We start from the raw sequence: 45,419 nt of genomic DNA, 5'->3' as shown, positions 1-45,419 counted from the left end.
TGAAAAGACGCACGGCGCAGTAGGGGCGCCGTTCATTCGAAGGCGCCCCGCCGGCTTTCCGCTCGGGGCATCTCCGTGGCCCGGTTCAGGCCGGCTCCACACGCCCCGGACGGGTGGAGCCGGGTGTGGCCGGTCGGAAATTTCGCGCCGGCGCGGGGCGGCCGACATGGAAGCCCTGGACTTGGTCGATCCGGAATTGCCGCATCAGCGCCAATTGCTCCTCGGTCTCCACGCCTTCGACAAGGATCTTCGGACCGCGATTGCGGACGAGACCGATGATGTCCTTGAGCATGGCCTTGCCTCTCGGAGCGTCGCAATCATGCAGGAACGACCGGTCGATCTTCACCGTATCGAAATCGATCAAACGTAGCCATGACAGGCCGGCGAAGCCGGTACCGAAATCGTCGAGCCAGATGCGGATGCCGAGCGTCTTCAGGTCGCTGATGCAGCGCAGGATATCCGAATGCATCTCCATATCGAGCCCTTCGGTGATCTCCAGCGCCAGCCTGCCGCCCGCCACGCCCGTTTCTCCGAGGATGGCCGCAACGGAAGCGGCGAAGCCGGGCGATCTCAGTTGAATGGGCGAGACGTTGACGCTCACGACCGGGACATGATCGTTCGCCAGCAGTTCCTGGCACACCGTCCGTATGGCCCAGCGGCCGAGATCTAAGATGGCGCCGGTCCTCTCGGCAATGGGGATGAACAGGCTTGGAGGCACGGCGGTGCCGTCCAGCATTTTTAGGCGCATCAGCGCCTCGACGGCATCGACGCGGCCTGACGCGACGTTTCGTATGGGCTGGTAGACGAGCGAAACGAGCTTCTGGTCGATCGCGATCTTCAACAGGGCCGCGATATGCTCACTCTCGTCGCTGCTCTGCGGATCGTTCGGGTCGAACAGTCGGGTGCAGTTTCGGCCGTTTGCCTTTGCCCCATAAAGCGCGCGGTCCGCCTCGTGGATGAGCCTCTCGAGCTTCGATCCGGTCTGGCTCCTCGTGAAGGCGGCGCCGACGCTCACGGTCACGATGGACATCCCGTCCCGTCGCTGCTCGTGCGGCAGGGCAAGCGTCTCGACGCCGCATCGAATAGTCTCGGCGAGGGCCGCCGCCTCCTCCCGCGTCTTCAGGCGGGCGAGCACGATGAACTCCTCACCGCCATAGCGTCCGATCGAGCCATTGTATCGTTCGATTGAGTCCTTTAGGGCATTGGCAACCAGAACCAGACAGCGGTCGCCTTCCTGATGACCATAGAAGTCGTTGTATCTCTTGAAGAAATCGACATCGATAAGGATCGCGGCGAAGCTCTTTCCGTATTTCTGCCAGTCGCTCCAATAGTCTCGGAGCCTTTGATCGACCGCCCGGCGATTGTCGAGCCCGGTGAGGGAGTCGGTGTTCGACAGCCGCAGCAGGGCTCTTCCGCGTTCGGAGGCCTCCTTTTGCTGAATCCGCGCCTCGAAGGCATTCAGAAAGACCTTGAAGCGCTCTCTGTTGAGCTTCCAGTTCACATAGGACGTGAAGATAAAGCACGAAATGTAAAAGGTTCCGAAGGCAAGCTGATAGGATGCGCTCTTCGGAGTAAAGAAAAATAAAGCGAAGAAGAACGTGGCTAGAACGATGCTGGATGTGACTACTGAGAGACGGAACTGGAAGCTGAAGAACAGATTGGCGCCCATCATGAAGATGGCGCCGAAGATCATATAATAGGAAATGCTTTCGATCTGCGTCGTCATCATCGCGGGAAACAGCCAGCCCGCATGACCGAGGACGAGCGCCGCCGCGCAGGTCAAATCGAGCCATTGCGTTTTGGCGTTCATGCGAAACTGCGTTTCGATGACAAGGATGGCGACGGCGCCGATCACGAAGCGTGCCGCGATCGTGTAGGGGGCGACATCGGGAATGAGCAGGATATCGGTGACCAGGAACAGGAGATAGACGGTGACGGCGACCCAGAGTCCTTGCCTGACGCCGTTCCTCCGGGTCATCTCGCCTTCTTGCCGATAGAGGGCATAAAGCTCCTCTGCCCGCGGCCTATAAGGCTGCGCTTGCAAATCGATCTCAACTCCGTCGGCCAGGGTGTGCTTCATGCACTGATCCATTGCTTTTGCGTATGCTTGCCGAGGGCGGCGGCCTCTCCAGCAATCGACGCGATTTAGATGTCCCGCGCCTATCGTCCCGTAGCTAAACTACCGACGACGGGCAGAAATATTCGGGCACAATAGTAGAAGCGGATTAAGGTTTGCTGAATTAGCAGAGGTCAGCAACGTACATCTCACTGTACTGAAATAAACCAGTCAGATGGTTTGTTAACCATATTGCACGAAAGCTTGAGGCCCCGCTGGCGCGCCGCGCATTGCCGCGCATAATGTTAACAAACAGTTAACGGATGAGCATCGCGTGAGCCAAATTCAAATTGTCTTCGACGGCGAAAGCCTTATTACACCCACCGCAATTGCAAGCGAATTCGCTTCATCGAAAATCGAGCATCACGAAGAGCAGTTTTCGACCGGAAGAGCCGAGATTGCACTGATCCTGAACATCACGCAGCAACAATTCGCACATGGTGCGAATCCGGCGGAAATAATACATAGACTTGCCGGATCTCTACATGAGACGCGCAATAAATATCACCCGAGCGTCTGGCAGGAACTCATACCGATCGTGCAGGATCATCCGGTTTCGGAGTTCTTCCTGCAGGACCCCTTCACCCGCTGGTCATTCGAGAAGCCGAGAGGCTATTCAGGCGATGCCCAACTGCTCGACTTCATCTACGGACATCCAAGCATTACCGGCGAGATCACGAGAGCGACGCCGCTCGGGCAGGCGCTCTACGACTACACGAAGGACGCTTCGTCGTCGGTGGCAGTGAGAGAGCGGCGCGATCTCTTGACGCGCCACGTCGACGAGATCGCTGCGACACGGGGCGGGGAGGCGGAAATCCTGACGATCGCTGCCGGGCATCTGCGCGAAGCCAATCGTTCGACCGCCTTGCAGGAGCGGCGTATAAAGCGGTGGGTCGCTCTCGACCAGGATCCCCTGAGCGTCGGCTCGATCGCGCGCGACTTTGCGGGTACCCGCGTGGAGGCGATCGACGGCTCTGTCCGAGGTCTCCTGGGCAAGGCCCACAAGCTCGGTCGGTTCGACTTCATCTATGCTGCCGGGCTTTACGACTATCTTGCCGACAAGGTCGCCGTGAAGCTCACCCAAAGATGCCTGGAGATGCTGAAGCCCAACGGGGTCTTCCTTTTCGCCAACTTCGCGACCGATATCCGCGTCGATGGCTACATGGAGACCTTCATGAACTGGGCGCTGCTGCTGCGCTCGGAATACGACATGTGGAAAATCATCCACGCCAGCGCAGACCGCGAAAGCTTCGAGGCGCGCGTCGAGTTCGGCGCCAACCGAAACATCGTCTACGGCATCATCCAGAAGCGCGCGTAAACGGCGATCTAACTGCATGTTTCTTGTAGCGACTTCGCGCGTCTGACAGGACGCGCGGCGCTGTAGGTTCGCCGCGGCGGTTTCCGCCTGCCCGCCGCGGCCGCAAGCGCAGCGTCCATTCCAAACATGGACGTCAATGCTTCAGCCGTGAGCCTTTGCAGCCGTAGAGGGTAGGTCCGGCATGCAGGCGCGCCCATGCGCCGCCGGGCAGCGAAGGCTCCAGCGGCAATAGCGACGTCACCGTCAGGAAGCGGGCTGAGAGAGAGCTTCCGCTCGGTACGAAGGAGATCGGCCGCTGGAACGCTCGATCGTCCGGTTCCTCTTCTTCCGCGCCCCTGGCAGTCGCCGTCAGGCGCCACAAGACCTCCCGCGCCCTCGCTTTGCAGCGAATATGATCCGGATCGTCGGAGGAGATGTCCTCGAAGCTCGAGAACACGGCTATGGCAGCATCTTTCCGCCCTGCAGCGAGGAGCGCGACGGCCAGTTTGTATCGCACGAGGCCGCGATGGGGATGGCGGGTAAGAAGGCTTTCGAAGGTCTTGCTTGCCTCGCCGTAGCAGGCTTGCGCCACTTGCGAGTCTCCGAGTCGATGCCGAACGTCGTCGGCATCCGGCGCGATCGACAGCAGACCGCGATAAAGATGCTCCGCCTCCGCATGGTCACCCTTGTCGCTGCAGAGCAGCGCGAGCCCACGCCGCGCCTGAACATGCCCAGGCATGGTACGGATCACCTGTCGATATCCGGCCTCCGCCTCATCGATTCTGCCTTGCGTATGTAACGTCACCGCGCGCTCGAACACGATATCGATGCTGCGTCGGTTCAGCATGTCGTGCAGGTTGCGGCCGGTCCTGGTTCTGACGAGGACGCTGTGGATGCGCCGCCCGAAAGGATTTACCTTCTCGCCTTCATCGGCGTTCTCCACCCGGGCGAACGGCCCGTCGGGGAAGGCGCCGAGCAACCGCTCCAGCCGGGCTGGAGTGGGGTTGCAGCAATCGAACCGGATGCTCGTCCAGTTTTCGGTCGCGATAAAGCCGGCGAATGCATCCGCCGCGTCGTCTTCCAGGCCCGGCACGCAGAGGAAACCGCCATGGCCGATGCCGTGGTTGCCGATCATCAGGATCTCGTCGCAGAAGAGTCCCGTTCCCTGATCCTGATAGGTCGCCACCTCAAGCGGCAGGAAAGCTTGGTAGTGCCCGCCGGTCTGCTGCTGCCTCAAGGCGAGGATGAACCATCGCTCTTTGCACGGCAGGTATTGTTTCAGCCAGGCCCAGGACAGGAAAGGATGAGACTCCGGATCTGAGAGATATATTCCGTTCCAGTTGTCACGGATCGCTTCAAAATCTTTGGTGTATTCGATGACTTCTACTATCATTTTCGCCTCTCCGAGGCTGTACGCAGTAAGAACAAAAAAATATTGCGATTAAATGCTTCTAAAAATAAGGTCGGGGCTAAAGCGTCAATAGCTCTTATGTATTATGTGCCGCGCTTGCGCGAAGAGCCTTGAATTGATGCGCCCCATAATTGAATATTAGCAGGTCTTGGCGCGGGATGCGAGCGGAAACAGCATAGGCTCGCTCTCGTCTTTGCCTTCCGCGTCGGAACGAAACGGATTCAAAACGGCCTATTTGGAGCCTTCGTTCCGAAGCGCGTGCCCGCCCCAATCGATCCAAGATTATCGACGTGCTCGGTTCCATCTGGTGCTAGATCGAACGCTCGTCGAAGTTGGGCCGCGAGCGAATGAAGGCCCAGAGACGCTTGCTGATATCGGCAATCTCGCGGATCGCGTTGTCGAGGCGTTCCAGCTCGCGGGCATCGACCTGCTCGACCTTGCCGTAGCGCACGTCCTTTTCGCCTTCGACCAGCCGCATCATCTGCGTGCTCGAAATCTCCCCCTGCTCGTCGAAGGAGTAGATGCAGTGGTTGTATTTGTTTCTGACCTTTGCTTGCAGTTTGAGCCGCTCCGTGATCGCAAGTACCTCGTCGCGAGTCTCGGCGGGCGTCGTCGGCAGCTTCGCCAGACGCTCGGTCAAATCGATGCGCGCGCGTGTGGTGTTCAGCGTCAGGAAGACGATGATCGCCGATTCCTTCTCCACCTTCAGAAGGTGGGCGATGACATAGATCAGCAGGCTTTCCGTATTGGTCCAGACGTAGTTCAGGCGACCAACGAGCAAAAGCACATCGTGTGTAGCCGCCATGGCGATCTCCAAGCGGTCCTGAGGGGCAGCGCCAGGACCGGTCTTCGCTTCTTCATCGTTCCATAAAGGCGCGCGCCATGCTGTCCCGGATCGGTTTCGTCAGGTAGTCGAAGAAGGTTCGTTCGGCCGTTTGGATGAGGATCTCGGCGGGCATTCCCGGAGTTGGCGCGAAGCCTGGAATTCGCGTGAGTTCACTTACCGGCAGATTGACCCTGGCGAGATAGATGTCCTGTGCCCCGCTGTTCGCAGGATCGGGCAACGAGTCGGCAGAAACATAGAAGACCTCGCCGTTTAGGACCGGCGTCGTCCGCTGATTGAGCGCCGTAAGCCTGACGGTCGCCTTCTGGCCGATCTTGACGCTGTCGATCTCGGTGCGCAGCACCTGCGCCTCAATGATGAGAGGGACGTTCGACGGCAGGATCTCCATAATGGGCTTGCCGCTTTCGATGACGCCGCCGGACGTGTGATAGTAGAGCCGGACGACCGTGCCGCTGACCGGCGCGTTTATCGTCGCGCGACGCAGCACGCTCGCCGCACCTCTCAACTGCTCGCGGACGGAGTCCAGTTCGGCCTCCACCTTCTGCAATTCTTCAAGCGCGCTCTCGCGATAGGTTTCCTCCGTTTGACGGACCTGCTGCTCCTGTTTCAGGATCTGGGCGCCCGTTTCCGAAATCTCGGCTATCAGCCTCCCCATCTGCCCATCCGCGTCGGCGATCGCCCGCTGGACGGACTTGATCTCCGTTCGACGGATCAAATTCTTGTCCAAGAGCGACTTCTTGCCGGCCAGTTCCTCCTCGAGGAGGGCATGCTGCCGGCGAACGGCTTCGAGTTGGCGCTGGTAGCCTTCGGCGCGGAACCGAAAACCCTCGATGTTCTGTCTGAACAGCCCGACTTCGCTCTCCAGCTTGCTTCTCCAGGCCTGAAAATTGAGTTCCTGGCTCTCGACGATCGGGGCGAGCTCCGGGTCGTCGAGATGGGCGGCAAGAATGTCCGGCAGGGCAATCTGGTCGCGACCCTGAACCTGGGCCGTGAGGCGGGCGACGATCGCCTCAAGGCGGGCGCGCCGCAGAAACAGCTGACGTTCATTGGCGAGCGCTGCCGTCTCGTCCAACCGGACGAGCGGCTGGTCGGCGTTTACGTGGTCGCCTTCGCTCACCATGATGTCCTCGATGATCCCTCCTTCAAGGTGTTGGATGATCTTGTTCTGGCCGGTGGCGACGAAGCTTCCCTGCGCTATGACTGCTGCTGCCAGGGGCGCCGTGAAGGCCCACAGGCCGAAGCCCCCGAAGGTGATGGCCATGAGCACCAGCCCGGCGATGGTCTGCCTCCAGATCGACCGCGGAACCTCTGCATACCATTGGAGGTCGTAAACTTTGACTGTGTCCGTCATGGTCGCCTACGTAAGCTGGTTGTGGTCGAGCGGATTGCCCTCGAGATTCATGCCGCGCGAGGAGAGGGCCTTCAGGACGTCCTGGCGCATGCCGAAAAGGGCCACGGTGCCGTTCACCAGGAGCAGAACCTTGTCGACGCTGTTGAGGAGGGCGGGCCGCTGGGTAATGGTAATGACGGTGATTTTCTGCTGCCTGGCATGGGCAAGCGCGCGCGTTAGCGCGGCCTCGCCGGCGCTGTCGAGATTGGAATTGGGCTCGTCGAGCACCACCATGCGCGGGTTGCCGAAAAAAGCCCGGGCGAGCGCGACGCGCTGCTTTTGCCCGCCGGAGAGCGGCGATCCGTCGGCCGCGACGAAGGTCTCGTATCCGTGCGGCAGCAGGGCGATCATGTCGTGCACGTCGGCAAGCTTGGCGGCGGCATAGATGTCGGCGTCGCTGGCGTCCTCCTGCATGCGCGCGATATTGGCCTTGATCGTTCCCGGAAAGAGCTGAACGTCTTGCGGGAGATAGCCGATATTTTCGCCGAACTGACGCTGATCCCAGTTCCTCAAGTCCATGAGGTCGAGCCGGACATTGCCGGAAGTGGGCAGGATGGAGCCGACGAGCATCTTGCCGAGCGTCGTCTTGCCCGCGCCGGAACTGCCGATCACGGCAAGGGAGTCGCCCGGACTGAGCGAGAAGGTCACGCCGTTGAGGACGACGCGCTTGGTGCCCTGCGGGACGAAAAGCAGCCGCTCGACGTCGAGACGGCCCTCGGGACGGGGCAGTTTCAGTCGCTCGAAATTGAGCGGCGAGCTCTGAAGCAGCGAAGCGATGCGCGAATAGGCGGCACGCGACTGGATGACCTGGTGCCAGCCTTCGATCGCTCCCTCGATTGGGCCGAGCGCCCGGCCGGCGACGATCGATGCGGCAATGACCATGCCGCCCGTTAGCTCGCCATCGAGGGCGAGATGAGCTCCCCAGCCAAGCATCATGACCTGGGTGAGCAGCCGCACGGCCTTGGAGAGCGAGGCAAGGGCTATGTTGCGGTCCTGCGCCGTGACTTGGGCCTTGAGCGAGCCGGCCATGTCCTTGCCCCAGATACGCACGGCTTCCGGGATCATCGCCAGCGCGTTGATGATCTGCGAATTGCGCGACATCGAGTCGAGGTGGAGGTTCGCCTTGCTCTGGAATGTGTTGGCCTCTCCAAAGGGGGCCGCCGTCGCCTTCTGGTTCAACAAGGTGACGATGAGCAGGAGCAGGGCCGAAGCGATGACGATCGAACCGAGATGCGGGTGGATCAGGAAGACCGCCAGGACGAAGAACGGCGCGATCGGAGCATCGAGGAAGGAAAGCAGCGTGCTCGACACCAGAAAGGAGCGAAGCTGCTGCAGGTCTCCAAGCGTCTGATATTCCCGCCCGTTGCTGTGCAGCGAGGCTCGGGCGGCCGCGCTGAGGATCGGCGCACCCAACTGGGCGGCAACCTCGACCGCCGTCCGCATGAGGATCATGCGGCGAATTCCGTCGAAAACGGCCTGCAGAATCACCGCACCGACGATCAGCACGGTGAGCATGACCAGCGTGTCGACCGAGCGGCTGGTGAGCACCCGGTCCGATATCTGAAACAGATAGATCGGTATTGCGAGCACGAGCACATTGGTTGCGAGCGTGAACACCATCACGACCACCAGGTTCTGCTTGATCGCCCGCAGACCTGCCTTGAGGCTGGCGGAAAAATCGACCGGGCCGAGGCGCTTGTGGAAAACGCCTCCGCCTCCGCCATTGCCACCGCCGCTTCCTCCGCCCGAGGAGCCGCCTTTGTCGGGAGATCTAGGCTCAGCCTTGATGGGGCCCCGGTCGCCGTCGATCACGACCATCCCCGGTATGGAGGACTTATCCTTGAGTTCGGACCTTGGCTCGATGCTCGGCTTTTCGAAGCGCGGTTCGGGCCGGACCTCCTGGACGGGCGGACGCTGCTCGGCACTGCCGCCTCGCGGGCCGGGCACGATTTCGGCGGTGTTCGCGTTATCGGCCTTTAGCGTGGGCGTCCTTGTCTGTTGCATGACCTCCGTCGTCGCCGTCGCGCTCCGTTCGGACGTAGGTGGTGCGGCCGTATCTGCACGATCTGTTTCCTGGCGAATTCTTGCGGCCGCCGCGCCGCGAAGCTGATCAACCACCTTGTCGAACTCCTTGACACTGCAATCCAAGACATTTTCCGTGCGGTCGATTCTGCGGAGCAGTTGCTGGCGGGCAGCATCCGCGGCCGGGGTCTGCGGGGAGAACTCCGCCTCGTCCGCAGCCTCGTCGCCATCGGTTGCGAATTGCTCCCGGGACGGATCGCGGTGGTCGGTCATCATCTCCTCCCGCGCTCCCATCAGGCCAGCATGCTATGCATGGGGTCGGCATTCGCCGTATCGATTGCAGGCGGTGCGTGATCCGGCGGCTGCGGCCCCGGGTCGGGGGCCATCATGTCCTCACCGAGAAAAGCCACCGCTTCGTTGACGAGCGCATCGGGATCCTGACCACCGAGATACGGTTCGGTTTTGATCAGTTCGGCCTGGATCAGGATTTCGTCCGAATAGGCCTGGCCGCCCGTGTAGATGGTCCCGCCAGCATCGACATCGACGATGCCGGCGTAGTTGACCAATGCATTCGAACCCGTCGAAACCGTCCAGTCTGCTTCTGGATGGGCCGCAAGCTTGTTCATCGCCAGCGCGACCGTGTCGCTATCGCCCAGAATGTTGGTTTGCTTGACGTAGTTGAGGTTGATGAGGTCGCCTGAAATATAAAGCACCTTCAGGCCGCTCATGCCGGCGAAGGCGCCATCCTGCAGCACATCGTCCGGGAGCGACTTTTTTCCGCTTGCGAGGTCGCCGAAGGCGTCGAGGTAGGATTTCGGCATCGGTTTGACGGAGGTCGCGCCACCGGCTTCCACGATGCCCGCTTCGTTCCAGAGCAGGTTTCCATCGGTGGAGGCCGAACCTTTGCCGCTGGTGCCGAAACCTTCGACGGCGCCGACAAGATCGTTGTCCAGCAGGATGTTCAACTGCTGAATGATGTTGGCGTCGTAGACATTTCCACCGATGGAGATGAGATCGTAGTAATGTCCGAGCTCCGCGAGCGAGACATTGTTGATCGCGGTGTTATTGCCGGTGATGATCGAAGCCGTCGCGCCAGCGGACGCCAGGATGGCCGTGTCCTCATCGGTCATGAAGGTGAATTGCTCGAACCAGTTCATGACCAAGAGGTCGCCCTTGATCTCGGTGACGGCCCAAACGGCGGGGAAGCCGCCGGGTCCGGCCTGCTCCGCGTCGCCGGGGTCGGGATCGAGATGCTTGAACATCGCGATGTTGAAAGCCTCGGTCGGCTTGCCCGGCTCGAGGGTCCAGCCATTGAGGGCGGGGCTCAAGAGATCGTTGTCACACAGGACGTTTATCTGCACGATCGCATTGAGCTCGACATGGTCGCCGGCAACGGCGAGCACATGCGACTGTAGCCAGTTGCTCGTCAGCTGGACGGAATTGACCAGCGTGTTGCCGCCGGCTTCCAGTTCGACCGACGCCTCGATCGAGACATGACCCTCGCCTGCCTTGAAGTTGCCGCTGGCGTGATTGGAGGTCGCCGGCTTGTCCTCCGGCGTTTCCTCCGGTGGCGGCAGGTAGTCCTCAAGACGCGGTGCATCCTCTACGACCTCTCCGTTGACGAAGGTTCCTTCGAGCGTATCGGATTTCACCACGACGGTGTCTTCTTGTCCGTCACTTTCCGCAGAGAAGGCGTCAAGCTCTCGCGCCACAGTGGTGACGAAGGCGGCGATTTCTTCGGGGGAGCCGGGAATCTCTTCGGCGCCGATCGGGGAGATCTGCCGCGCCGCTTCGACGAGACCGTTCATGAGCGCGGTATTGTCGAGCTGAGGATCGAATCGCAGTCCATGACCGCCAAGGCTGACGGCGTCATTGTCCGAGAGCCATATCTGTTGAGAAGCGTACACGGCCGTCGATCCGGGCGGATCGATGTGAAGTTCGGGAGTGCCGGCTGATGATGAGGCGGCCCATCCGTGCCGGCTATCGAGCTCGCGAGCGTCGATGCCGTCAGCTTCGCGCGAAATCTGTATTTCGGGTGGGCGAAGGCCGGGATATAGCCTCGGGTTCAACTCGACCAGATCCGGCTCGGCCGGTCGGTAGGAAATACCGGGGTCGAAGTCCTTGAGCTCATAGGGTGCCTTCACCGTGACCGGCACGGAAGGGAGCTCCGGCGGCTCGTCCTGCGCTTTCTGGAGGGCCTTGAATTCTTCGTAGGCGTCACGCAGACGAATTTCTTCAAGAGCGATTGCGAAGAGGCCGATGAAGTGGGAGATCGCCTCGGTCGTCTTGTCGAAATACAGGGTCATTGTCAGCCCCCTTTTTTATTTCGGTGCTGTGGGACTGCGCGGGGGGAACCCGCGCAGTCCATTTCAATGCCCGATTCCGAAGAATGCGGATCGGTGACGTCGCTTTACGGTCAGGCGTCGTCGTCCTCGCCAACCGTCGTGCTGCTGTAGTTGCCGCCGACGACCGTCATGTCGATGGTATTGCCCTGCAGATTGGCGCCGAGCACGATCTGCTGGTTGAAGGCGTTGGTGTCGATCACCGCATCGGCTGTTGCCGAGGAGATCCCTTCGAGGAAACTATCGTCTCCATTGTAGGAACCCCACGTGCCGCCAGCTCCACCAGCTCCGCCAGCCCCGGTCGTCGCAATGCCGCCAGCGCCGCCAGCTCCGCCAGCTCCGCCTGTGGCATCACCGGCTACGCCGCCACCGGCCCAGGTGTCGCCTGCCCATGCACCGGTGAGAGCAAGGCCGCCATCGCCGGCACCGCCGGTAGCTGCTCCGCCGGTCCCGACGCCGCCGAAGGCATCACCGGTTGTTCCGCCGTTCGCGGTAGCAGCGCCACCGCCACCACCACCGCCGCCGTTACCGGCACCGATGCCGATGCCTGCACCCACGCCAACACCTGCGCCCAGCGCGTCGCCGCCGTCACCTGCATCGCCCGAGCTGCCACCATTGGCGTTGCCGGTCCTGCCAAGGGCGATGCTGTTGCCGCCATCGTTGTCGCCGCCATCGCCGCCGAAGTTCAGGATCGGAATCGAGAAGTCGTCGGTATCGGCACCGTCGCCGCCGTTGCCGGCATCGCTGGCGTTCGCGTCGTCGCTTTCGACGTCACCCGTCTCGCCGCCGTTGCCGGCTGTGCTGTTGCCACCGTCGCCGCCGGCTGCCGCGCCGACGCCGAGACCAACACCGAGCCCGAGCCCGACACCGAGGCCAGCACCGCCGTTACCACCGTTGCCGGCGGTAGCCGTACCGCCGTTAGCGCTACCGCTCGTGCCGCCCGTACCGACGCCGACGCTTGCCGCGATGCCGCCGAGGCCGTCGCCGCCGGTCGCGGAGCCATTGTTGATTGCGTCGCTGCCGATCGCCTTACCACCACCGGCGAAGCCACCAAGCGCGTTGCCACCGTCGCCGCCATTGCCGCCGTCGGCATCGGCATCGTCGCCACCCGAGCCGCCGTCGCCGCCGGCGTCGATGCCGTCGTCAGACGTGGCGGAGCCGGCATTGGCGTTGCCGTTCTGGTTCAGGACGCCACTGTTCGAAACGTCGTGCAGATGGTCGTCATCCGACATGATGGCGGATTGGCTGAAGACGTTACCCACGTCATTGCCTGAGCCATTAAGCGAGTCGTTCAGGATGTCCTTGAAGCTGACGCTCGCCATGCCGTGAATGGTCGAATTGTCGACATCCACGAAATCATCGTCCGTCGGCTCCCACCCCGAGAGGTCAAGATCGACATCTACGTCCACATCGACATCGGTCTTGCTTTCGACGTCAACCTTCGTCTCGTTCTTGTTGAGGTTCGCGTTCAGGTTGGCATTGCCGTTATGGTTGGCATTGCCGTTCCCGTTCAGGTTGGCGTTGCCGTTCCCGTTCAGGTTGGCGTTGCCGTTCCCGTTCAGGTTCCCGTTGCCGTTCGCGTTTCCATTGGCATTGCCATTGCCGTTCAGATTGCCGTTGAGGTTATAGGACTCGCTGGACTGCGTCTGGTCTTGCCCCTGATCCTGCGCTTGATCCTGCCCTTGGTCCTGATCCTGCTTCTGCTTCTGAAGTTCGAGCTGAGCTTGAAGTTCGTGCTGGCTCTGGTCCTGGTCTTGATCTTGGCTTTGGTTGTCCCACGGCCACAGGAAATGTTTATCCTTGCTCATAGAGATGTCCTCAAGTTGAGGCCGCGACAGCCGAACCGCCTTTTTCTCTCACGCGGTTTGGGGCCATGCGGTCTGGTGGGTGAAATGAACAAAGTATTTCAATGAAAATTTGGATCGTCGGGGCGGCCTGGCGCAGCCCGGATCTCGCACACAGATTGTTGCGGTAGCAGCAGTCCTCCCCTGTTTGGAGCAGTCGGGCCTCGCCTCCAGAAAGGGTTGCGCGTCCGGCGCAATCCTGGTCCTCCCGGACCCGAGCCTCCCTGCTCGTTCATTTGCCTGGGCAGTCTGGTTGCAACCTGCACAAATTGTAAGCTGCCTGTTCGGATTAGCTCGCAGGGCAGCTGCGGGAATTTTTACCTCACCTCAAGGTTGATTGCGGAAGAGAGAGTCATAGGAGGGAAACCATGCGAGTAGTTTTGTGGACGCTACCACTTTCGAGGTACTTGCCGTGGCCGACCTTCAAGGCCAAACCTACTCCAATCGGAAGAAACCTAATCGGAAGTGGACATGAGTGATCCTGACGGAGGTGTCGGCAACGACAACCAGCGCCTATGAAGAGATTTCACGAGATACTTCTCTTGATCGGACAGTTGAACTACACGTGGACCAACACGGAAAGTCTGCTCATCTACTTGATTGCCGGCCTTGCGAATGTGGACAAGGAAACTGCGGTCATCATTTTCCTGACGCTGAATACGACACGCGCCCGCATCGAGCTCGTAGAGCGGCTCGCCAAGATGGCCAAGACGGCGCCCGAGCGCCGACAGGAGATCCTGGCTGTGACTCAGCAGCTTGGTAAGCGGGCAAAGCTCAGGAACAAGTACAGCCATTGCGTCTATTCGTTCGACGAGACCGGGGATCAGGCAAGCACGCAGCTGATGGCCATCTTCGACAGCAGGGACACCATCAGGTACGGCAAGATCGAACAGATCGACGATGCGGAGGTGGCGAGGATCAACGAGGCGATCGACCAAATCATGAAGATCAACAAGGCGATCTGGAGTATCGTCGAGAGACACTCGTTTCCGCGCTGAGCGAATTCAGGGGAGCCGGGCTATTTTCTGGATCTATCGGAAAGATTAACGGTGCGTTCGGACAGGCCCCAGCTCTTCGTCACGAAGGATGCGGTAAGAGGGAGCCAGCACCGAAACCCTTTCATCTTTTATAGGGATTTTTGGGGCGCTGGCTCTCTTAACAGTTCAGATGAACTTGTCGTTCACGGGTTCCGATTTCCATATTTTACTTTTTCAATATACTTGGCGGCATCTGCCTAAATTACTACGTGTTTGAATAATTAGTCATACGCTTAGTCATATGTACGCAATATAGATACTTCCGGATACGCTGGACATTGCCCGGAGACGCACTAAAGCCTGTGCGACGATCGGAGTGTGATCCGGAATGCGACGTAGCGAAAGCTATCAATTGTAGTTAGGACTCGCGGCGCTCGCCCTGTGGCTGCGACAATCGCCGCTCGAAGCGCATGCGTCGAGGCAGGAGATGGAGCGCCAAAGCCCAGCTCGTACGCTGCTGCGTCGCCAGGTCAATCGGCGTTCCGCGTTAACACAATGGTAACATTTGAGATTTACGGGCTTTCCCGCTCGCGCATCGCGAGCCGCCGTTGCAGCCACGAAAGAAGGCGCCCGGCAAGCGATCGGAACGCTCTTCGGCCGATGGAGCGTGATCCGACGCCGGAGCACCTGTGGCAGTAATTCGTTATGAGTACGGTTGTGGATGCATGACCCGGCGGGCGAGCCGTCGCAGGGGCCCTATCCAACGATAGGGGTTGCGGGACCGGCCGCGATTGCGCGCTCTTCCCGTCTGCCGGTGACGCCACATTTACCCGTCAAAAGCAAAGGATCGCCGCTGGAAGCGGGAAAATAGCGGGATTGCCTTTGGCCTAGCGCCTGTATCTCCGCCAATTAGCCCAAAAATGGTTCACTTTCGAACGATTTAGACGAGAATGTGGCACTCATCTAGCCCTTTTGGGTGGTTTGCGATCCCCCATATTTACGATAGATTAGTCATTACGAATTTTTCCTTAACGGTAAATTCGCTTTTTTAAACCGAATAAATTTTCAAGCACTGGGCCCTCCCGACGGGTCAGAAACCCGCAAAAATATGGGGGTCTAAGGAGGGGTAAATGTATCGTACGAGCTCGAGTCTGAGCAACTTTGAAGATAAGGTATTGCAGAAGAAAAGTAAGATCCTAATGCTCGCCAAGACCGACCTGTTCGCCGAATGCCTGACGCAGGCGATCAGCGCGCGTTTTCAAGATCAGGAAGTCGTGAGCCTTTCCGATGCCGACGGCCTTCTGGACGGGAATCTCGTCGACCTAAGCCTGGTCATGCTCTATCGCATGCCCACGGCGGCATTTCCATCGATCATCAGGATGATCCGTGAGTTTCATCCGAAGGCGGCGATCGGTCTGGTCGTAGAGGATGCGGATGATCTCGACTCGTCGATCGCCGGGTTCGTTGACGAGGGGCTGATTCACGGCGTGCTGCCGCGTAATCTCCATCTCGACGTCTGCCTGACGGTTATCGACCTCCTCATGAAAGGGGGCGAGCATTTTCCCGCCGCACTGCTCAGGCGTTTGGCGCCACAAGGACACGCTGCCGGTGGTCTTGTCGCGCAACAGGAGGCGGTTTGTGAAAGCATCGATCTGGAAAGCGGCGCCGACATCGGCAAAGGCGTACTGACGGCGCGCGAGATTCAGATTCTCGATCTTATCTGCATGGGTACGCAGAACAAGATCATCGCCGATCGGCTCGGCCTCTCCGAGAACACCGTGAAGGTGCATGTTCGCAACATCTACAAGAAGATGAACGTGCGCAATCGCACGGAGGCGGCGTCGCGCTACTTCAGAAGCGAAGCGGATCTCGGCTCGCTCCGCATGCCCTCGCGTTGGCGCAACTGACGCGCGGCCTCTTTTGCACGCGCAGTGCCTAGACTATCATCTTGAAGGCTGCTCACGGCGCCGCACGAAAGGACGTGCGGCGCCGTGAGGCTGTATTGCGGCGGCCGCCTATTCGGCAGCCTGCGGATTCTTGAGGGTGCCACGGCGGATCTGATCGGCTTCGATCGATTCGAATAGCGCGCGGAAGTTACCTTCGCCGAAGCCCTCGTCGCCCTTGCGCTGGATGAATTCGAAGAAGATCGGGCCAATGACGGTACGGGAGAAGATCTGCAGCAGGATCTTCGTCATGCCGCCGTTCACCACGCCCTCGCCGTCGATCAGGATGCCGTGCTCCTTCATCCGTTCGACCGGTTCCTCGTGGCCGTGGACGCGCTCGTGCGACATTTCGTAATAGGTCTCCGGCGGTCCCGGCATGAATTTGAGGCCGTTCTCGGCCAGCTTGTCGACGGCATTGTAGATCGCCTCGGTGCCGACGGCGATGTGCTGGATGCCTTCGCCCTTGTACTTCTTCAGATATTCCTCGATCTGGCTGGTGTCGTCCTTCGACTCGTTCAAGGGAATCCGAATCTTGCCGCAGGGCGAGGTGATCGCGCGGCTGACGAGGCCGGTGATGCGACCGTCGATGTCGAAGTAGTGGATCTGCTTGAAATTGAACAGCTCGCGATAGAAGGCCCACCACTTGTCCATATTGCCGCGATAGACGTTGTGGGTCAGGTGGTCGAGATAATAGAAACCGACGCCGGCCGGCTTCGGATCACGCTCGCCCAGCCATTCGAACTCGGCTTCGTAGGCGGAGCCCTTTTCGCCGTAGGTTTCCACGAAGTAGAGAAGCGAGCCGCCAATGCCGACGATCGCCGGCACATCGAGGCACTTGTCTTTGCCGGCATAGGGCTCGGCGCCTTTCGCAACGGCGTGCTCGAAGGCATGCTTCGCGTCGACGACGCGCCAGGCCATCGACGGGGCGCAGGGCCCGTGCTTGTCGACGAAGCGCATGGCATGCGAGCCAGGCTCCGCGTTCAGGATGTAGTTGATGTCGCCCTGCCGCCAGACGGTGATGTTCTTCGTCCTGTGCTTGGCAACCGGCATGTAGCCCATGCGACTGAAGAGGTCCCTGAGCTTCTCCGGTTCCGGGTGGGCGAATTCGACGAACTCGAATCCGTCCGTTCCGGCGGGATTGTCCGCCGAAATCGTTGCAGGCGGTGCGTCATGCGGGAACGGGCCCATGGAAAGTCTCCTCTTATCCTCCAAACTCCGTTGAAGTATGGCGCAAACCCGATGCATGATGCTTGTATTCTTGCATCAATTGACGAGAAGCATGCATGAAATATGCGGAAGATGACACGGGGACGCATGAATGGAGCAGCTTGACGGATTCGACCTCAAGATCCTCAGCGAATTGCAGCGCGACGGACACCTGACCAACAATGAATTGTCCGAGCGGATCGCGCTCTCACCCTCCCAATGCTCGCGGCGGCGCACCCGGCTGGAGGCGGAAGGCTATATCACCGGCTATCAGGCGCAGATCGACCGCCAGAAGCTGGGGCTCGACCTTATGGTGGTGATTTCAGTGACGCTCGCCACGCACAACCGCGACAATGCCAAGCGTTTCGCGAAGCTCGTCTCCAGCCTGCCGGAGGTGCTGGAAGCCTATGCGCTGACCGGCGAGATGGACTATCACCTGCGCGTGGTGACGCCCGACCTTGCCGGGCTGTCGCATTTCGTCAACGACGTGCTCTTGCCGCACGACAGCGTCCAGCACGTGAAGACTTCGATCGTGCTCGAAACGCTCAAGAGTTTCGAAGGGCTACCGATACCGGAGCGAATGAAGGGTTAGCGATTATTCGCCTGCGACCGATTTCTTCATCGCCCGTTCCACGGCGCGCAGGCCTGTGGCGAGTGCTTCCATATCGTCCGCGCCGAGGGTGGAAAGCAGTTCCGCCTGATAACGCTTCGCGAGCTCCGTCAGCTCCTTATAGGCCTGCTCGCCTGCAGGGGTCAGCGCCAGGTGCTCGAAGCGGCGGTCACGGCCATCCTCTTCGCGCTTGAGCCATCGGCGCTGCTCGAGGCTGAAGACGGCGCGGCTCACCTTCGTCTTGTGCATGGAGGAATGTGCGCCGATCTCGGTTGCCGTCATGCTGCGGCCCGAGCTGCCGAGTGCTGCGAGCGTTCGCCATTCGGGACGGGTGAGCTGAAAGCGCGCCTTGTATTGCGCGGCAAAGCGCAGCGCCACGAATTCCGCCGCACGGTTCAGCCGATAGGGCAGGAATGTCTCCAATTCGAACCCGTTCTCCGCCATTCGCACCTGTCCTTGATAGTTACAAAATCAATAGTTACGATTGTAACTAATATGATGAGAAGGCGAGGAGGTGCAAGCCATGTTAGAGAAGGCGGAAAAGCGGCGCGGGACCGCAGCGGGCCAGGAACGGACGCTCAATTACATGCCCGGTTTCGGCAACGACTTCGAAACTGAAAGCCTGCCCGGCGCCCTGCCGCAGGGGCAGAACAGCCCGCAGAAGTGTGAATACGGGCTCTACGCCGAACAGCTCTCCGGTTCGCCGTTCACAGCGCCGCGCGGCACCAACGAACGATCTTGGCTCTATCGCATTCGGCCGAGCGTGCGCCATACGGGGCGTTTCCGCAGGATCGATTATCCGCTCTGGAAGACGGCGCCGCATATCGTCGAGCATTCACTCGCGCTCGGGCAGTTGCGGTGGAGCCCTCTTCCCGTTCCAACGGGCACCCTCGACTTTCTTGAAGGCATCCGCACCATGACGACGGCGGGCGATGCGCTTACGCAAGCCGGCATGGCCGCGCATGTCTATGTCTTCAATGCCGACATGGTGGACGACTATTTCTTCAACGCCGATGGCGAACTCTTGATCGTGCCGGAAACCGGCGCCATCCAGGTCTTCACCGAACTCGGCAAGATGGATGTGGAGCCGTCGGAAATCTGCCTCGTGCCGCGCGGTACAATGTTCAAGGTCACCCGCCTCGGCGAGGAGCAGGTCTGGCGCGGCTATATCTGCGAGAATTACGGCGCCAAGTTCACGTTGCCGGACCGCGGCCCGATCGGCGCCAATTGCCTCGCCAATCCGCGCGACTTCAAGACGCCGGTTGCAGCCTTCGAGGACAAGGAGACGCCGTGCCGGGTGCAGGTGAAGTGGTGCGGCTCCTTCCATATGGTCGAGATCGGCCATTCGCCGCTCGACGTCGTCGCCTGGCATGGCAATTACGCGCCTTACAAGTACGACCTCAAGACCTTCTCGCCCGTCGGCGCGATCCTGTTCGATCATCCCGATCCATCGATCTTCACGGTGCTGACGGCGCCGTCGGGCGAGGAGGGTACGGCAAATGTCGATTTCGTGATCTTCCCGCCGCGCTGGCTGGTTGCGGAGCACACCTTCCGTCCGCCCTGGTACCACCGCAACATCATGAGCGAGTTCATGGGGCTGATCTACGGGCGCTACGACGCGAAGGAGGAGGGCTTCGTACCCGGCGGCATGAGCCTGCACAACATGATGCTGGCGCACGGGCCGGATGCATCCGGCTTCGAAAAGGCGACGAACGGCGAGTTGAAACCGGTGAAGCTCGACAATACCATGGCCTTCATGTTCGAGACCCGCTTCCCGCAGCAGCTGACCAAATTCGCGGTCGAACTGGAGACGCTGCAGGACGACTACATCGACTGCTGGGCCGGCCTCAAGAAGCGCTTCAACGGAACGCCGGAGGGCGATTGGTCTTGAGCGCACGTCTTGTTTTGCTTGGCAGCAAGGGCGGCCCGGCGATCCGGCCGGGTGGCCCCTGGCCGACATCCTCGCTCCTGGAGATCGCCGGTCGCAGGATCGTGATCGACTGCGGGCTCGGCGTCACCCGTGGGCTGACCGATGCCGGCATGTCGCTCAAGGCGCTGGATATGATCGTCGTCACCCACCTGCATTCGGACCACGTGCTTGAACTCGGGCCGTTGATCCACACCGCCTGGACTGCCGGCCTCGCGGACCTCGTGCGCGTCTTCGGACCCGCCGGCACCCGGGCCTGCTGGCAGGGCTTCCTTCAATCGATGGCCTTCGACATCGATATCCGGATCGTTGACGAGGGTAGGCCGGATCTCCGCAGGCTCGTCGAGGTTGTCGAATTCTCAGACGGTGAAGTGTTTTCGCAGGACGGCCTCACCGTGTCGGCGCTACGCGTCGATCACCCGCCGGTCACGGACTGCTTCGCTCTGCGCTTCGATCATGCGGAGGGCACGGTCGTGTTCTCCTCCGACACGGCCTATTTCCCGCCACTGGCCGATTTTGCGAGCGGCGCCGACATTCTCGTCCACGAAGCGATGCTCGCTGCAGGGGTCGACCGCCTCGTGGCGCGCACCGGCAATGGCGCGCGGCTGAAGGAACATCTGCTTGCAAGCCACACATTCGCAGAACAGGCGGGCGCGATCGCAGAGGCGGCCGGTGTCGGCCGGCTCGTGTTGCATCATCTTATCCCGGCCGACGACCCGGAGGTCTCGCAAGCCGACTGGATCACGGCGGCGCGCAAAAGCTGGCCGGGCGCCTTGACGGTCGCATCCGACGGCCTTGTTGTGGAGTTTGCGGATGATTCGTCCGTGTAGAGGAGGACTGCATGAAATTGGCGACACTCAAGGACTCCACCCGCGACGGCAGGCTCGTCGTGGTCTCGAAAGACCTGACCCGTTGCTCCGAGGTCGGCCATATCGCCCGCACGCTACAGGCGGCGCTCGATGACTGGGCACATGTGGGGCCGCGGCTTGCGCGCGTTGCCGAGGGAATCGAGACCGGGTCGCAGCCGACCATGCGCTTTCATGAGCATGATGCGGCTTCCCCTCTGCCGCGGGCGTTCCAATGGGCGGATGGTTCGGCCTATGTCAATCATGTCGAGCTCGTCCGAAAGGCGCGCAATGCCGAGATGCCGGCGAGTTTCTGGACCGATCCGCTGATTTACCAAGGCGGCTCCGACAGTTTTCTGGGCCCACGCGATCCGATCCTGATCGCCGACGAGGCCTGGGGGATCGATATGGAGGGTGAAGTTGCGGTGATCGTCGACGACGTGCCGTTGGGCGCAACGGCGGACGAGGCGAGGGGTGCGATCCGCCTTATCATGCTCGTCAACGACGTTTCGCTCCGTGGCCTCATTCCGGGCGAGCTTGCCAAAGGTTTCGGCTTCTACCAATCGAAGCCGTCTTCCTCCTTTTCGCCCGCAGCGGTAACGCCGGAGGAACTGGGCGAGGCCTGGGATGGCGGCAGGCTGCATCTGCCGCTCCATGTCGATCTCAACGGCAAGCCCTTCGGCCGCGCCGACGCCGGGATCGACATGACGTTCGACTTTCCGCAGTTGATTGCTCATGCCGCACGGACGAGGCCGCTTGCGGCGGGCACGATCGTCGGCTCCGGCACCGTTTCCAACAAGCTCGACGGCGGGCCCGGGAGGCCGGTTTCGGAGGGCGGGGTCGGGTATTCCTGCATTGCAGAACTGCGCATGATCGAGACGATCGAGAGCGGTGCGCCGAAGACGCAGTTCCTGAAATTCGGCGACGTCGTCCGGATCGAGATGAAGGACAAACGCGGCCATTCGATCTTCGGCGCTATCGAACAGAAGGTCGAGAAATACGAGCGCGCCTGAAGCGGTGCGGCGGAGGCGAAAGTGGCGAACGAGACCGTTCTTTACGACTACTGGCGCTCCTCGGCGAGCTACCGCGTGCGGATCGCGCTCAACCTCGTCGGCGAAAGCTACCGCTCCGTTCCGATCGATCTGCTTGCGAAGGCGCATCGCGCGCCCGAGCACCTCGGGCGCAACCCGCAGGGGCTCGTGCCGGTGCTCGACATCGATGGCGAGCGGCTGACGCAATCGCTCGCCATCATCGAATATCTTGCGGAGACACGAAAAGGGGCCGGCTTTCTTCCTGCCGATCCGCTCGGCCGGCAACGCGTCCGCGCGCTTTCCTATGCGGTCGCAATGGAGATCCATCCCGTCTGCAATCTCGGTGTCGTCGCCCATGTAATGGCAAGTGCCTCGGACGGCGAGCTGGCGCGGCGGACGTGGATGCAGAAATTCATCGGCGAGGGCCTGGCCGCGTTCGAGAGGATGCTGGATCACCTTTCGACCGGAACATTCTGCCACGGAGACGACCCGAGCATGGCAGACATCTGCCTCGTGCCGCAGGTCTACAATGCGCGGCGCTGGGAGGTCGATCTCTGCCATTGCCCGCGGATCGTCGCCATAGATCAACGCTGCGCCGAGATCGACGCCTTCGCGAGAGCGCACCCCGATCAGGCAAAGCATTAGCGAGCCCATTCCGATTGCCGTTGCGCGCGGCGCAGCCGTGACCTGTTCCGTCCACCCGATGTCGCGAATGGATCGGCGGGGCGTAAGCCGCCACGCTAGTTTTCGCGTGACTGCCCATGTAAGGGGGCGCGGAAACACCTCAAGAACGAGAGACCCATCGATGAAAAGCTATGTGCTGACCGTCACCTGCAAATCCACCCGCGGCATCGTTGCCGCCATCACCGGCTATCTCGCGGAAAAGGGCTGTTACATCAGCGACAGCTCGCAGTTCGACGATCTCGAAACGGGCCTCTTCTTCATGCGCCTCACCTTCATCAGCCAGGAAGGCGCGAAGCTGGAGGAGCTGCGCGAAGGCTTCGAGCCGGTCATCAAGCGCTTCGGCATGACGATGGAGATCCGCGATTCCGAAGAGCGCATGAAGGTGCTCCTGATGGTGTCGCGTTTCGGCCATTGCCTCAATGACCTGCTCTACCGCTGGAAGATCGGCGCGCTGCCGATCGACATCGTCGGCGTCGTCTCCAACCACTTCGACTATCAGAAGGTGGTGGTCAACCACGACATTCCCTTCCACTGCATCAAAGTGACGAAGGAGAACAAGCCGAAGGCGGAAGCCCAGCTCATGGAGATCGTCGAGCAGACCGGCGCCGAGCTGATCGTGCTTGCCCGCTACATGCAGGTGCTTTCGGATGCGCTCTGCAAGAAGATGTCGGGGAAGATCATTAACATCCACCACTCCTTCCTGCCGAGCTTCAAGGGTGCCAACCCCTACAAGCAGGCCTATGAGCGCGGCGTCAAGCTGATCGGCGCGACGGCCCATTACGTCACCGCCGATCTCGACGAGGGGCCGATCATCGAGCAGGACATCGCCCGCATCACCCATGCGCAGTCGGCCGAAGACTATGTCTCGATCGGCCGCGACGTCGAAAGCCAGGTGCTGGCCCGCGCCGTGCACGCCCATATCCATCACCGCTGCTTCATCAACGGCAACCGCGTCGTGGTCTTCCCGCCGAGCCCGGGGAGCTATGCGTCCGAGCGGATGGGCTGAGAGCCGGGACTACCGCTGTTGCTTCGCCATCGTCGCGGCTTATAGTCACTCCTGATTATAGCGAAGCGGGCGCGGCGCGGGCGATTGCCTCTCACCCTGGCCCTCTCCCCGCAGGCGGGGAGAAGGTCGCGGCAGCGGGATGAGGGGCTGCCGAAACATACTTTCTCGTCCCGCCCGAGGAAGGCCGACCGATCATCGGCTGCATGGGAGGATTTGAGATGAGCAATCGCGATCCAGTCGTCATCGTTTCGGCGGCGCGCACGCCGATGGGTGCCTTTCAGGGCGGGCTCAAGGATTTGACGGCGCCGGAGCTCGGCGCTGTCGCGCTGAAGGCGGCACTCGATCGCGCCGGTCTGAATGCCGTCGACGAGGTGCTGATGGGCAATGTTCTGCCGGCTGGTCTCGGGCAGAACCCCGCCCGGCAGGCGGCGCTCGGGGCGGGCCTCGGTGAGGAGACGCCTTCGACGACCGTCTCCAAGGTCTGCGGCTCGGGCATGAAGGCGCTGATGCTCGGCCACGACGGGCTCCTCTCCGGCAGCGCATCCGTCGTTGCCGTCGGCGGCATGGAGTCGATGACGAATGCCCCTTACCTCCTGCCCAAGGCCCGCGGCGGTTTCCGCCTCGGCCACGGCGAGGTCAAGGACCACATGTTCCTCGACGGGCTCGAGGATGCCTATTCGGGCCGCCTGATGGGGACCTATGCGGAGGATACGGCGCAGCATTATCAATTCTCCCGCGCCGATCAGGATGCCTTCGCTCTTCGCTCGCTCGAACGGGCCTTGAAGGCGGCGGAAGACACGTCCTTTGCCGAGGAGATCGTCACGATCATCGATGGCGGCAAGCGAGGGAGCGCCAAGCTCGACCGGGACGAACAGCCGATGAAGGCCGATCCCACGAAGATCCCGAAGCTGAGGCCCGCCTTCCGCGACGGCGGCAGCGTCACGGCCGCCAATTCCTCTTCGATTTCCGACGGTGCCGCGGCGCTCATCCTGATGCGCGCAAGCGAGGCGGAGAGGCGCGGGTTGACGCCGCTCGCGATCGTCGCCGGCCATGCCGGCCATGCGCGGGAGCCCGCATGGTTCACCACCGCGCCGATCGGCGCCATAGAAAAGCTCATTGACAAGCTTAACTGGGAAAAGGGAAGCGTCGGCCTTTACGAGATCAACGAGGCCTTCGCCGTCGTCGCCCTGGCGGCGATCCGCGATCTTGGCCTTTCCGACGACATCGTCAACATCCACGGCGGCGCGTGCGCGCTCGGTCACCCGATCGGCGCCTCCGGCGCCCGTATCGTCGTGACGCTGCTCCATGCAATGCGCGCGAACGGCGTCAAGCGCGGGATCGCCTCACTCTGCATCGGCGGCGGCGAGGCGACCGCGGTGGGGCTGGAGTTGTTGCAGTAGGCGTGTGGGGGTTAGCCCCTCATCCTAACCCTCTCCCCGCGCGCGGGGAGAAGGTCGCGGCAGCGGGATGAGGGGCAATCCCGCAACCGCCTCAAATATGTAGCGCGTGTCCCATGCCCTTGAACGCGGCCTCCTGGAACGCCTCCGATTGCGTCGGGTGCGCATGGATCGTCCCGGCGATATCCTCAAGACGCGCACCCATCTCGATCGCCAGCGCGAAAGTGGCCGATAGTTCCGAGACGCCATGGCCGACCGCATGGATGCCGAGGACGAGATGGTTGTCGGCGCGGGCGACGATGCGCACGAAGCCATCTTCCGCAAGTGTCGTCATCGCACGGCCGTTCGCCTGGAAGGGGAATTGACCGATCTTGACCTCGATGCCGGTCGCGCGCGCCTCTTCCGGTGAAAGCCCAGCGCTGACGATTTCCGGATCGGTGAAGCAGACGGCCGGAATGCAGCGCTTGTCCCAGCTTCGCTTCTGCCCGGCGACGATCTCGGCAACCATTTCGCCTTGGGCCATGGCGCGGTGCGCAAGCATCGGCTCGCCGGTCACGTCGCCGATCGCATAGATGCCGCGCATCGACGTGCGGCACTGGTCGTCGATGCGGATGAAGCGGCCCGACCGGTCGAGATCGATCTCCTCCAGTCCCCAGCCCTCGGTCACCGGTCTACGGCCGACGGTGACCAGCACCCTCTCCGCCGGCACCTCGAAGGGGCGGCCGTTCTCCTCGGCAAGCAAACCGCGCCGATCGGCCGCAAGCCGCTTGGCCGCGGTGCGGGTATAGACCTCGATGCCGAGTTCGCCGAGACGCTTCATCACCGGCCTCGAAATGTCGGCATCATATTGCGGCAGGATCCGGTCCATGGCTTCGAGCACGGTCACCTTCGAGCCAAGCTTGGCGAAGGCGGTGCCGAGTTCGAGGCCGATATAGCCGCCGCCGATGACGGCGAGCGTTTCGGGCACCTGCGTCAATGCCAGTGCCTCGGTCGAAGAGATGACATTGCCGCCGAACGGCAGGTCCGGAAGCTCCACCGGCGCCGAGCCGGTGGCGATCACTACCGCCTCGGCGCGAATGCGCTGCAGACCGATTTCGGTTTCCACATCCACCGTCTTGCCGTCGACGAAGCGTGCCTCGCCGACGACGGCTTTGACGCCGGCCTTCTTCAGGAGCCCGGTGACGCCGCCGTTCAGACGGCCGACGATGCCGTCCTTCCAGGCAACGGTCCGCTTGAGATCGATCGCCGGCGCATTCAAGGACAGGCCGAGCGGGCTCTTGCCGGAGGCCGCCACCCGGAGCTTGTGAAATTCATCGGCCGCATGGATCAGCGCCTTGGAGGGGATACAGCCGACATTGAGACAGGTGCCGCCGGCCTTCCCCTTCTCGACGATCACGGTGTCGACGCCGAGCTGGCCGGCGCGGATTGCGCAGACATAGCCGCCGGGGCCGGCGCCGAGCACCAAGAGCTTGCAGGAGATTTCCTTCATGGCTTCTCACCCTTCAACGAAAATCAGCGCCGGTGTTTCGAGCAGCGTCTTCAGCCGCTGGACGAAGACCGCGGCATCCCAGCCGTCGATGACGCGATGGTCGAAGCTCGACGAGAGATTCATGATCTTGCGCGGCACGAATTGCGTGCCGTCCCACACTGGCCGGGTCGCCATCTTATTGACGCCGACGATCGCGACCTCCGGATGGTTGATCACCGGCGTCGAGGCGATGCCGCCAAGTGCGCCAAGGGAGGAGATGGTGATCGTCGAGCCGGTCAACTCGTCGCGCGTCGCGGTGCCGGTGCGGGCGGCTTCCGCCAAGCGGTTCAGCTCCGCAGCGCAATCCCAGATCGTGCGTGCCTCGGCGTGACGTACGACCGGCACGGTAAGACCGGCAGGCGTCTGGGTGGCAATGCCGATGTGAACGGCCGCGTGCCGGTGGATGATGCCGGCATGATCGTCGAAGGTGGCGTTGACACCGGGCTGTTCGGCGACCGTCTTGATGAGCGCACGCATCAGGAAGGGTAAGACCGTCAGCTTCGGCTGCTCGGGCTTGCGGTCCCGATTCATCGTCGCCCGCAGGTCCTCGAGCGCCGTCATGTCCACTTCCTCCACATAGGTGATGTGGGGGATGCGCGAGGTCGAAAGAGACATCTTCTCGGCGATCCGCCGGCGGAGGCCTGTGATCTTGATCTCCTCGACCGCGGTCTTGCGGACGAGGCCGATCTGCGCCGGCACCGGCTCGGCTCCGCGGCTGATGAAGAGATCGAGGTCCTCATGGGTGATGCGGCCGGCGGGTCCCGTGCCGATCACTTGTCGAAGATCGATACCGCTGTCTTTGGCCCGCAGTCGCACCGCCGGCGAAGCCAGCGGTTTCTTCGAGAGGTCCCGTGCTTCGCGTGGCGTTGGCGCCGGTTTCGGCGCGGCCTGCTCAGGCTTCGGCCGCAGCACTTCCTCCCTCTTCGGCTGGGGCGCTGGGGCAGGCGCGGCGGCCAAGGGCTCTTCGAGCACTGCTTCGGCAAGCGCTTCCGGAACGCTGTCCGGGGGTGGTTCGCCCGCCTCGCCGGCTGTCTCTATTCTGACGAGCGGCGCCTTCACGGCAACGGTATCGCCGACTTCCGCTCCGAGCCACAACACCTTGCCGGAGACCGGCGAGGGGATCTCGACCGTCGCCTTGTCGGTCATGACGGCGGCGAGCACCATATCCTCGCGGACCGGGTCGCCGGGTTTCACATGCCATTCGACAAGCTCGGCTTCGGCGACGCCTTCGCCGACATCCGGCATCTTGAGAATGAATTCGCCCATCGCGTCAGCCCTCCATTGCTTCCATGAGCGCGCGGCCGACGCGCGCCGGGCCGGGGAAGTAATCCCATTCCTGGGCGTGCGGGTAGGGCGTGTCCCAGCCGGTCACCCGCACGATCGGCGCTTCGAGATGGTAGAAACAATGTTCCTGCACGAGGGATACGACCTCTGCGCCGAAGCCGGAGGTCAGCGTCGCCTCGTGCACGACGACGCAGCGTCCGGTTTTCGTCACCGATTGCACGATCGTCTCGAGGTCGAGCGGCAAGAGGCTTCGCAGATCGATCACTTCCGCGTCGATCCCCGTTTCCTCCGCAGCCGTGAGCGCCACATGCACCATCGTGCCATAGGTGATCACGGTTACCGCCGAACCCTGGCGGCGGATTTCCGCCTTGCCGATCGGAATGGTGTAGTGTCCGTCCGGCACGTCGCCGAGCTCGTGCTTCGACCAGGGGATGACCGGGCGCTCGTGGTGTCCGTCGAACGGGCCGTTGTAGAGTCGCTTCGGCTCGAGGAACATGACCGGGTCCGGATCCTCGATCGCCGAGATCAGGAGACCCTTGGCGTCATAGGGATTCGAAGGCACGATGACCTTCAGGCCGCAGACATGGGTGAAGAGCGCTTCCGGGCTCTGGCTGTGAGTCTGGCCGCCGAAGATGCCGCCGCCTGTCGGCATGCGCACGACGATCGGGCAGGTGAAGTCGCCGTTCGAGCGGTAGCGGATGCGTGCGGCCTCCTGGGTGAGCTGGTCGTAGGCCGGATACATGTAGTCGGCGAACTGGATCTCGACGCAAGGCTTCAGCCCGTAGGCCGCCATGCCGATCGCGGTGCCGACGATGCCGGACTCGCTGATCGGCGCGTCGAAACAGCGGGTCTTGCCGTATTTCGCCTGAAGTCCCTGGGTGCAGCGGAAAACGCCGCCGAAATAGCCGACGTCTTCGCCGAAGACGACGACATCCTCGTCGCGCGCCATCGAGACGTCCATGGCACTGCGCACCGCTTCGATCATTGTCATTCTGGCCATTTCAGTACCCCGCCTTCTGCCGCTGGCGACGAATGTGCGGCGGCATCTCGGCATAGACGCCCTCGAAGATGTCGCGCACCGAAGGTCTGCCGCCGGCATGCAGCGTGCCGTGACGTTCGGCTTCCTTCTGCGCCTGGATCACCTCGTCCATGATCTCGGCTTCCGCTTGGGCGTGCCGCTCCTCGGACCAGACGCCGCGCAGGATCAGGTGCTTCTTCAGCCTCAGCACCGGGTCGCCGAGCGGCCAGGCTTCCGATTCCGTCTTGGGGCGATAGGCGCTCGGATCGTCGGAGGTCGAATGCGCACCGACACGATAGGTCACATATTCGATCAGCGTCGGGCCCAGATTGCGGCGCGCCCGCTCCGCCGCCCAGCGCGCGACCGCATAGACGGCAAGATAGTCATTGCCGTCGACGCGCAGCGCCGGAATGCCGAAGCCCAGACCGCGGGCGGCGAAGGTGCCGGAGCCGCCGCGGGCGATGCCCTGGAAGGTCGAGATCGCCCACTGATTGTTGACGATGTTGAGGATGACGGGCGCCTTGTAAGTGGAGGCGAAGACCAGAGCGGAGTGAAAATCCGACTCGGCCGTCGAGCCGTCGCCGATCCAGCCGGCGGCGATGCGTGTGTCGTTCTTGATGGCCGATGCCATGGCCCAGCCGACGGCCTGGACGTATTGGGTGGCGAGATTGCCGGAGATCGTGAAGAAGCCGTGCTCCTTGGAGGTGTACATGACCGGCAATTGGCGGCCGTGGCAGGGATCGCTCTCGTTCGAGAAGATCTGGTTCATCATCTCGACCATGGGGTAGTCGTCGGCGATGAGCAGCCCGGCCTGCCGATAGGTCGGGAAGTTCATGTCTCCCTTGCGAAGCGCCTTGCGGAAGGCGCAGCTCACAGCCTCTTCACCGAGATGCTGCATGTAGAAGGACGTCTTGCCCTGGCGCTGCGCCATCAGCATGCGCGCGTCGAAGGCCCTGAGTAGCATCATGTGCCGGAGCCCCGTCAACAGTTCGTCATCCGAGAGGAGCCCGGCCCAGGGGCCGACCGCCTCGCCCTCGCGGTTGAGCACGCGGATGATCGAATAGGCAAGATCACGGATCGCTTCGGGCTCCACATCGACCTCGGGCCGTGGCACGGAGCCCGCCTTCGGGATTTTGACGTTGGAGAAATCTGGCTGATCGCCTGGCCGGACGGCCGGCTCGGGAATATGCAGACTCAGTCGACTGAATTCGTCCATGCGGATTCCGGCCTCCCTTCCGGATTGCGCATCGCAGGCAAGTCAGCCCTCGAGGAAAGAGCTTCGCGGGCTCGTGCGACGCTGATGACGGCGGGGCAAATCGCCTGAGCGCGCTCCTCCGCCCTCAGGCCTGCCTGGCTTGCCGACAACCCTCGTTCTCCCAAAGGGTTATGATCACAGACTGCCACGAGTCAGGGCTTTCATGAAGGCTTTTCGACCGCGATCCGCTCGTCCGCCTGAAGAAAGACAGATTCATGCCGACGCTCGCGCCGGGCTGATCTTCAAGCCGGTGCAGGCTCGCGTGTTCGGGTAATTTTCTTTCGCGATCTGCGCCGGTGAGGGGCGTTCAAGGATCTCAGACGGGCGGTGCGATCTCGATCGGCGTGCCGTCGGAGAAGCGCGACAGCCGAAACTCGGCAGGATCGACGATGGGTTTCTCCCCGGTCACGAGATCCGCGACGAGGTGCCCGGCGCCAGGCCCAATGCCGAAGCCGTGGCCCGAAAAACCGGTGGCGATGACGAGACCCGGCACCTGTTCCGCGTGGGAAATAACCGGCACCACGTCCGGCGTGACATCGATCAGGCCGGCCCAGATCTGCACCGGTTCGACGGCGCGGAGCTTCGGAAGAGCCTTTCTCGCCTCCTCGAATGCCTTGAGCACGGATTTGGGATCGGGACGCGGGTCGAGGATGCGGCATCTCTCGAAGGCGCCCGGTCGGTCGAGCGGTTGGGGTGCGATCTCGAAAAGCTCGCGCCAGCTCTGAGCGCTGAGTCCCACCTGTACGGCCTCGCTCTCGGCCTTTCGCGCCGGCCGAAAGTCGCGGAAGAATGCAAAGGTGTCCGGAACGAGCGGATGCAGGTTTGTGCCTGCCGTGGCGATCGTGTAGCCGCCGTCGAGCCGCTTGCGGTAGGCGTAGGTCGCGGTTGCACCGGCGCCCTCCGGCCCACCTTCGATCGGCGCGGTCCTGAGTACGGTGTTGCGCACCTTCAGCTGCGGCAGACGGATGCCGAGGCCCTTGCAGAAGAGCCGCGACCAGGCGCCGCCGGCAAGCACCACGGCCGAAGTTTCGATGCGGCCCCGTTCGGTGACGACGGCACTGATTCTGCCGGTGCTTTTCTCGATGCCGCGGACCGCGCAGCCAGTGACGATCACAGCACCGGCGCGCCGCGCTCCCGAAGCGATCGCCGGCACCGCCTTCTGCGGCTCGGCCCTGCCGTCGCTCGGCGTATAGAGGCCGCCTTTGTAGGTGATTGCCGCGCCGGCCATGAGAGCCGATGTTTCGTCCGGACCGATTTGGCGGCTGTCGACGCCGTAGGGCTTGGCGAGTGCCAGCCAAGCATCTCGGTTTGCGATATCCTGCTCCGTCTCGGATATGTAGAGAATGCCGCTGCGGCGAAAGCCGGTTTCGCCGCCGACACGGGCATCGAGCGTGTCCCAGATCTTGAGTGCCGCGATCGCGAGCGGAATCTCGCGGCGATCGCGGCCCATCACGCGCACCCAGCCCCAGTTGCGGCTCGACTGTTCGCCGCCGAGCACGCCCTTCTCGCAAAGCACCACCTTGACGCCGCGTTCGGCGAGGAAAAGCGCCGCGCTGGCACCGATGATGCCGCCGCCGATGATGACGACGTCGGCCTTGCTGGGCAGCGAATGATCGGTGATGACGGGATCGAGAGCGGGACCGGGCATGATGTTGTCTCTGCGATGGGCACTTTTTCCTATGGCTGCATCCGTTCGCGGCTTCGATCAAGCCCGGGAGTTCGGTTTTCAGGTCTCCATGCACAGGTCCCATGCCACCGCGCCTTTCCGTCTCTTTCCACAGCCTTTATGTTTGCTCCATGCGCGATACCGATGAAGAACTCCGCCCCATCCTCCGCATCGATTTTCCGCCGGGCGAGCGGCTCGGGCGCGGCAAGATCATGCTGCTCGAACTCATCCGCGAAACCGGCTCGATTTCCGCCGCCGGGCGGGCGATGGACATGTCCTATCGGCGCGCCTGGCTGCTCGTCGATGCCTTGAACCGCATGTTCAAGGAGCCCTCCGTCGAATCGCAGCGCGGCGGGAAGCAGGGCGGCGGTGCGGTGCTCACCGCTTTCGGCGAGACGCTGATCGCACGCTTCCGGGCGATGGAAGCCAAGGCGCGCGCAGCGATCGAAGACGACCTCCACTGGCTGGAAGCGATGCGTGATCGAAATACGGCGTTTCCCAAAGAGACTATCTCGCCCGAATGAGCCGTTAAAGGCGGCGTCGATCCGTAACGGAAATCGCCCGGTCGCGGGGGAGGGCGCGCGCAGTCGGGCGACTTCGTTTATGCAAAGCGTGACCTCAGAACTCCTCCCAATCGGCCGCCGCTGCCGTTGCCGTCCGGCCGCCGAAGGCGCCAGCGAGCTTGCGGGTAAGCGCGCGGGCCGGCGAGGCGGCCGGCCGGCTGTCACGACCGGCGACATGCGGGCCGGCGCCCGCCTCGAGCGTGAAGCGGGCGATCAGCCGGGCGAGGTTCGCCGCCTCGTCGGCGAGCCGGTTCGTCGCCGCCGTCGATTCCTCGACCATCGCCGCATTCTGCTGCGTCACCTGGTCCATCTGGTTGACGGCGGTGCTGACCTCCGAAAGCCCCGTCGACTGTTCCTTGGCGGCGGTGGTGATCGAATGCACATGCTCGTTGATCTTGACGACATGGCTCGCGATCAGCTCGAGCGCCTCGCCGGTCGCCGTGACCAGTTTCACGCCGGAATTCACCTCCTCGCCCGAGCGCGAGATCAGCGCCTTGATGTCTTTCGCCGCATTGGCCGAGCGCTGCGCGAGCTCGCGCACTTCTTGCGCGACGACGGCAAAGCCCTTGCCGGCGTCGCCCGCCCGCGCCGCTTCCACGCCGGCATTGAGTGCCAGGAGGTTGGTCTGGAAGGCGATCTCATCAATGACGTTGATGATCTGGCCGATCTCGCCGGAGGCCTGCTCGATCCTCCCCATCGCCGAGACCGCATCCTTGACGACGGCGCTCGACTGCTCGGTGCTTCTCCTCGCCTCGTCGACCATGTGGGTCGCTTCGAGCGCCCGCTCGGTCGAGCTTTTCACGGCGGCGGTGATCTCTTCGAGCGCCGATGAGGTCTCCTCGAGCGAGGCCGCCTGCTGCTCGGTGCGCCGGGAGAGATCGCCCGAGGCCGTGCGCATCTCGCCGGCGCCGCCGTTGATCGTGTCGATCGCCGTGCGCACCTCGCCAAGTACCGCGCGCAGGTTGGCCATGCTCTGATTAACGTTTTCCTTGAGCTCACCGAAGGCGCCCTGGAACTCGCCCTTCATGCTTTTGCTCAGATCGCCCTCCGCGAGCGCGGCCACGACACGGCGGGTCTCGGCAATGCCGCGGTCGACCGAAGCGACGAGTTCGTTGACCTGGGCGGCGAAGCGGTTGAGGTCGGCGTTTTCATAATCCTTGCTGATGCGCTTTGTGAAATCACCAGCCACGGCCGCCGAGACGACCGTGCCGATGCTCGACTGCAGGTCGGCGCTCTTTGTCTGCAGTGCCGCCTCCTGCGCGTTCATCTCGCGCACCCGGATGCCGTTCTGCTTGAACACCTCGACCGCGCGCGCCATCTCGCCAATTTCGTTCGTCCTGTCGGTGAAGGGGACTTCGACCGAGAGATCGCCGTTGGCGAGCGTGCGCATGACTTCGGTCGTGCGGTTGATTGGCTGTGAGACGCCGCCGATCGCAAAAGCCACGGCGCCGACGCCAGCCAAGCAAGCAATAGTGAGCAGCATGACGGTCGCGATGCGGGCGCTCGCATAGTCGGCCGTGCTGTCTTGGTAGCTCTGCTTCGCGCCGGCAATGTTGAGGTCACGGAAACCGTCGGCCAGTTCGTCCAGTTCGTTGTAGCTTTGACGCATGGCGCTCGTCAGGAACTCCCCGGCCTCGTCTTTCTTGCCGGCGCGGGACATGGCGATCAGTTCGTCATGCTGCTTCAGGTAGATGGCGAGCACTTCCTTGAACTTGCCGTAGAGTTCGCGCTCCTTCGGGTCGGAAACCAGCCCGTCATAGATCTTCATCCGATCATCGAGCTTCTTGAGGTTTTCGGCGATTGCATCGTCGGCCCGCTTCATGCCGGCCTCGGTGCGGTTCACGAGATGCCGATTCTCCGAGCCGCGGAGGTTGGCAATGGCCGTGTTGATCTTGTTAGTGATATCGACGCTCGGCACCCAGCGAGTCGCCAGGTTCTCGACGTCCGCATAAACGCCGCCAATGAGCAAGTGGGCCAAAAGACCTTGCCCGACAATCAGCAGCAGCAGCAAAGCAAAGGCGCCGACGAGCGACGCTTTCAGGGAAAGTGAGATTCGATGCATCCGTTCCTCCTGTCATTACAGGAAGTCGTCATGGCTCCTGTTCCAATGAAGCTGTAAGAAGTACCGATCGAGTCATTCGCGCGGCAGCGGTCGCGTTCATGCGCCATGGAAGTCATCGCGGCCGGCAAGATGCTGCAACCTTTGCACGCATGCTGCGGCGCACAGCTATAGATGTCTTGTAAAGGTTACTAATTTACTTCCTGAGGTTGCAGCGCCGCGCTGGTTTCTGCGGAGTTGGGATAACAAATGCGCTTTTTGCATCGATTGCGGAGATAAAAATTGCCCTTGGTTCCGAAAAAGGTGCGAAATATCAAAGGCATATGTCTGCAGCATCTTGGCGGAGACCACCGCTCCATTTTTCGCCGATGCACCGACTGGTGGTGGGCCGACGATCGGCGGCGGGCGCTTTCTAGTAGTCGAGAGCGATGGTCTTGATGATCGCATGCACCGACTTTCCCGCTTCGAGTCCAAGCGCCTCACGCGAAAGGGTTGTAATGCGAGCCACGATGATATTGCCGCCACAATTCACGCGGACGTCGACGCTGCCTTGCTGCATTGGCGAAAGATCGGAGATCGTTCCTTCGAGGACGTTGAGCGCACTGATGGCTTCCGGGCGTCTCGTCGCCAGCATGACGTCACGGGCGGCAATGTAGAGGCGAAGGTTTTGTCCGGGCTGCGCGACGAGATGCGGTACGCGGATGATGCAACTGCCGGCTCGCACGAGCGTCAGCTCGTGGAGCTTGTCCTGATCCTCGACTGTGCCGTCAATGAGTGCCCCGGCTTCCCGGCGATCGATGGCGAGCGTGGCGGCGGGCTGGCTGAGGACCGCGGAAACGTCGCCGGCTGCCTTCACTCGGCCATCGTCGAGCACGACGACGCGGTCGGCCAGCCGCGCGACTTCCGCCACCGAGTGGCTGACATAGACGATCGGGATCCGCGTCTCGTCGCGAAGTCGTTCCAGATAGGGCAGGATCTCGGCCTTTCTTGCTTCATCGAGGGCGGCGAGCGGCTCGTCCATCAGGAGCAGGCGGGGAGAGGCGAGCAGCGCCCGGCCGACGGCGACGCGCTGGCGCTCGCCGCCCGAAAGCGTTGACGGGCGCCGATCGAGCAGGTGGCCGATACCGAGCATTTCGACGATCCTGCCGAATTCCGACGCGGACTCGCTCGCGCCTGCGAACCAGCGTCCATAGGCGAGATTGCGCCGGACGCTCAAATGCGGAAAGAGCCGGGCCTCCTGGAACACATAGCCGAAACGGCGGCGGTGGACAGGTGCGAAGACCCCGCGCGCGCTGTCGGCGATCACGTCGCCGTCAAGGACGATACGGCCCGTGTCAGCTCGCAGGAGGCCGGCGATGATATTGACGAGCGACGTCTTACCAGAGCCGGAGCGGCCGAAAAGTGCTGTTACTCCACCTTCGGAGCCGAAGGCGGCGTCGATCGTGAAGGAGCCGATCCGATGACGGGCTTCGACCTCGAGCCTCATGCCGCCACCGTTCGCCGCGCCGCGGCCGCCGCGAGGACCTCCGACAGCATGAGCGCCGCCATCGAGACGATGATCGATATGATGGTGAGGCGCATTGCGCCCGCGTCGCCACCCGGCACCTGCGTGAAGGTGTAGATCGCCGCGGAGATGGTCTGCGTCTCGCCGGGGATGTTGGAGACGAAGGTGATCGTCGCCCCGAACTCGCCCATGGCCTTGGCGAAGGAGAGGATCATGCCGGCGACGATGCCGGGAAGGATCAGGGGCAACGTCACGGTCAGGAAGACCCAGCCGGGGCTCGCACCGAGCGTTGCGGCGGCGTGTTCGAGCTTGCGGTCGACCGTTTCGATCGAGAGCCGGATGCTGCGCACCATAAGCGGAAAGCCCATGACGGCACAGGCGAGTGCCGCCCCCGTCCAGCGGAAGGAAAAGACGAGCCCCAAATGCTCGGCAAGGAAGGCGCCGATCGGTCCGCGCCGGCCGAAGAGCAGGAGAAGCACGAAGCCGGTGACGACCGGCGGCAGGATCAACGGCATGTGGACGAGGCCGTTCAGGGCCGACTTGCCCCAGAAGCGACCGCGCGCCAGCGCTATGGCTACAAGAAGCGCGACGGGCAGGCTCGACAGCATGGCGACGGTGGCCACCCGGAGGCTTAACCGAACGGCCGTCCACTCCGCGTCGCTCAGGCTCATCCAGTCCAAACGTCGAAACCCCTGTCCTTGAAACGCGCCGCCGCGCAACCGGAGTTGCGGCGGAGAAGGCGACAATACGTGCTTCGCTTCTCTTCCTGAAGAGGAGCCGAACTATTCCAGCACCGCGAAGCCTTGCGCCGAGAAAAGCGCAGCGGCCTTGGGTGATCTGACGAATTGGAGATACGCCGCCGCATCGGCATTCTTGCTTTCGGCGGTGATGGCGATCGGGTAGATGATCGGCGGATGGCTGCCTTCCGGGAAGGTGCCGATCACCTTCACGCCCGGATCGGCCGCGGCGTCGGTCTGATAGACGATACCCAAGGGCGCCTCGCCGCGCGACACGAGAAGGAGGGCGGCGCGCACGCTTTCGGCGCCGGCGACCTTATCTGCGACGCTCGGCCAGATGCCGAGCTTCTCGAGGGCGGCCTTGCCGTATTTGCCGGCGGGAACCGAATCGACCGCACCCATCGCCAGGCGCCCGTCGCCGAGAAGGTGGGCTAAGTCGAGGCCGGGTTTGATTTCGACGGCTGCGGCATCCGCTTTGCCGGAGACGAGGACGATGCGGTTGCCGAGCAGGTTGGAACGGCTGTCGCCCTTTATCAGCTTCTTCTCTGCGAGGTAGTCCATCCAGGCAAGGTCGGCCGAGATGAAGATGTTGGCGGGCGCGCCTTGTTCGATCTGTTTCGCCAGTGCCGAACTTGCCGCATAGGAGGTGGTCGTCTCCTTACCAGTTTCTTTGCGCCATTCCTCGTTGATTGCGTCGAGGGCGTTCTTAAGGCTCGCTGCGGCGAATATCGTCACCTTTTCCGCCGCATGGGCGGGGGCGAATGCGGCTCCCGCTACGATGCCAAGCGCCAGAGCCAAAGTCTTCAGTCCGAGACCTCTAGACCTCAGAGCCTTGAGCCAGTCTCTCCGTCCTCTCGCCACACCTGCCTCCATCTCACTCGTGATATTTCCGAAGATATAACGCATGGCTTTTTGGTAGCGCTATATCTGAAGAAATACAATGCTGTTGTGCGAGGGTAATCAAAACGGTGAACCGAGACGTCCAAATAGTGCAGGGGCGCTTGCGATGGGCGGTCGCACGTCTAAATTCCGATGGAGACGAAACAAGGTGACGACGCTTATGGATGCGACGATCAGGCTGGAAGAAAGCTGGAAGGCCGTGCTGGCGCCGGAATTCCGTCACAGCTACATGGCTGATCTCAAGCGCTTCCTGGTGGAAGAAAGGCAGCAGGGCCGGCAAATCTTTCCGAGGGGAAGCGAGTATTTCCGGGCGCTGGACCTGACGCCGCTCGACAAGGTGCGCGTGGTCATTCTCGGTCAGGATCCTTATCACGGCGACGGCCAGGCGCACGGGCTGTGCTTCAGCGTGCGCCCGGGCGTGCGCATACCGCCGTCGCTCATCAACATCTACAAGGAGCTTCAGGAAGACCTTGGCATTCCACCGGCCCGCCACGGCTTCCTCGAGAGCTGGGCGCGGCAGGGCGTGCTGCTCCTCAACGCCGTGCTGACGGTCGAGCGCGGCCGGGCCGCTTCGCATCAGGGGCGCGGTTGGGAGCGCTTCACGGATGCCGTCATTCGCGCCGTCAACGAGCAGGAGCAGCCGGTCGTTTTCATGCTCTGGGGCTCCTATGCGCAAAGGAAGGCGGCCTTCGTCGATCGTTCTCGGCATCTGGTATTGACCGCGCCGCATCCTTCGCCGCTCTCGGCCCATTCCGGCTTCTTCGGCTGCCGGCATTTCTCCAAGGCCAACGCCTTCCTTGTGTCCAAGGGGCTCGATCCGATCGATTGGCGGCTCCCGGAGGACCCGCCGCTGGCAGTCGACCTGCAGATCGCGCCTATCTGTTGACGCGGTGATTGCGCCTCTCGTCGCGAACGGACTTGCGCCCGCGATCTCGATCCGCCAAAGACGGGCCTATGCGCGGTCAGCGCGATAGGAGAGACGCATGCGGCACATCCTGATCATCGGTATCGGTGCGGGCAACCCGGAGCACATAACGATCCAGGCGATCAATGCGCTGAACCGGGCCGACGTGCTCTTCATCCCGACGAAGGGAGCAACGAAGACGGAACTCGCCGAAGTACGCCGCGAGATCTGTGCCCGGTACCTAGCGCGGAGCAACAGCCGCACGGTCGAATTCGCCGTGCCGGTCCGCAGCACCGAAGGCCGCAGCTATATCGAAAGCGTCGACGACTGGCATGCGAGCATCGCCACTACCTACGAGGCGCTGCTCAAGGACGAACTTGCCGATGGACAGACCGGCGCCTTTCTCGTCTGGGGCGATCCGATGCTCTACGACAGCACAATCCGCATCGTCGAAAGGGTGAAAGCTCAGGGACGGATCACCTTCGATTTCGACGTCATTCCCGGCATCACCAGCCTGCAGGCGCTCTGTGCCAGCCATCGCATCCCGCTCAATCTCGTCGGCAAGCCGGTCGAGATAACAACCGGCCGACGGCTCGCCGAAAGCTTCCCGCACAAGAGCGAGACGGCCGTCGTCATGCTCGACGGCGAGCAGGCTTTTCGGAAGATCGAAGATCCCGACGCCGAGATCTATTGGGGCGCCTATCTCGGCACGCCGGACGAGATCGTCATTTCCGGGCGTCTTGCCGAGGTGAAGGACGAGGTTCTGAAAGCACGCGAGGCGGCGCGCGAGCGCATGGGCTGGATCATGGACATCTATCTTCTGCGCAAGGGGGCCGATTTCGATGAATAGTCGCCCGGAGGTCTTGGAGTGCCTTGATCTCTCTCCAGGCGCCGGCCTGTGGTATAGGCTCCACCAGGAAATGGCTGCCGAGGCGGCATTTCTTGCGAAGGATGACGGAGGACGATGACAAGCTGCGCCGCGCCACCTGAGTTGTCCGGAACCGGCACATCGATGCGCCGTGGCGCCTGTCCGTCGCTCGCCGCCCCGATGCAGACCGGTGACGGGCTGCTCGTGCGGCTGAGGCCCGCGGCCGATGGCCTGACGCCGGCGGAAGTGAAGGCGCTTGCCGGCGCGGCCGCGGCATGCGGCAGCGGGATCATCGAGATCACCGCGCGGGGAAACCTGCAGATCCGAGGCTTGACCGCAGCGAGCGTTTCCTCGCTTGCCGCCGCGGTCGGGGAGGCGCGGATCGCCGTTGCCGAGGGCGTCGCAATCGAGACACCGCCGCTTGCCGGATTCGACCCGGGCGAGATCGCCGATCCACGGCCGTTAGCGCAGGCGTTGCGGGCGGCGATCTCTGGCGCACGGGCGCTCAGGCTTGCGCCGAAACTGTCGATCATCGTCGACGGCGGCGGCCGTTTCCATCTTCAAGACATGGTCGCCGACCTGCGTCTCAGTGCGATCGTCCGGGACAAAAGTGTTTTCTGGCTGCTTTCGATCGGCGGCACGGCGCGCTCGGCGACGCCCATTGCCCTTCTTAAGGCGCGAGAAGCGGTCGCTGCAGTCATGGATGTGTTGGCTGAGCTCAACGCGCTTGGCCCCGCGGCCCGCGGCCGCGACCTCGATGCGGATCGGCTTCGGCAGCTCTGGCCCTCCGACATGGACTTGCCGCCTGCAGGTGACGGCGGCAGACCTTTGCCGCCGGCGGGCATCCATGCTTTCGGCGGTGCCAGCATTGTGCTCGGCCTCGGCCTCGCCTTTGCGCAGACCGATGCGGACAATCTCACCGCGTTTATCCGGCAGGCCGAGGAGCTTGGGGCCTCCGAGATCCGCCTAGCGCCGCGACACGGCCTTTTCGTGCTCGGGCTTTCGAGCGAGGCGGCAGCACTGGCGCAGCACCTCGCGTACGCAAACGGCTTTCTCGTCTCCTGCGACGATCCGCGCAATCACATAGCGACCTGCGCCGGCCTTGCCTGCGCTTCGGCCCTGATGGACACCAAGGCGACGGCAGCGCTGATGGTCGAAGAGGCGCCCGACCTTCTCGACGGTTCGCTCATCGTGCACCTTTCCGGCTGTCGCAAGGGGTGCGCCAGGCCGGCGGCCTCTCCGCTGACGCTCGTCGGTGCGCCATCAGGATATGCGCTTGTCGTAAATGGCACTGCTTCCGTCGCGCCGAGTGCCTACAGGGATGAAACCGGAATAGGATCCGCACTGGCCGCTCTCAATGGCCTGGTGCGGCAAAATAAAGACGCTAGCGAATCGGCGCTCTCCTGTCTTACACGGCTCGGGACCGCGCGCATCGCTCAAGCGTTTGAACAGGGATAGAAATGCCTGATTACGATTATATCCGCGATGGCAACGCCATATACGAGCGTTCCTTCGCGATCATCCGGGCGGAAGCCGATCTTTCCGGCTTCTCGGAGCAAGAGGCCGATCTTGCGGTGCGCATGGTGCATGCCTGCGGCTCCGTCGAGGCGGCGCGCCAGTTCGTCTTCTCGCCGGATTTCGTCTCCGCCGCGCGTACGGCGCTGAAGAACGGCGCGCCGATCTTCTGCGATGCGGAGATGGTCGCCCACGGCGTAACGCGGGCGAGGCTGCCGGCGGGTAATGAGGTCATCTGCACGCTCCGCGATCCGCGCACGGCGGAGATTGCAGCCGAGATCGGCAACACGCGTTCGGCCGCGGCGCTCAAGCTCTGGGGCGAGCGGATGGCGGGCTCCGTGGTTGCCATCGGCAATGCGCCGACGGCGCTCTTCTATCTGCTTGAAATGCTGCGTGACGGCGCGCCGAAGCCGGCGGCGATCCTCGGCATGCCGGTCGGCTTCGTCGGCGCGGCCGAATCGAAGGATGCGCTCGCCGAGAATTCCTACAGCGTTCCCTTTGCCATCGTGCGCGGCCGACTCGGCGGCAGCGCGATGACGGCGGCGGCGCTGAATTCGCTCGCGAGGCCGGGTCTGTGAGCGCCGGCGAAGTGGGAAGACTGATCGGTGTAGGAACAGGTCCCGGCGACCCGGAGCTTCTGACGGTGAAGGCGGTCAGGGCGCTCGGCGAGGCGGATGTCGTCGCCTATTTCGCCAAGGCCGGGCGCAACGGCAATGGCCGCGCCGTGGTCGAGGGCCTGTTGAAGCCCGACCTGGTCGAGTTGCCGCTCTACTATCCAGTGACGACCGAAATCGACAAGGACGCGGAGGCCTATAAGCGCCAGATTACCGATTTCTACAACGCCTCGGCCGAAGCCGTGGCTGTGCATCTTGAAGCCGGGCGAACGGTCGCGGTGCTGAGCGAGGGCGATCCGCTTTTCTACGGCTCCTACATGCACCTGCATGTGCGGCTTGCCGGCCGGTTCCCGGTCGAGGTCATTCCCGGCATCACCGCCATGTCCGGCTGCTGGTCGCTCGCGGGGCTGCCGCTGGTGCAGGGCGACGACGTGCTCTCGGTCCTGCCCGGCACGATGGGCGAGGGTGAGCTTCAGCGCCGCCTCGCCGACACGGAGGCCGCCGTTATCATGAAGGTCGGGCGCAATCTGCCGAAAATCCGCCGGGCGCTCGCCGCAGCCGGCCGCTTAGAGAACGCCGTCTATGTGGAGCGCGGCACGATGAAGAACGCGGCGATGGTCCCGCTCGGCGAGAAGCCCGACGACGAGGCGCCGTACTTCTCGCTGGTGCTGGTGCCCGGCTGGAAGGACCGCCCGGGTCGCGAAGGCAGGCTGCGAGAGGAAAGACGATGACGGGAAAGCTCTTCATCGTCGGCACCGGCCCCGGCAATCCGGCACAGATGACACCGGAGGCCAAAGACGCGATCGCCGTTGCGACCGAATTCTTCGGCTACGGCCCCTATCTCGACCGTCTGCACCTCAGAGCCGACCAGCGGCGCATCGCCTCCGACAACCGCGAGGAACTGGACCGGGCCGAGGCGGCGCTCGTCCGCGCCAGCGCCGGTGTCGACGTCTGCGTGGTCTCCGGCGGAGATCCCGGCATCTTCGCGATGGCGGCGGCCGTCTGCGAGGCGATCGACAAGGGGCCTAAGGAGTGGCGGCAGGTGGATCTGAAGATCACGCCGGGCGTCACCGCCATGCTTGCCGTCGCCGCGCGGATCGGCGCGCCGCTCGGCCACGATTTCTGCGCCATGTCGCTCTCGGACAATCTGAAGCCCTGGGATGTCATCACCAAGCGGCTGAGGCTTGCCGCAGAGGCCGGGCTCGTCATCGCCCTCTACAATCCGATTAGCAAGGCGCGGCCCTGGCAACTCGGCGAAGCCTTTGAGGTCCTGCGGCAAGTGCTGCCGCCCCGCGTGCCGGTGATCTTCGGCCGAGCCGCCGGGCGGCTTGACGAGCGCATTGCGGTCATGCCGCTCGGCGAAGCCGATCCCTCCCGTGCCGACATGGCGACCTGCGTGATCGTCGGCTCGCCCGAGACACGGATCATCGCCCGCGATGGAAAGCCGGATCTCGTTTACACGCCGCGGTCCTTCACCGGGGAAAGCCATTGATGGATGCGTTCGAGCGCCTCGTTGCAGTCGCTGACCGTCGCCACGTCGGCGGGCTTGTGGCGCTCGACCATCACCACCTCGAGCCCGAGCTTTCGTGCCGCGGCGATCTTGCCATAAGTAGCGGTGCCACCGCTGTTCTTGGCGACGACGACGTCGATACCATGCTGTTTGAGCAATTCCACCTCGTCGCTCTCCGCGAAAGGACCACAGGCGAGTATGGCGGTGATGTCCGGAAGGGCGAGCGGGGGTGTCACCGGGTCGACACTGCGCACGACGTAGCGGTGCTGCGGCGCCCTTTCGAAGTGGAATGCCTCCTGGCGGCCGATCGCGAGAAACACGCGGCGCGGCGCTTCGCCGAGGGCGGAGACCGCCTTGGCCACACTCTCGACGCGCGTCCAGCGATCGCCGGCTTCGGCCTCCCATGCGGGGCGGCGGAGCGCAAAGAGCGGCGTTCCGGTCGTATCCGCCGCCGCGGCGGCGTTGTGCGATATGCGTGCCGCGAAGGGATGCGTCGCATCGATGAGAAGGGCGATGTTCTCGGCCTTCAGGGAGGCAGCGAGCCCCTCCGCTCCGCCGAAGCCGCCGATGCGCGTCGGCAAGGGCTGCGGGCGCGGGTCGGCCGTGCGGCCGGCAAGCGAGATCGCCGCGTCGTAGCGCCGATCGGCTGCGAGGCGCTCGGCCAGCTCACGCGCCTCCGTCGTGCCGCCGAGGATCAGGATGCGAGGTCTGTCCATGGCTGACATGTCGAACAGTGGCTCGGCCATCATCGTCTCTTGGCTCACCATCATCGGTATCGGAGAGGATGGTGTAGCCGGTCTCGGCGACGAGGCCAAGCGGCTCATCGAAGCTGCACCGGTCGTTTTCGGCGGTGCCCGCCACATCGAGCTTGCGGCGCCGTTGATCAAGGGCGAGTGCCACATATGGCAGAGCCCCTTCGAAAAATCGGTCGAGGCCATCCTTGCGCGGCGCGGTAGCTCCGTCGTCGTGCTCGCCTCAGGCGATCCGTTCCTGTTCGGGGTCGGCGCCACGCTGGCGCGCCGCGTCGACGTCAAGGAAATGCGCACCATTCCCGCGCCATCCGCCTTCAGCCTTGCCGCCTCGCGGCTGAGCTGGGCGCTGCAGGAGGTTGCGACAGTTTCGCTGCACGGGCGCCCGCTCGATCTCATCCGGCCGCATCTGCAGCCGGGCGCACGCGTGCTGGCACTGACCTCGGACGAGAACGGGCCGAAGGCGCTTGCCGAACTGCTCAGCGGGAGCGGTTTCGGTCGGTCGCAGCTTACGCTTCTCGAGGCAATTGGAGGGGAGCGCGAGCGCGTCTCCCGTCACATCGCCGCAAGCTTCGCGCTGGAACAGGTCGACGCCTTGAACGTCTGCGCCGTCGAAGTCGTCGCCGATGCGGACGCGCGGATCCTGCCGCTTGCGAGCGGCCTCGACGATAGACTCTTCGAACATGACGGCCAGATCACCAAGCGCGAGGTGCGGGCTTTGACGCTCTCGGCCTTGGCGCCGCGCAAGGGCGAGCTTCTCTGGGACATCGGCGCCGGCTCGGGCTCGGTCGCCATCGAATGGATGCTGGCCGATCCGGCGATGCGGGCGGTCGCGGTCGAGGCGTCATCCGAGCGAGCCCAGCGTATCGGCCGCAATGCGGCCCGCTTCGGTGTGCCTGGGCTCGTGGTCGTCGAGGGCGAGGCGCCGGACGCATTGCGAAACTTGGCGCGCCCGGATGTGATCTTTATCGGCGGCGGCGGTAGCGAGCCGGGCGTGATGGACGCGGCGGTCGCGGCGCTTTCCCCCGGCGGACGGCTGGTCGCCAATGCGGTGACAACGGAAATGGAAGCGGTGCTCATCGCCCACCATGCGCGGCTTGGCGGATCACTGATCCGCATCGATGTCGCGCGGGCCGCGCCCGTCGGCTCGATGACGGGCTGGCGCCCGGCCATGCCGGTCACGCAATGGTCGTGGATCAAGGCCTGAAAGATTCTCGAGAGGACAGACTATGACGGTTCATTTCATCGGCGCAGGCCCGGGCGCGGCAGACCTCATCACGGTCAGGGGACGGGACCTGATCGGCGACTGCCCCGTCTGCCTCTATGCCGGCTCGATCGTCTCGCCGGAACTGCTGCAATATTGCCCGCCCGGCGCCCGCATCGTCGACACGGCACCGATGTCGCTCGACGAGATCGAGGCGGAATATGTACGCGCTGCGCAAGCCGGCGAGGACGTCGCACGGCTGCATTCGGGCGACCTTTCCGTCTGGAGCGCCGTGGCGGAGCAGATCAGGCGGCTCGAGAAACATGGCATTCCCTATACGATGACGCCCGGTGTGCCCGCCTTCGCTGCCGCCGCTGCGACGCTCGGCCGCGAACTGACAATTCCGGCGGTGGCACAGAGCCTGGTGCTGACCCGCGTTTCCGGCCGCGCCTCGCCAATGCCGAACAGGGAGACGCTCGCCGCCTTCGGAGCCACGGGCTCAACGCTTGCGATCCATCTCGCCATCCACGCGCTCGACCGCGTCGTCGAGGAGCTGACGCCGCTCTATGGCGTCGATTGCCCGGTGGCGATCGTCGTCAAGGCCTCCTGGCCGGATGAACGCGTCCTGCGCGGCACGCTCGGTGACATC

At 63.0% G+C, this 45,419-nt stretch carries 38 protein-coding genes (1 of these 38 running past the window's edge); 19 read left to right on the top strand and 19 right to left on the bottom strand.

Annotated features, from left to right (window positions below; all coding sequences use genetic code 11):
* Positions 1-85: 85 nt before the first annotated feature.
* Complete coding sequence (locus tag AYK65_RS15010; RefSeq protein ID WP_046116636.1) at positions 86-2,080, bottom strand: putative bifunctional diguanylate cyclase/phosphodiesterase; 1,995 nt, start codon at positions 2,078-2,080, stop codon at positions 86-88.
* A 310-nt stretch (positions 2,081-2,390) separates the two neighbouring features.
* Between AYK65_RS15010 and AYK65_RS15005 the strand changes: the two genes are divergently transcribed.
* A complete protein-coding gene (locus AYK65_RS15005) occupies positions 2,391-3,434 on the top strand; it encodes a class I SAM-dependent methyltransferase (RefSeq protein WP_026616085.1) in 1,044 nt (347 codons plus the stop codon).
* A gap of 133 nt (positions 3,435-3,567) precedes the next feature.
* Here AYK65_RS15005 and AYK65_RS15000 read toward each other — a convergent pair whose 3' ends face one another.
* The 6 genes from AYK65_RS15000 to AYK65_RS14975 form a co-directional block, all read right to left on the bottom strand.
* Positions 3,568-4,806 (bottom strand): tetratricopeptide repeat protein, encoded by a 1,239-nt coding sequence (locus tag AYK65_RS15000; protein ID WP_026616086.1) that lies wholly within the window; start codon positions 4,804-4,806, stop codon positions 3,568-3,570.
* Between the two features lie 328 nt (positions 4,807-5,134).
* Entirely contained in the window at positions 5,135-5,629 is a 495-nt protein-coding gene (locus tag AYK65_RS14995; RefSeq protein WP_026620640.1) for a hypothetical protein, read from the bottom strand.
* A gap of 52 nt (positions 5,630-5,681) precedes the next feature.
* Complete coding sequence (locus AYK65_RS14990; RefSeq protein WP_081158860.1) at positions 5,682-7,019, bottom strand: HlyD family type I secretion periplasmic adaptor subunit; 1,338 nt, start codon at positions 7,017-7,019, stop codon at positions 5,682-5,684.
* A gap of 6 nt (positions 7,020-7,025) precedes the next feature.
* Positions 7,026-9,353 carry a type I secretion system permease/ATPase gene (locus AYK65_RS14985; protein WP_026616089.1) on the bottom strand — a complete coding sequence of 776 codons (2,328 nt, stop codon included), beginning with the start codon at positions 9,351-9,353 and terminating at the stop codon, positions 7,026-7,028.
* A 20-nt stretch (positions 9,354-9,373) separates the two neighbouring features.
* Positions 9,374-11,386: a type I secretion protein gene (locus AYK65_RS14980; protein ID WP_081158858.1), complete on the bottom strand. Its 2,013-nt coding sequence runs from the start codon at positions 11,384-11,386 to the stop codon at positions 9,374-9,376.
* Positions 11,387-11,496: 110 nt separating this feature from the next.
* Positions 11,497-13,230, bottom strand: coding sequence for a hypothetical protein (locus tag AYK65_RS14975; protein WP_046116570.1), 1,734 nt, complete (start codon positions 13,228-13,230; stop codon positions 11,497-11,499).
* 551 nt (positions 13,231-13,781) lie between these two features.
* Between AYK65_RS14975 and AYK65_RS14970 the strand changes: the two genes are divergently transcribed.
* Together AYK65_RS14970 and AYK65_RS14965 are read left to right on the top strand one after the other, a co-directional pair.
* Positions 13,782-14,264 (top strand): hypothetical protein, encoded by a 483-nt coding sequence (locus AYK65_RS14970; protein WP_081158856.1) that lies wholly within the window; start codon positions 13,782-13,784, stop codon positions 14,262-14,264.
* 1,109 nt (positions 14,265-15,373) lie between these two features.
* Positions 15,374-16,150 (top strand): helix-turn-helix transcriptional regulator, encoded by a 777-nt coding sequence (locus tag AYK65_RS14965; protein WP_046116569.1) that lies wholly within the window; start codon positions 15,374-15,376, stop codon positions 16,148-16,150.
* A gap of 108 nt (positions 16,151-16,258) precedes the next feature.
* Here AYK65_RS14965 and hppD read toward each other — a convergent pair whose 3' ends face one another.
* Complete coding sequence (gene hppD / locus AYK65_RS14960; protein WP_081158855.1) at positions 16,259-17,374, bottom strand: 4-hydroxyphenylpyruvate dioxygenase; 1,116 nt, start codon at positions 17,372-17,374, stop codon at positions 16,259-16,261.
* Between the two features lie 130 nt (positions 17,375-17,504).
* Between hppD and AYK65_RS14955 the strand changes: the two genes are divergently transcribed.
* Entirely contained in the window at positions 17,505-17,984 is a 480-nt protein-coding gene (locus AYK65_RS14955; protein ID WP_026616095.1) for an Lrp/AsnC family transcriptional regulator, read from the top strand.
* A 3-nt stretch (positions 17,985-17,987) separates the two neighbouring features.
* Here AYK65_RS14955 and AYK65_RS14950 read toward each other — a convergent pair whose 3' ends face one another.
* Positions 17,988-18,446: a MarR family winged helix-turn-helix transcriptional regulator gene (locus AYK65_RS14950; protein WP_026616096.1), complete on the bottom strand. Its 459-nt coding sequence runs from the start codon at positions 18,444-18,446 to the stop codon at positions 17,988-17,990.
* Between the two features lie 79 nt (positions 18,447-18,525).
* Between AYK65_RS14950 and hmgA the strand changes: the two genes are divergently transcribed.
* The 6 genes from hmgA (at position 18,526) to AYK65_RS14920 (ending at position 24,895) form a co-directional block, all read left to right on the top strand.
* Positions 18,526-19,893 (top strand): homogentisate 1,2-dioxygenase, encoded by a 1,368-nt coding sequence (gene hmgA, locus AYK65_RS14945; RefSeq protein ID WP_081158853.1) that lies wholly within the window; start codon positions 18,526-18,528, stop codon positions 19,891-19,893.
* Complete coding sequence (locus AYK65_RS14940) at positions 19,890-20,759, top strand: MBL fold metallo-hydrolase (RefSeq protein WP_046116635.1); 870 nt, start codon at positions 19,890-19,892, stop codon at positions 20,757-20,759. Before hmgA ends, AYK65_RS14940 begins: the two co-directional genes overlap by 4 nt.
* Positions 20,760-20,770: 11 nt before the next feature.
* Positions 20,771-21,787: a fumarylacetoacetate hydrolase family protein gene (locus tag AYK65_RS14935; RefSeq protein ID WP_026616099.1), complete on the top strand. Its 1,017-nt coding sequence runs from the start codon at positions 20,771-20,773 to the stop codon at positions 21,785-21,787.
* 21 nt (positions 21,788-21,808) lie between these two features.
* A complete protein-coding gene (maiA, locus tag AYK65_RS14930) occupies positions 21,809-22,450 on the top strand; it encodes a maleylacetoacetate isomerase (protein ID WP_026616100.1) in 642 nt (213 codons plus the stop codon).
* 160 nt (positions 22,451-22,610) lie between these two features.
* The gene (gene purU, locus AYK65_RS14925; protein WP_026616101.1) at positions 22,611-23,495 is read left to right on the top strand and encodes a formyltetrahydrofolate deformylase; all 885 of its coding nucleotides are present in this window, start codon (positions 22,611-22,613) and stop codon (positions 23,493-23,495) included.
* A gap of 218 nt (positions 23,496-23,713) precedes the next feature.
* Positions 23,714-24,895, top strand: coding sequence for an acetyl-CoA C-acyltransferase (locus AYK65_RS14920; protein WP_026616102.1), 1,182 nt, complete (start codon positions 23,714-23,716; stop codon positions 24,893-24,895).
* Between the two features lie 91 nt (positions 24,896-24,986).
* On the opposite strand, the gene lpdA is transcribed toward AYK65_RS14920, so the two are convergent.
* The 5 genes from lpdA to AYK65_RS14895 all read right to left on the bottom strand — a co-directional run bounded on the left by lpdA (position 24,987) and on the right by AYK65_RS14895 (position 31,625).
* Positions 24,987-26,381 (bottom strand): dihydrolipoyl dehydrogenase, encoded by a 1,395-nt coding sequence (gene lpdA, locus AYK65_RS14915; RefSeq protein WP_081158852.1) that lies wholly within the window; start codon positions 26,379-26,381, stop codon positions 24,987-24,989.
* A gap of 6 nt (positions 26,382-26,387) precedes the next feature.
* Positions 26,388-27,686 carry a dihydrolipoamide acetyltransferase family protein gene (locus AYK65_RS14910; protein WP_026616104.1) on the bottom strand — a complete coding sequence of 433 codons (1,299 nt, stop codon included), beginning with the start codon at positions 27,684-27,686 and terminating at the stop codon, positions 26,388-26,390.
* A gap of 4 nt (positions 27,687-27,690) precedes the next feature.
* A complete protein-coding gene (locus tag AYK65_RS14905) occupies positions 27,691-28,704 on the bottom strand; it encodes an alpha-ketoacid dehydrogenase subunit beta (protein ID WP_026616105.1) in 1,014 nt (337 codons plus the stop codon).
* Between the two features lies 1 nt (position 28,705).
* The gene (locus AYK65_RS14900; protein WP_026616106.1) at positions 28,706-29,938 is read right to left on the bottom strand and encodes a 3-methyl-2-oxobutanoate dehydrogenase (2-methylpropanoyl-transferring) subunit alpha; all 1,233 of its coding nucleotides are present in this window, start codon (positions 29,936-29,938) and stop codon (positions 28,706-28,708) included.
* Positions 29,939-30,293: 355 nt separating this feature from the next.
* Complete coding sequence (locus AYK65_RS14895; RefSeq protein ID WP_046116561.1) at positions 30,294-31,625, bottom strand: NAD(P)/FAD-dependent oxidoreductase; 1,332 nt, start codon at positions 31,623-31,625, stop codon at positions 30,294-30,296.
* Between the two features lie 149 nt (positions 31,626-31,774).
* On the opposite strand from AYK65_RS14895, the gene AYK65_RS14890 reads away from it, so the two are divergent.
* Positions 31,775-32,167 carry a winged helix-turn-helix domain-containing protein gene (locus tag AYK65_RS14890; RefSeq protein WP_026616108.1) on the top strand — a complete coding sequence of 131 codons (393 nt, stop codon included), beginning with the start codon at positions 31,775-31,777 and terminating at the stop codon, positions 32,165-32,167.
* 94 nt (positions 32,168-32,261) lie between these two features.
* On the opposite strand, the gene AYK65_RS14885 is transcribed toward AYK65_RS14890, so the two are convergent.
* The 4 genes from AYK65_RS14885 to modA all read right to left on the bottom strand — a co-directional run bounded on the left by AYK65_RS14885 (position 32,262) and on the right by modA (position 37,379).
* Positions 32,262-34,268, bottom strand: a complete 2,007-nt coding sequence (locus tag AYK65_RS14885) for a HAMP domain-containing methyl-accepting chemotaxis protein (protein ID WP_046116560.1) — start codon at positions 34,266-34,268, stop codon at positions 32,262-32,264.
* A 409-nt stretch (positions 34,269-34,677) separates the two neighbouring features.
* Positions 34,678-35,751: a molybdenum ABC transporter ATP-binding protein gene (modC, locus tag AYK65_RS14880; RefSeq protein ID WP_026616110.1), complete on the bottom strand. Its 1,074-nt coding sequence runs from the start codon at positions 35,749-35,751 to the stop codon at positions 34,678-34,680.
* Complete coding sequence (gene modB, locus AYK65_RS14875; RefSeq protein WP_167549705.1) at positions 35,748-36,440, bottom strand: molybdate ABC transporter permease subunit; 693 nt, start codon at positions 36,438-36,440, stop codon at positions 35,748-35,750. Before modB ends, modC begins: the two co-directional genes overlap by 4 nt.
* Positions 36,441-36,551: 111 nt before the next feature.
* Positions 36,552-37,379 carry a molybdate ABC transporter substrate-binding protein gene (gene modA / locus AYK65_RS14870; protein WP_081158895.1) on the bottom strand — a complete coding sequence of 276 codons (828 nt, stop codon included), beginning with the start codon at positions 37,377-37,379 and terminating at the stop codon, positions 36,552-36,554.
* Positions 37,380-37,566: 187 nt separating this feature from the next.
* Here modA and ung point away from each other — a divergent pair, with 187 nt between their 5' ends.
* The 6 genes from ung to AYK65_RS14840 all read left to right on the top strand — a co-directional run bounded on the left by ung (position 37,567) and on the right by AYK65_RS14840 (position 42,799).
* Positions 37,567-38,292: a uracil-DNA glycosylase gene (ung, locus tag AYK65_RS14865; RefSeq protein WP_046116558.1), complete on the top strand. Its 726-nt coding sequence runs from the start codon at positions 37,567-37,569 to the stop codon at positions 38,290-38,292.
* 97 nt (positions 38,293-38,389) lie between these two features.
* Entirely contained in the window at positions 38,390-39,160 is a 771-nt protein-coding gene (gene cobF / locus AYK65_RS14860; protein WP_081158850.1) for a precorrin-6A synthase (deacetylating), read from the top strand.
* A 114-nt stretch (positions 39,161-39,274) separates the two neighbouring features.
* A complete protein-coding gene (gene cobG / locus AYK65_RS14855; protein WP_046116556.1) occupies positions 39,275-40,636 on the top strand; it encodes a precorrin-3B synthase in 1,362 nt (453 codons plus the stop codon).
* Positions 40,637-40,638: 2 nt separating this feature from the next.
* Positions 40,639-41,271 carry a precorrin-8X methylmutase gene (locus AYK65_RS14850; protein ID WP_026616116.1) on the top strand — a complete coding sequence of 211 codons (633 nt, stop codon included), beginning with the start codon at positions 40,639-40,641 and terminating at the stop codon, positions 41,269-41,271.
* On the top strand, positions 41,268-42,038 hold the full coding sequence (locus AYK65_RS14845) for a precorrin-2 C(20)-methyltransferase (protein ID WP_046116555.1): 771 nt from the start codon (positions 41,268-41,270) through the stop codon (positions 42,036-42,038). Before AYK65_RS14850 ends, AYK65_RS14845 begins: the two co-directional genes overlap by 4 nt.
* Positions 42,035-42,799 (top strand): precorrin-3B C(17)-methyltransferase, encoded by a 765-nt coding sequence (locus AYK65_RS14840; protein ID WP_046116554.1) that lies wholly within the window; start codon positions 42,035-42,037, stop codon positions 42,797-42,799. The genes AYK65_RS14845 and AYK65_RS14840 overlap by 4 nt, the downstream gene beginning before the upstream one ends.
* On the opposite strand, the gene AYK65_RS14835 is transcribed toward AYK65_RS14840, so the two are convergent.
* Positions 42,763-43,563, bottom strand: a complete 801-nt coding sequence (locus AYK65_RS14835) for a cobalt-precorrin-6A reductase (RefSeq protein WP_026616119.1) — start codon at positions 43,561-43,563, stop codon at positions 42,763-42,765. The genes AYK65_RS14840 and AYK65_RS14835 overlap by 37 nt on opposite strands.
* Here AYK65_RS14835 and cbiE point away from each other — a divergent pair.
* Positions 43,541-44,773: a precorrin-6y C5,15-methyltransferase (decarboxylating) subunit CbiE gene (cbiE, locus tag AYK65_RS14830; protein ID WP_081158849.1), complete on the top strand. Its 1,233-nt coding sequence runs from the start codon at positions 43,541-43,543 to the stop codon at positions 44,771-44,773. The genes AYK65_RS14835 and cbiE overlap by 23 nt on opposite strands.
* A gap of 22 nt (positions 44,774-44,795) precedes the next feature.
* On the top strand, positions 44,796-45,419 hold the 5' portion of the coding sequence (gene cobM / locus AYK65_RS14825) for a precorrin-4 C(11)-methyltransferase (protein WP_026616121.1). Its footprint extends 135 nt past the window's final position; the window shows 624 of its 759 coding nt (coding positions 1-624); the start codon lies at positions 44,796-44,798; its stop codon lies off the right edge, out of view.

Source organism: Ensifer aridi (assembly GCF_002078505.1).
Taxonomy (GTDB): domain Bacteria; phylum Pseudomonadota; class Alphaproteobacteria; order Rhizobiales; family Rhizobiaceae; genus Sinorhizobium; species Sinorhizobium aridi.
The sequence above is the reverse complement of the archived record's forward strand: the minus strand, read 5'-3'. Positions and strand labels throughout refer to the sequence as shown.

What these genes read in the sequence shown, in the direction of transcription:
- hppD (WP_081158855.1), bottom strand. Translation starts at nt 17,374, where the DNA reads ATGGGCCCGTTCCCGCATGACGCACCGCCTGCAACGATTTCGGCGGAC.
- cobF (WP_081158850.1), top strand. Translation starts at nt 38,390, where the DNA reads ATGCGGCACATCCTGATCATCGGTATCGGTGCGGGCAACCCGGAGCAC.
- AYK65_RS14850 (WP_026616116.1), top strand. Translation starts at nt 40,639, where the DNA reads ATGCCTGATTACGATTATATCCGCGATGGCAACGCCATATACGAGCGT.
- AYK65_RS14985 (WP_026616089.1), bottom strand. Translation starts at nt 9,353, where the DNA reads ATGACCGACCACCGCGATCCGTCCCGGGAGCAATTCGCAACCGATGGC.
- AYK65_RS15000 (WP_026616086.1), bottom strand. Translation starts at nt 4,806, where the DNA reads ATGATAGTAGAAGTCATCGAATACACCAAAGATTTTGAAGCGATCCGT.
- AYK65_RS14970 (WP_081158856.1), top strand. Translation starts at nt 13,782, where the DNA reads ATGAAGAGATTTCACGAGATACTTCTCTTGATCGGACAGTTGAACTAC.
- hmgA (WP_081158853.1), top strand. Translation starts at nt 18,526, where the DNA reads ATGTTAGAGAAGGCGGAAAAGCGGCGCGGGACCGCAGCGGGCCAGGAA.
- AYK65_RS14935 (WP_026616099.1), top strand. Translation starts at nt 20,771, where the DNA reads ATGAAATTGGCGACACTCAAGGACTCCACCCGCGACGGCAGGCTCGTC.
- lpdA (WP_081158852.1), bottom strand. Translation starts at nt 26,381, where the DNA reads ATGAAGGAAATCTCCTGCAAGCTCTTGGTGCTCGGCGCCGGCCCCGGC.
- AYK65_RS14955 (WP_026616095.1), top strand. Translation starts at nt 17,505, where the DNA reads ATGGAGCAGCTTGACGGATTCGACCTCAAGATCCTCAGCGAATTGCAG.
- AYK65_RS15010 (WP_046116636.1), bottom strand. Translation starts at nt 2,080, where the DNA reads ATGAAGCACACCCTGGCCGACGGAGTTGAGATCGATTTGCAAGCGCAG.
- AYK65_RS14975 (WP_046116570.1), bottom strand. Translation starts at nt 13,230, where the DNA reads ATGAGCAAGGATAAACATTTCCTGTGGCCGTGGGACAACCAAAGCCAA.
- modC (WP_026616110.1), bottom strand. Translation starts at nt 35,751, where the DNA reads ATGAGGCTCGAGGTCGAAGCCCGTCATCGGATCGGCTCCTTCACGATC.
- cbiE (WP_081158849.1), top strand. Translation starts at nt 43,541, where the DNA reads ATGTCGAACAGTGGCTCGGCCATCATCGTCTCTTGGCTCACCATCATC.
- AYK65_RS14980 (WP_081158858.1), bottom strand. Translation starts at nt 11,386, where the DNA reads ATGACCCTGTATTTCGACAAGACGACCGAGGCGATCTCCCACTTCATC.
- AYK65_RS14910 (WP_026616104.1), bottom strand. Translation starts at nt 27,686, where the DNA reads ATGGGCGAATTCATTCTCAAGATGCCGGATGTCGGCGAAGGCGTCGCC.
- AYK65_RS14905 (WP_026616105.1), bottom strand. Translation starts at nt 28,704, where the DNA reads ATGGCCAGAATGACAATGATCGAAGCGGTGCGCAGTGCCATGGACGTC.
- AYK65_RS14995 (WP_026620640.1), bottom strand. Translation starts at nt 5,629, where the DNA reads ATGGCGGCTACACACGATGTGCTTTTGCTCGTTGGTCGCCTGAACTAC.
- modB (WP_167549705.1), bottom strand. Translation starts at nt 36,440, where the DNA reads ATGAGCCTGAGCGACGCGGAGTGGACGGCCGTTCGGTTAAGCCTCCGG.
- AYK65_RS14920 (WP_026616102.1), top strand. Translation starts at nt 23,714, where the DNA reads ATGAGCAATCGCGATCCAGTCGTCATCGTTTCGGCGGCGCGCACGCCG.
- AYK65_RS14950 (WP_026616096.1), bottom strand. Translation starts at nt 18,446, where the DNA reads ATGGCGGAGAACGGGTTCGAATTGGAGACATTCCTGCCCTATCGGCTG.
- AYK65_RS14895 (WP_046116561.1), bottom strand. Translation starts at nt 31,625, where the DNA reads ATGCCCGGTCCCGCTCTCGATCCCGTCATCACCGATCATTCGCTGCCC.
- AYK65_RS14990 (WP_081158860.1), bottom strand. Translation starts at nt 7,019, where the DNA reads ATGACGGACACAGTCAAAGTTTACGACCTCCAATGGTATGCAGAGGTT.
- AYK65_RS14835 (WP_026616119.1), bottom strand. Translation starts at nt 43,563, where the DNA reads ATGGCCGAGCCACTGTTCGACATGTCAGCCATGGACAGACCTCGCATC.
- ung (WP_046116558.1), top strand. Translation starts at nt 37,567, where the DNA reads ATGGATGCGACGATCAGGCTGGAAGAAAGCTGGAAGGCCGTGCTGGCG.
- purU (WP_026616101.1), top strand. Translation starts at nt 22,611, where the DNA reads ATGAAAAGCTATGTGCTGACCGTCACCTGCAAATCCACCCGCGGCATC.
- AYK65_RS14900 (WP_026616106.1), bottom strand. Translation starts at nt 29,938, where the DNA reads ATGGACGAATTCAGTCGACTGAGTCTGCATATTCCCGAGCCGGCCGTC.
- AYK65_RS14890 (WP_026616108.1), top strand. Translation starts at nt 31,775, where the DNA reads ATGCGCGATACCGATGAAGAACTCCGCCCCATCCTCCGCATCGATTTT.
- AYK65_RS14965 (WP_046116569.1), top strand. Translation starts at nt 15,374, where the DNA reads ATGTATCGTACGAGCTCGAGTCTGAGCAACTTTGAAGATAAGGTATTG.
- modA (WP_081158895.1), bottom strand. Translation starts at nt 37,379, where the DNA reads ATGGAGGCAGGTGTGGCGAGAGGACGGAGAGACTGGCTCAAGGCTCTG.
- AYK65_RS14885 (WP_046116560.1), bottom strand. Translation starts at nt 34,268, where the DNA reads ATGCATCGAATCTCACTTTCCCTGAAAGCGTCGCTCGTCGGCGCCTTT.
- AYK65_RS14840 (WP_046116554.1), top strand. Translation starts at nt 42,035, where the DNA reads ATGACGGGAAAGCTCTTCATCGTCGGCACCGGCCCCGGCAATCCGGCA.
- cobG (WP_046116556.1), top strand. Translation starts at nt 39,275, where the DNA reads ATGACAAGCTGCGCCGCGCCACCTGAGTTGTCCGGAACCGGCACATCG.